Source organism: Massilia sp. Masssp94, from assembly GCF_059491305.1.
Map to the genome: position 1 here is coordinate 2,506,820 of NZ_CP168501.1, position 56,637 is coordinate 2,563,456.

Here is a 56,637-nt window from a genome sequence, read left to right on the forward strand (position 1 = left end):
CCGACCGGCTCGCCCTGCAGCACGCCCGCCCACATCGGGCCGATCACCGGCCAGATCTCGGGCCACGTCTCACGGACATCGCCGCCCAGCGCCCCGTCCTTCTTGGCGCCGAGGATCGGCACATAGGCATCGTTGAAGAATTGCGTGTACGCGTCGCCCCAGGCGAGGTACATCGGCAGCTGGCAATCGAGCAGCGTGCGGACGGCGAATTTCAGGCTGAAGGGCCAGTGCGCGACGGGACCGACGGGCGTCGTCTCCCACGGGTGGCGCCGCATCTGCAATTCCATGTCGCCCGGCTTTCGGGCGGATGTGTCATCCAGGGATGCAGGATCGAACGGCCAGGGCATATCGTGGATAGTCGGAGGCAAGCCGGAGCGGCTCAGCTACCCATCATAGCAGGCGGCGCGAGCCCAACGTGTGCATATATTGAAATATTGTAACAAAGAGATGGGAAAATGTTACGCACCCCGTTCGATCCGCGCGAGCAGGCGCCGGCCCGCGGCGACGATCCCGGGGCCCGGATCCATCTGCGCCCTCACGATCATGCCTTCCACGCACAGCAGCGCCTCTTCCGCCACCTGGTGCGGCGCCGCCAGTCCCAGCCGTGCAGCCACGCCGCCGAGATAGCGCTCCAGTTCGCGCTTATGGCGCACGGCCTGCTCGCGGTGGCGGGGATCGTCCGCCGCGCCCGTCTCGGCGACGGCATTGATGAAGGCGCAGCCGCGGAAGTCGCCTTGCGCGAACCACTCGTCCAGCGCGTCGGCCACGGCAGTCAGCCCTTCCCCGCGCGCGAGCCGGGCGTCGACGGCGGCCGTGAACCACGACGTCCAGTGGTCGTGGCGCCAGTCGAGGAACGCGGCGATCAAATCGTCTTTCGACGGAAAATGGCGGTACAAAGACATCTTCGCCACGCCGGATTCCGCGACGATCCGGTCGATGCCGGTGGCGCGGAATCCGTCGCGGTAGAACAGGCGTTTTGCCGTATCGAGGATGCGGTCGCGGGCGGAAGACTGGGCCATGGTCGTCAGGTCGGGGGCGGAGTGCGGGACTCCAGTATATGATACAGACCTGTCTACATCAACTAGCTGGATGGATGGGCCGCATCAGGCTGGTTTCGCTTACGATACAGACCTGTCTACCTCATTTACACAAGGAGCCTTCATGTCCACGATCGAACCCCGTCCCCCACTCCCCCCGTTCACGCGCGAAACGGCCATCCAGAAAGTCCGCCTGGCGGAAGACGGTTGGAACAGCCGCAACCCGGAAAAAGTCGCACTGGCCTACACGCCGGACAGCTATTGGCGCAACCGCGCGGAATTCGTCACCGGCCGCGAGCAGATCGTCCCCTTCCTGGACCGCAAATGGAAAAAGGAACTCGACTACCGCCTGATCAAGGAGTTGTGGGCCTTCGAAGGGAACCGCATCGCCGTGCGCTATGCCTACGAATGGCACGACGATTCCGGCAACTGGTTCCGCACGTTCGGCAACGAGAACTGGGAATTCGACGAGATGGGCCTCATGCAGCGGCGCTATGCGTGCCTGAACGACATGCCGATCCAGGCATCCGAGCGCAAGTTTCACTGGCCGCTGGGTCGGCGGCCGGACGATCACCCCGGCTTGTCGGCGCTGGGGTTGTAATCCCTTACTGGATGACGCCGCAGGCGATGCGGCCGCCCCCGCCGCCCAGCGGTTTCGGCTGGTCCGAGAAATTGTCGCCGCCGGCGTGGATCATCAGCGCCTTGCCCTTCACTTCGGACAGCTTGGTCAGGCGCGGCGCCGTCACGGCCGTGCTGGCCCCGCCATTGTCCCCGACGACGAGCGGCGGCAGGTCGCCCAGGTGGCCGTCGCCGGACGGGCCGGCATGGTGCTTGGCGCCGGTCGGATCGAAGTGACCGCCGGCGGCGCCGGCCGGCACCTTCTTGCCATCCTTCTCGTTCGTGCCGCAGCTGGCCATCTCATGCACGTGGAACCCGTGCGCCCCGGGCGGCAGGTTCGTCAGATTCGGCGTGAACACGAGACCGCTCTTCGATTCGGCGATCGTCACGGCGCCGATCGGTTTGCCGGTGCCGTCGGGGCCCACGAGCGTCATCGAGGCTTGCAGTTGAGCGGCGGCGTGGGCGCCGGAGGCTGCGGTCAGCGCGCATGCGAGCGCGATGAGCGATTTGATGGTCATACCGTCTCCTTTCAGGTTGGGAATGTGTCGCGGGAATAGTGTATTCGATAACTAGCTGAGTTGACGCAACGGATACCGTGAGCGCGGCAGGAACAATGGCGAGTCGACCGAGGAGACGCCATGTCCGATAACCTGCTCTCAGAAGTCCGCCAAACCATCATCGACATCCACCCGGAACTGGCCCACGACGCCAGCCTGCCGGACCGCCTCGAGCGCGCGTATGCGCACGCCGTGGTGCTGGGGTTCACGGACCTCGAGGCCATCGCCCGCTTCCTCCGCTACGAAGCGACGGCCCCGAATTTTTATCGCCAGCCCGCGATCGATTCTTGGCTCCGGCGGCCCGGCCAGCCGGTCGAGCAGCGGTTCGCGGATGTGCTCGTGCGGGTGAAGTCCGGGTTCAGGCGGGAGTGATTGCCAGACAACAAAACTGGCTGGCTTTTTGTTACTCTGCCGCTAGACTATTTCACATTTGAGCCGGACGGAAATCGATGAGCAAACCCTTGATTCGCATGGGCGACCGCACCAGTCACGGCGGTACCGTCATCAGCGGCGACATGACGTGGGAGGTCTATGGCAAAGCCGTGGCGCGCGTTGGCGACCTGACGGTCTGCCCGAAATGCAAAGGTGTATTTGCGATCACCACTGGCGCCGACGACCTGACCGGGTTCGGCCAAGCCGTTGCGCGACATGGCGACAAGACTGCCTGCGGTGCGACGCTGATCGCCGGCCAGTCGTCGGCCTGGTGGGACAACCATTCCGGCCCCGACGGCGCAGCTTCTGTTGCCAGCGCAAAGACCGACATGTCCAGTCATCTGGTTGCACAGGAGGCGCCAACCATCTGCCTGGAGTGCCTCGCCAAAGCCGCTGCCGCAGGATCGGCCATGGTAGTGAGAAGCTAGTGTGGATATCGTCGAGCACTTCCGGGCCCTTCAACAGGCTGACACTGCCTTATGGCTCTATGCGTTGGTTGACGGCTTCCAGTATGAACAGCATACCGGGCAGCGACTGGTTTATCAGCGCGGCATCAACCGTCCTATTTTTCTCGGTACGGAAGATGAGCCTCTCGCTCACGCCGGCCCGTGGCTCATCGACGTCGTCAGGGCGCCTGACCAGTTGCAGTCGCTGCACGACCTTGAGCAAGCGCTGCCATCGGTATCGTGGTTAGTCTCTGCGATCGATCTGGAAGGTCTGAGCCAACTGCTGCAACTCAAACTCGACGCGCAACTGCCGGATGGCCGCAAGGTACTGCTGCGGTTCTACGATCCGCGCGTCCTGGGCAACCTGATGCAGACGATGAACAACGCGCAGCGCGCCGAGTTCGTCCACCTCATCGACGAATGGCACTTCATCCACGATGGCCGCAGAGTATGCATGGGAGGGCCTCGTGCTTAAACTGAGCGAAGAACAGCTCTCGCATCTGGACCTGCTGGAAAAGCGTCAGTACATCAAGCAAGTCTGCAAGAACATCGTCAGGGAACATCCCGAACTCGCAAGCGACAGGGGTTTGCCGGACCGCCTCGAACGCGCGTATGCGCACGCCGTAGCGCTGGGTTTCACGGATGGCGGCGCGATTACCCAGTTTCTTTATTACGAAGCCTTTGCCCCGAATTTTTATCGTGAACCGGCGATCGATGCCTGGCTCAGGAAACCGGGCCAGCCGGTCGAACAACGGTTCGCCGACATGATCGCGTGGGTGAAGTCCAGACTGAGGGAGAATTAATGGCAGCGCTCGCAGTTCCCATCCTCGAAGCCGCCGGCGGCGCCCTGTTGCGGGCGCTCGGTGTTGCCGCTGTTGCCGGTGCCGGTGCGGTCGCGGTCAATGAAGTGAACAAGAACAAGGTCGAATCTGCGGACAAGGCCAAATCTGCGCCGATTGCGGAGGCTGGGACACATGCCAAGACAAAAGATAGGTGTGACAGGTGTCCGCCGGATGGCGGTATGCTGGTCAAGCGCAACTGGAGTATGTCCGAGGTATCGCGAGCTTATCAGGCCCGTATTTCTGGTTTCGCGCCCTACACAGAATGGAATTTTCAAGGCATCGATTTTGATGGCTTTAAGTCACAGGGATGCTTGCTGTTAGAGGCAAAGGCACTTTACGACCAATTTTTTGAGTCGGCCATGGAGCCAAAATTTTTCTTTGAATACACTGGACTGCAAAAAATCCTCGACGAAGCAGGACGCCAAAGCAAAGTTATCGACGCATCGCCACCTTCAGAGTTGCACTGGCATTTTATGCAGCCACTGAGCCGTGCTTATTTCGCGAAGCAATTTCGAGAGTCCTTTCTCCCTGTTGTCACCTTCCTCACGCCATGAGCTATAACCTTACAATTAGCTGCAACTTCAGAACCGGATCGGTCCTCCCTTCAATCGAGTCGCAATATACAGATTTGTGGAAACTTGCCATTGCCTTGCAGAGCCTTGGCTTTCCTCTTGATGAATGGTACCCACCAGCCGACACGCAAGAGCAAGCATTACTGAACAGCGCATTCACAGACACCGGCCCAAGCATGGCAGCACTTGCAATGGCCAAAGCTGACAAGGATAACCTTGCCACAGATCTGAGAAGCTTAGGTGTTTGGAACGGCAAAGAAGGTGACGAGGGCGCAACCTATACGACCAGTTACGACACGGGTCGGATTCCGTCTCGTTTGCGTTTTCGAACCCGAAACGTCGGAGCCCTGCAGGATTATCGAAATATTATCAAATTGACTCATAATATCGTCGGCATATGGAAACCTATGCTTGTCCAAGTCGGTCCAGCGGATTATTCGGACAATAGTGTTTTCCCGGACAGACCTGGCGCAGGCTGGATGCTCTATCTACCGTTTGCGATCAATGCCCATCAGGTTCCGGAAGCGGCTGACGTCATCAAGATCATGGATGACAAAGGTAAAGCCCAGCAAGGCAGCCTCATCATTACCGTAGCGGAAACCTTCGACGCGCAAAATCCTGAGCACATCAAAAAGGCGAACGCGATCGAGACCAGGCTGGTCGATCAAGACCTGCTCCCGACCAATAGAGAATTCGTCACAAAGTTCTAAGCGGCCAAACGCAGGACCTCGTCGGTCGCGCGCACGTCCGCATACTCGCCATGCAGGTTCGCCAACGCCATCAGATGAACCTCCTCCGCGCTGCGCAAGGTGCCGCCGAAATCCGTCTTCTCGAAGGTAAAACAGGCATCCGCCACGACGACCGTCGAGAACCCGAGATTGCCGGCCGTGCGCGCCGTCGCCTCGACCGAATTGTTCGTGCTCACGCCGGCGATGACGACGTCGCGGATGCCGCGCGCATGCAGCCAGCGTTCGAGTCCCGTGTTGACGAAGGCGTCCGGCACGTTCTTTTCGACGACGTGCTCGTGCGGCAACGGCATGAACCGCTGCTGGAACTCGGCGCCGCCCTGACCGGGCGCGAAGACCGACGTCGGCGCGCGGCTGATGTGGCGCACGAGGACGACGGGCTCGCCGCGCTCCCGCCACGCGGCCAGCAGGCGGACGATGTTGGCTTCGGCCTGTGGATTGTTCCGGGGCGGCAGCGTGGGGCTGAGCATGCCTTTTTGCATATCGATGATGAGCAGTGCGGTCATGGGTTCGGCGCTCCAAAACGTTCAACGATGAAATCAATAAAACTGCGCAGCTTGGGCGAGCGATACCGGTCCGGCAGGTAGACGATGTGCATCGGCCGCTCCGGCAACCCGTATTCGGGAAACAGCTGGACGAGCCGCCCCGCCCGCACGTCGGGCTCGAGCAGGATTGTCGGCTGCAGCACGATCCCGAGCCCGTGCAGCGCCGCGGTGCGCAAGGCCTGCCCGTTGTTGATTTTTACGCGGCCGGTGACGGGCACCTGACAGACGTCGTGGTCGTGCTGGAAGCGCCACTGGTTGATGCTGGCCGCGCCGAACGCGAGGCGGTCGTGACTGGCCAGGTCGGCCGGGTTCGCGGGGACGCCGCGCCGCGCGAGATAGTCGGGCGACGCGCACAGCATCAGCCGGTACGGCGCCAGTGGCCGGGCGACGACGTTCGCATCCGGCGGCAACTGGCCGACGCGGATGATGGCCTCGTAGCCGTCTTCCATCAGGTCCACGAAGCGATCGGAAATATCCAGTTCGACATCCACTTGCGGATAGCGGACGAGGTAATCGGACAGCACCGGCGCCAGCGCCTCGGTGCCGAACGTGACGGGCGCGCTCACGCGCAACTTGCCCGCGGGCGCGAGCCGCATCGTGTGCGCCTGGGCATCCGTCTCGGCCACGAGCCGCAGGATCTCCTTGCAGCGCGCATAGTATTCCTCGCCGAATGCCGTCACGTGCTGGCGCCGCGTCGTGCGGTGCATCAGCTGCATGCCGAGCCGCTGCTCGAGCGCGCGCACATGATTGCCGGCCATGGTCGCCGACATGCCGCACGCGTCCGCAGCCGCGCTCAGGCTGCCCTTGTCGACGGTGAGCACGTAGACCTTCATGCTGTCCAGCAAATCCATTCGCAAGTCCTGGTTGGAAATGTTGCAAGAAAAGCCGAGTTTATCGTTTTTCCGTTGGCAATCACACTGGGCGTCTCATTTCACAGGAGCCAACGCCATGTATGCCATCCAGCTTGTCGAACCGTCGTTGACCGCGTTCCGCCGCGTTTCCTTGCCCGATCCGCAGCCCGGGCCTGGCGACGTCCTCATCCGCCTGCGCGCGGCCGCGCTGAACTACATCGACGTCGCCGTCGCGACGGGCAGCTTCCCCGGCGCGACCTTGCCGATGGTGCCTGTCGCCGATGGGGCCGGAGAAATCGTCGCGCTGGGTGCGGACGTGGAGGGCGTCGCGCTCGGCGACCGTGTCGTGCCGCACTTCATGCCGGACTGGCTCGACGGGCCGATGCGGCCGGAACGGATCGCGGCCATGCGCGGGATCACGCGCCCCGGGTCGCTGTCGGAATACGTGGCGGTGCCAGCGAAGAGCGCCGTGCGGCTGCCGGAACACCTCGATTTTGCCCAGGGCGCGACGCTGCCGATCGCGGCGACGACGGGGTGGAATGCGGTGCGTTCGGCGTCCGTGCGGCCCGGTTCCGCGGTCGTCATTCTCGGCACGGGCGGGGTCAGCATGTTCGCGCTGCAGTTCGCCAAGGCGAGCGGGGCGACGGTCATTCTCGTGTCGTCATCCGATGAGAAGCTGGAGCGCGGACGCGCGCTCGGGGCGGATCACTTCGTGAACTATCGCGCGACGCCGGACTGGGACAAGGCGGTGCTGGCGATCACTGAAGGGCGCGGCGCCGACCTCGTCGTCGAGACGGTCGGCGACGCCACGTTCGAACGCTCGCTGCACGCGGCGGCGACGGGCGGCACCGTGTTCACGGTCGGCTTCCTGTCGGGCGCGGCGACGTCGGTCAACCTGTTCTCCATCATCGGCAAGGCCTTGCGCGTGGTGGGCAACAGTACGGGATCAGTGGCGGACCTGAAGGAAGCGGTGCGGGCGATTGCGGCGCACCGGATCGTGCCGGTAGTCGACCGGCGGTTCGGCCTGGACGAGACGGCAGCGGCTTATGCCGAGCTGGCAGCGGGTTCGCGGCATTTCGGCAAGCTGGCGTTCGTGCATTGATCATCCACCGGGAGTCGAACCCGGTATCCGGAGCATGGCGTTCCGTGTCTGTGCAAAAAAGATAATCTAGTGTTATCGTTTTCTGTCCAACAACAGTGGCCACGGTGCCGAAGGACCCTCATGCTTCTCTACGTCGACGCCCAATATGCCAGTCCCTATGCAATGTCCGTGTTTGTCGGGCTCAAGGAAAAAGGCATTCCGTTCGATATGCAAACGCTGGATCTGGGGGCGGGTGCGAACCGCTCGGCGGACTATGCCGCCACATCGCTGACACAGCGCGTGCCGACGCTGGTCGACGGCGACTTTCGCTTGTCCGAGTCCTCGGCAATCACGGAATACCTCGATGAGGTGTATTCCGGTACCGCCCTGTATCCCGACGAGCCCGAGGCAAAAGCGCGCGCCCGCCAAATCCAGGCGTGGTTGAGAAGCGACCTGCTGCCCATCCGCCAGGAGCGTACGACGGAAGTGCTGTTTTATCGTCCATCCGATGCGCCTTTGTCCGACGTCGCGCAGCAGGCCGCGCAAAAATTGTTCAAGGTCGCGGAGACGCTGTTGTCCCAGGACCGCGCGCACCTGTTCGATGCCTGGTGTATCGCGGATGTGGATCTCGCGGTGATGCTGAATCGCCTCGTCCTGAACGGCGATGCCGTGCCGGCGCGGCTTGCCGACTACGCGAAGAGACAATGGGAGCGGGCGTCGGTCCAGGCATGGGTCGATCTGCCGCGTCCACCGCTCTGATCAAACAACGCGGCACCCCCTCGAGGTCTGACGGTGGTCATGGGCCGGGCTCGTCCGTTCGATACACTGCACTTATCCATATTGCTTATTTTATAACTTTTGAGCAATGAAGGTTGCAGATGATCCGGATTGCCCGCCACCTCGCATGCCTGCTCGCCACCTGCGCCATCGCCGGACAGGCCAGCGGGCGCGATCCCGACCCGGACGGCTGGGGCATCGTGACAAGCCAGCCCATCACGGTGGCGGGTCATGAGTTCTGCCGTTCCTTCATCACGGCCTGGCTCGACAAGCCCGGCAGCGACCGCTACACGATCGCCATCCGCGAGCGCCCGTCGGCACGCTGGGGCACGCTGGTCTGGGTCGAGTACGGCCCGCGCCGGGTGCTCCAGGTGCAACTGCCGCCCACGCGCACGGCGCTGATGGCGCTGGGCGAAAACGCCGCCGAGAGCGCCTACCAGGCCGTCCTGGACATCGAGCGCCAACGCACGCTCATCCTCGATGCCGACCTCGCGCCCGACGAATTCTGACCCCGCATGAAGGAGTGAGCCATGTCCCACCGACTGTCCCTGCCTGTCGCCTGCAGCCTCGTGCTCTGGGGCGCCGCCGCGTGCGCTTCCGAACTGGTCTACGTGCCGGTCAACCCGAATTTCGGCGGCGCGCCCTCCAACGGTCCGGGCCTGCTCGGTGCGGCGTCGGCGACCAACAAGCATGGCCTGTCGGGCCTCGGCGGATCGTCGCCGCTGAACCAGTCCCCTCTCGAACAGTTCAACCAGACGCTCGAACGCATGATGCTGAGCCAGCTCGCGTCCGCCGCGACGTCGAAGCTGATGGGGGCGGACGGCAAACTCGTGCCGGGGACATTTTCGACCGAAAACTTCGTCATCACGGTGACCGACCTGGGCGGCGGCCTGCTGCGCGTGACCACGACGGACAAGGCGACCGGCGCCGTCACCTCGTTCGAGGTGGGACAATGAACGCGCGGCTGGCCGTGTTGGCACTGCTGTGCGCGCTGGCCGGATGCGCCCATGTGCCCTCGACGGTGCGGGACAATGCCCGGCTGACGCCCGCCACCGCCGTCACGCGCGACCTGCTGGCCCTGCCGCCGCCGAAGGGCAAGATCGCGGTGGCCGTGTACGGCATCCGCGACCAGACGGGCCAGTACAAGCCGGCGCCGGACAGCTCCTTTTCCACCGCGGTGACGCAGGGCGCGTCGTCGATGCTGATCCGCGCGCTGCAGGACTCGGGCTGGTTCATTCCGGTGGAACGCGAGAACCTGCAGAACCTGCTCACCGAACGCAAGATCGTGCGCGCGCTGGAGATGCCGCAGCCGGCGGGGACGCCGCCCGTGCAGATGCCGCCCCTGCTGGCGGCCTCGGTCCTGATCGAAGGCGGCGTCGTCGCCTACGAGAGCAATGTGCGCACCGGCGGCGTGGGCGCGCGCTTCCTCGGTATCGGGATGAGCACCCAGTACCGGGTCGACCAGGTGACGGTCAACCTGCGCACAGTCGATATCCGCGGGGGCCAGATCCTGCAGAGCGTGTCGACCACCAAGACCATTTATTCGTACGAGCTGCATCCGAGCGTCTTCAAGTTCGTCAACGTGAAGGACCTGGCGGAATTCGAGGCCGGCACGACCCGCAACGAGCCGACGCAGCTGTGCGTCGGCGAGGCGATCGAGGCCGCCGTGGTGCACCTGATCGCGCAGGGCATCCGGGCCGGGAACTGGGCGCTGCAGGACGACGCCGGGATGGCCGATCCGGTGCTGCGGCGCTACCTGGCCGCCGCAGGGAGAGCGCCATGAACGCGCTGCGGCACGGCGCCTGCGGCCTGCTGCTGGCCGGCGGCATCCTCGCGGGCGCCCGCGCGGGCGATCTCGCCCCGTCCGAACTCGATGTGCGGCCCACGGTCATTGCCGCGGCATCCCTTCCGGCACAAAGCCGGGCAGCGGTGTCGCAAGCGGGCAGCGACAACGGCGCCAGCCTGCTGCAAACGGGCATCGACAACGAAGCCTCCGTGTGGCAGAGCGGCCAGCGGAACACGGCCAGCATCCTGCAGGCAGGCGCAGGCAACCGCGCCGGCATCGACCAGCAGGGCATGTCGAACACGGCCCGTATCGAGCAGTACGGCCAGCAAGGCTATGCGCGCATCACCCAGTATGGCAACGGCAAGTCGGCCACCATCGTTCAGCATTAGGGGCCGCTGAATCGCTTTCGATAACGCCCCTGTCCACTTCGAGGAGCACTCCATGAAACTCGCACTCTCGACCATCGCGCTCGGCATCAGCCTGGCCTGCGCGTGCCAAGTCGCATCGAGCCAGGCCATTACGGTCACGCAGCAGGGCAGCGGCAACACCGCAGCCGCGGAACAGGTCGGCCTGACACCATACGACCCGCAAGGGCCGCTCACGACGGCATCGATCACGCAGATTGGCAACAACAACCACGTGGGCGGCCCCGGCGCCACGAGCAGCGGCGTCTTCCAGCGCGACACCAACAGCGGCGTGACCGCCGTGGTCAGCCAGAACGGCACGGGAAACAATGCAGGGATCACGCAGGACGGCGTGAGGGTGTACGGTCGGTTCGACACCAGCATCACACAGCGCGGGAACGGGAACGATGCCGCGATCACGCAGGCCATCGTCACGTCCAGCCCTGTCGTCGTTGACCAGAACGGCACCGGTAACGTCGCCCGCGTGGAACAGAGTCTCAGCGGCGACACGAGTGTCCAGACGTCGCAGACCGGCACGGGCAACAGGGTGACGGTCGTCCAGCGGGACGGCGTGTACTACGGTCCGAAGGTCACCCAGACCGGCGATGGAAATATCGCATCGGTCATCACCGACAGTGCCTACGCCGCCGGCCCGACCATCGTACAAACCGGCACCTCGAACAGCGCAAGTACGGTCCAGAGCAATGGCTGGGATGACTCGCTCACGCTTCGGCAGGAGGGATCGGGCAACACCGCTGACGTCAGCCAGACCGGCGACGGCCAGGTCGCCGACATCCGCCAGATCGGTAACACCAACCTGGCCAGCTTGATCCAGACCGGCGCCAGGAACGCGGCCACGATTGCGCAGATCGGCAGCAGCAACACCGCGACGGTCAGCCAGGCCGGCGAAGGCTACGTGGCCAACGTCAACCAGACGGGCTCGGGCAACTGGACCAACGTCTACCAGCACTGAGGCCGGCAGGCACCGGATCGGCATAGGGGCGGCCAGTTGTCTGGCCGGTCCCCTGCCACACCACCCGGCGTGCGGGTCCGCACCGGGCGGTTCGAGTAGTTGAGGTTAGGTGAGGCGTGGCATGCCAAGACGGTCGAAGTAGGCAATCGTTAGCGCATTGTTCAAGGCAAACTTGCTGTTATGCCACCAGCGACGGCTGTTTCTTGCCACCAGCAGTGCAACGTTCGGTTTTGCCCCTAGCTTCAGCAGTTCACGGTAGATCGTCGTCCCTCGCTTCCAGTGCTTGAGGTGAAGTGCTCGCATCCGGTGCCGCATCCATTCATCCAGCCTGTTTAGGACCTTTGGGGTTTGCGCCAGACCGAAGTAGCCTTTCCATCCCAGCACATAAGAGCGCAGGCTTTCAATCACCTGCATGATGCTGCGTCCGCCGGACCGGCGGGTGAGTTCTCTGATCTTTTGCCGAAACGCCTCCTGCGCCTTCTTCGACACCGCACGTTTTACCTCGCCTTTTCCGGTCATATAAAGCTCGTAGCCGAGAAATTTGCGGCCAAACGCCTGGCTTACCGCACTTTTCGATTCGTTGATCTTCAAGTGCAGCTTGTCATATTGACGCTTGAGCAGAGCCATCACCCGCTCGCCTGCCTTCTGGCTGCGCACGTACACGTTGCAGTCATCGGCATAGCGGGCGAAGCGGTGTCCCCGTCGCTCCAGCTCACGATCCACCTCGTCGAGAAGCACATTGGCCAGTAGCGGAGAAAGCGGACCGCCTTGCGGCGTCCCTTCTCCCCGCTCGAGCACCACGCCGCCATTCATGATGCCCGCGTTCAGGTAGGCGCGCACTAGCCGGATGATTCCGGCGTCCTTCACGCGTTTCCCTAGACGGTCGATCAGAATGTCGTGGTTGACTCGATCGAAGAACTTCGACAGATCGACGTCGACCACGGTGCGGTAGCCCTGCTGCACGTACCACTGTGCTGCAAGCACGGCATCTCGCGCACGACGGCCGGGCCGGAACCCGTGGCTGTGTTCACTAAAAGTGGGATCGATCAGGGGTTGCAGCACCTGCAACAGCGCCTGCTGAATCAAACGGTCGGTCACGGTGGGTATCCCCAGTTCACGCTCGCTCCCGTCCGGCTTCGGTATGCCGACGCGCCGTACCGGCATGGGCCGGTACGTGCCTTCCATCAGTTGCTGCCTGATGGTGGGCCAAGCGTGCTTCAGGCGTTGTCCGGTTTGGGCAATGTCCAGACCGTCGGCGCCTGCGGCTCCCTTGTTCGCCTTCACGCGTTTCCACGCGCGTTGCATGTTCTCCCTCGCGAGCGCTTGCGTGAGCAAGTCTCGCCCTGTGCCTTCCAGTCCCTGTCGCGGGAGCCGTGTTTCATCGCTGGACGCTTGGGACGGGGCTTCACCCCGCCTTGCCGCGACCCGCCCCGCTTTTGCGGGCATCTGATGCCGTACACAGTTCATCGACACGTTGTTGGACACTCCTACTCGTTCGGCCCTTCGCTTAAAAAAAAAAAAAAAAAAAAAAAAACTCAGCTACTACGGCCTCTGCTGACTTCTCGCTCCGATTTTTTTTTTCGTCGCCCTTTCAGGCGTGAGGCGAGATCTCCCCAGGTAAGAACGCACTCCTTCCCTGCACAACCGCCGGATCTACGCCGCTTCGCCTTGACCACAAGAGCTTCGCGGTTTTTGGCCCGCTCGCCCTGCTCGGCAGCGCCTTGTATCCGATTCTTGTTCATCGGCTCGCAGTTTCGCTCCACGCTTCCTCCCCACAGTCGGTCGCCCTCGTGCAGTTGCGCTTCGCTTCGCTCGCTGTGGTCAGCTCGCGGCGGGACTTCCACCCACAAGAGTGCGCCCATGCTGGGCGCACCAAAAAAAACGGCACCCCTCGAGGTGCCGTTTTCATCAGCTGATTAAGCCAAGGCTGAAGCGATCACTCGCCGTCGCCGTGATGCTGTTCGACCGAAGCCGCAGCGTTCTGCTGGTCTTCCATCGCCTGCAGCTCGGCAGCCATGTTGGCCTTTTCCTGCTGCAGCAGCGCTGCGCGCTCTTCCGCTTCCCACGCTTCTTTCTCCTTGCGGGCGCGGTGGAATGCCAGACCGGTACCGCCCGGGATCAGGCGACCGACGATGACGTTTTCCTTCAGGCCGCGCAGACCGTCGCGCTTGCCCATGATCGCCGCTTCGGTCAGCACGCGGGTGGTTTCCTGGAACGATGCGGCCGAGATGAACGAGTCGGTCGACAGCGATGCCTTCGTGATACCCAGCAGCACGTTCTCGTAGGTCGCCGGCAGCTTGCCTGCGGCCGTCACGCGGTCGTTTTCTTCCAGCAGTTCCGAACGCTCCACCTGCTCGCCGACGATGTAGTCGGTGTCGCCGGCTTCGACGATCTGAACACGACGCAGCATCTGGCGAACGATCACCTCGATGTGCTTGTCGTTGATCTTCACGCCCTGCAGACGGTACACGTCCTGCACTTCGTCGACGATGTAGCGGGCCAGCGCTTCGATACCCAGCAGGCGCAGGATGTCTTGCGGATCGGCCGGGCCGTCCACGATCATCTCGCCCTTGTTCACCACCTGGCCGTCGTGCACCAGCACTTGCTTGTCCTTGGTGATCAGGAACTCGTGCTTGTTGCCGTCCATGTCGGTGATTTCCAGGCGCTGCTTGCCCTTGGTCTCTTTACCGAATGCGACCGTACCGGTGACTTCCGCCAGCATGCCGGCATCTTTCGGCGAACGGGCTTCGAACAGCTCGGCAACGCGCGGCAGACCACCGGTAATGTCACGGGTCTTCTGCGATTCGGTCGGGATACGTGCAAGCACTTCACCCACCGATGCCTGCTGGCCGTCCTTCACCATGATCAGCGCGCCGACCTGGAAGCCGATCGTCACGGCGTGTTCCGTGCCCGCGATCTTGACTTCCTGGCCTTGTTCGTTCAGCAGCTTGACCTGCGGACGCAGGACCTTGCTGGCCGAACCGCGGCGTTTCGGGTCGATCGCCACCAGGGTCGACAGGCCGGTCACGTCGTCGACCTGGCGAGCGACGGTGACGCCCTCTTCCACGTTCTCGAACTTGATCGTGCCACCGTATTCCGTGATGATCGGACGGGTCAGCGGGTCCCACGTTGCCAGCGGCACGCCGGCCTTGACGACCATGCCGTCCTGGACGGCCAGCGTCGCGCCGTACGGCACCTTGTGACGCTCGCGCTCGCGGCCATGGTCGTCCGTGATCAGCACTTCGCCCGAACGCGAAATGACGATCTGGGCGCCCTTGCCGTTGGTCACGTAACGCATGGTCGCCGTGAAGCGGACCGTACCGTTCGACTTGGCTTCCACCGACGATGCCACTGCCGCACGCGATGCCGCACCACCGATGTGGAACGTACGCATGGTCAGCTGGGTACCCGGCTCACCGATCGACTGTGCTGCCACGACGCCGACGGCTTCGCCGGAGTTCACCAGCATACCGCGGCCCAGGTCACGGCCGTAGCACTTCGCGCACAGGCCATAACGGGTGTCGCAGTTCAGCGGCGTGCGGACCTTCACTTCGTCGATGCCCAGGCGCTCGATCTCTTCGACCATGTCTTCGTCCAGCAGCGTGCCGGCTTCGTACAGGGTTTCCTGCGTTTCCGGATTGACGACGTCGGTACCGGTCACGCGGCCCAGGATACGGTCGCGCAGGGCTTCGATCACTTCACCGCCTTCGACCATCGCCTTCATGTGCGTGCCGTTGGTGGTGCCGCAATCGTCTTCCGTCACGACCAGATCCTGCGTCACGTCGACCAGACGACGGGTCAGGTAACCCGAGTTTGCCGTCTTCAGCGCGGTGTCGGCCAGACCTTTACGGGCGCCGTGCGTCGAGATGAAGTACTGCAGAACGTTCAGGCCTTCGCGGAAGTTCGCGGTAATCGGCGTTTCGATAATCGAACCGTCCGGCTTCGCCATCAGGCCGCGCATACCGGCCAGCTGACGGATCTGGGCCGCGGAACCGCGGGCGCCCGAGTCGGCCATCATGTAGATGGCGTTGAACGACTCTTGCGTGCCTTGCGTGCCGTCGCGCTTCGTGACCGGCTCCACTTTCAGCTGGTCCATCATCGCCTTGCCCACTTCGTCCGAGGTCTTGCCCCAGATGTCGACGACCTTGTTGTAACGCTCGCCGGCGGTGACCAGACCCGAGGCGTACTGCTGCTCGATCTGCTTCACTTCCGCTTCGGCGGTCGCGATCATGCCCTTCTTGACGTCCGGGATCAGCATGTCGTCGACGGCGATCGAGATACCGGCGCGCGTTGCGAGACGGAAGCCCGACTGCATCAGCTTGTCGGCGAACACGACGGTCGCACGCAGGCCGCACTTGCGGAACGACGTGTTGATCAGCTTCGAGATCTCTTTCTTCTTCAGCGCGCGGTTCAGCACCGAGAACGGCAGGCCTTTCGGCAGGATCTCGGACAGGATCGCACGGCCGACCGTGGTCTCGTAGCGGGTCAGCGTCTGGTCGAAGCCGCCTTCGGCGTTGCGCGGGAATTCCACGATACGCACGGTGATGCGGGTCGCCAGTTCGACTTCCTTGTTGTCGTACGCGCGGATGACTTCCGACACGTCCGGGAACAGCATGCCTTCGCCCTTGGCGTTGATCGCCTCGCGGGTCGCGTAGTACAGACCCAGCACGATATCCTGGGACGGCACGATCGACGGTTCGCCGTTCGACGGGAACAGGATGTTGTTCGACGCCAGCATCAGCGTACGCGCTTCCATCTGTGCTTCGATCGACAGCGGGACGTGGACTGCCATCTGGTCACCGTCGAAGTCGGCGTTGAACGCCGCGCAGACCAGCGGGTGCAGCTGGATTGCTTTACCTTCGATCAGGACCGGCTCGAACGCCTGGATACCGAGACGGTGCAGCGTCGGCGCACGGTTCAGCATCACCGGGTGTTCCTTGATGACTTCTTCCAGGATGTCCCAGACGACCGGTTCCTGCTGCTCGACGAGCTTCTTCGCAGCCTTGATGGTCGTTGCGAGACCCATCAGTTCCAGCTTGTTGAAGATGAACGGCTTGAACAGCTCGAGGGCCATCAGCTTCGGCAGACCGCACTGGTGCAGTTTCAGCTGCGGACCCACCACGATGACCGAACGGCCCGAGTAGTCGACGCGCTTGCCCAGCAGGTTCTGACGGAAGCGGCCGCCCTTACCCTTGATCATTTCAGCCAGCGACTTCAGCGGACGCTTGTTGGCGCCGGTCATCGCTTTGCCGCGACGGCCGTTGTCCAGCAGCGAGTCCACTGCTTCCTGCAGCATGCGCTTTTCGTTACGCGTAATGATCTCCGGAGCGCGCAGTTCCATCAGGCGCTTCAGGCGGTTATTACGGTTGATGACGCGGCGATACAGGTCGTTCAGGTCGGACGTGGCGAAACGGCCGCCATCCAGCGGGACGAGCGGACGCAGCTCCGGCGGCAGGACCGGGAGCACTTCCATGATCATCCATTCCGGCTTGATGCCCGAACGCTGGAACGCCTCGAGCACTTTCAGGCGCTTGGCGTATTTCTTGATCTTGGCTTCCGACTTCGACTCTTTGAGTTCGACGCGCAGGGCTTCGGCTTCGCGGTCGATGTCGATCGAGCGCAGCAGTTCACGGATGCCTTCGGCGCCCATGAATGCGGTGAAGTCGTCGCCGTACTCTTCGTACTTGGCGGCGTAGTCGTCTTCCGACATGATCTGGCACTTCTTCAGCGGGGTCATGCCCGGATCGGTCACGACGTATGCTTCGAAGTACAGGACGCGTTCGATATCGCGCAGCGTCATGTCCAGGACCATGCCCAGACGCGACGGCAGCGACTTCAGGAACCAGATGTGCGCGACCGGCGAGGCCAGCTCGATGTGGCCCATGCGCTCACGACGGACTTTCGCCAGGGTGACTTCGACGCCGCACTTCTCGCAGATGACGCCGCGGTGCTTCAGGCGCTTGTACTTGCCGCACAGGCATTCGTAGTCCTTGATCGGACCAAAGATTTTCGCGCAAAACAGGCCATCACGTTCCGGCTTGAACGTACGGTAGTTGATGGTCTCCGGCTTCTTGACTTCGCCGAACGACCACGAACGGATTTTCTCGGGCGACGCCAGGCCAATCTTGATGGCGTCGAAGCTCTCGTTTTGCTGAACTTGCTTGAATAGATCGAGCAGTGCTTTCATTTATCACTCCGGGTGATTGAATTCTTTACTTCGCTTCCGTCGTTCCCGCGAAAGCGGGAACCCATACTGAGCCACTTTAGCCACTTCAGCATGGGTCCCCGCCTGCGCGGGGACGACGGCGTACTGGCTATTAGCTGCGCTCGAGATCGATGTCGATACCCAGCGAGCGGATTTCCTTCACCAGCACGTTGAACGATTCCGGCATACCCGCATCGATCACGTGGTCGCCCTTGACCAGGTTCTCGTACACCTTGGTACGGCCGTTCACGTCGTCCGACTTGACGGTCAGCATTTCCTGCAGCACGTACGATGCGCCGTACGCTTCCAGTGCCCACACCTCCATCTCACCGAAGCGCTGGCCACCGAACTGGGCTTTACCGCCCAGCGGCTGCTGCGTCACCAGCGAGTACGGACCGGTCGAGCGGGCGTGCATCTTGTCGTCGACCAGGTGGTGCAGCTTCAGCATGTGCATGAAGCCCACGGTCACCTTGCGCTCGAATGCTTCGCCGGTGCGGCCGTCGTACATCGTGACCTGGTTCTTCGACGGGGTCATGCCCAGGTGGGCCGCGATCTCGTCCGGGAAGGCCAGATCCAGCATGCGGCGGATCTCTTCTTCGTGGGCACCGTCGAACACCGGGGTCGCGAACGGCACGCCGTTCTTGAGGTTGTTCGCCAGCTCGACGATTTCCTGGTCGCTGAAGTTGTCCAGGTCTTCCTTCTTGCCCGTTTCGTTGTAGATCTTGCCCAGGAACGCGCGCAGTTGCTCGGTCTCGGCCTTGGCCTTGATCATTTCGCCCAGGCGCAGGCCCAGACCTTTCGCTGCCCAACCCAGGTGGGTTTCCAGGATCTGACCGACGTTCATACGCGACGGAACGCCCAGCGGGTTCAGCACGACGTCGGCCGGCGTACCGTCGGCCATGAACGGCATGTCTTCCACCGGCACGATACGCGAGACCACACCCTTGTTACCGTGGCGGCCTGCCATCTTGTCGCCCGACTGCAGGCGGCGCTTGACGGCCAGGTAGACCTTGACCATCTTCTGCACGCCCGGCTGCAGCTCGTCGCCCTGCGTGAGCTTCTTGCGCTTCTCTTCGAAGGCCAGGTCGAACTGGTGACGCTTCTCGTTGATCGACTCCTTCATCGCCTCCAGCGCGTTGGCGGTTTCGTCGTCGGCCGGACGGATGTCGAACCAGTGGAATTTATCCAGGTCGTCCAGGTAGGCCTTGTCGATCACGGCACCCTTCGCCAGCTTCTTCGGACCGCCGTTGACGGTCTTGCCGACCAGCAGACGCTCCAGACGCTGGAACGCATCGCCTTCGACGATACGCAGCTGGTCGTTCAGGTCCAGGCGGAAGCGCTTCAGCTCGTCGTCGATGATCTGCTGGGCGCGCTTGTCGCGCACGATGCCTTCACGGGTGAACACCTGCACGTCGATCACGGTACCGACCATGCCCGACGGCACGCGCAGCGACGTATCTTTAACATCCGACGCTTTTTCACCGAAAATTGCGCGCAGCAGCTTCTCTTCCGGCGTCAGCTGGGTTTCGCCCTTCGGCGTCACCTTACCGACCAGCACGTCACCGGCCTGCACTTCGGCGCCGATGTAGACGATGCCCGACTCGTCCAGGCGAGCCAGCTGGTTTTCCGCCAGGTTCGAGATGTCGCGGGTGATTTCTTCAGGGCCCAGCTTCGTGTCACGCGCCACGACCGACAGTTCCTCGATGTGGATCGAGGTGTAGCGGTCATCCTTGACGACGTTTTCCGAGATCAGGATCGAGTCCTCGAAGTTCAGGCCGTTCCACGGCATGAACGCCACCAGCATGTTCTGGCCCAGTGCCAGTTCGCCCAGGTCGGTCGAGGCGCCGTCGGCGATGACGTCGCCGCGTGCCACGCGATCGCCCACTTTCACGATCGGACGCTGGTTGATGTTGGTGTTCTGGTTCGAACGGGTGTACTTGATCAGGTTGTAGATGTCGACACCGACTTCGCCAGCCTGCGCTTCTTCGTCGTTCACGCGGATCACCACGCGGCCGGCGTCGACGTAATCGACGATACCGCCACGGGTCGCCTGCACGGTCGTGCCCGAGTCGACCGCCACGGTGCGCTCGATGCCGGTACCGACGAAGGCTTTTTCCGGACGCAGGCAAGGCACGGCCTGGCGCTGCATGTTGGCGCCCATCAGTGCGCGGTTCGCGTCATCGTGCTCGAGGAACGGAATCAGCGATGCCGCCACCGACACGATCTGGCCCGGGGCCACGTCCATGTACTGGATGCGTTCCGGCGACACGAGGATGGTCTCGCCCGCTTCACGTGCCGAGACCAGCTCGTCGACCAACTGGCCTTCTTCGTTGATCTGCGCGTTCGCCTGGGCGATGATGTAGCGGCCTTCTTCGATCGCCGACAGGTATTCGATCTTGTCGGTGACTTTCGAACCTTCGACCTTGCGGTACGGGGTTTCCAGGAAGCCGTATTCGTTCAGGCGGGCAAACAGTGCCAGCGAGTTGATCAGGCCGATGTTCGGGCCTTCAGGCGTTTCGATCGGGCAGACGCGGCCGTAGTGGGTCGGGTGCACGTCGCGGACTTCGAAGCCGGCGCGCTCGCGGGTCAAGCCGCCCGGGCCCAGTGCGGAGACACGGCGTTTGTGCGTGATTTCCGACAGCGGGTTGGTCTGGTCCATGAACTGCGACAGCTGCGACGAACCGAAGAATTCGCGGATCGCGGCCGAGATCGGCTTGCTGTTGATCAGGTCGTGCGGCATCAGGTTGTCCGCTTCGGCCTGGCCGAGGCGTTCCTTGACGGCGCGCTCAACGCGCACGAGGCCGGCGCGGAACTGGTTTTCGGCCAGTTCGCCCACGCAACGCACGCGGCGGTTACCCAGGTGGTCGATATCGTCGACTTCGCCGCGGCCATTGCGCAGCTCGACCAGGATCTTGATCACGGCCAGGATGTCTTCGTTCGACAGGGTCATGTCGCCGACCAGTTCGTCACGGCCGATACGGCGGTTGAACTTCATGCGGCCGACGGCCGACAGGTCGTAGCGTTCCGGGCTGTAGAACAGGCCGTGGAACAGCGCTTCCACCGATTCTTCGGTCGGCGGTTCGCCAGGACGCATCATGCGATAGATCGCCACGCGGGCAGCGGTCTGGTCGGCGGTGTCGTCGGTGCGCAGCGTCTGCGAGATGTAGGCGCCCTGGTCCAGGTCGTTGGTGTACAGCGTCTGGATCGCGTCGATGTTGGCGTCGCGCAGCTTGCCCAGCAGCTCGTCGGTCAGCTCGTCATTGGCGTTGGCGATGATCTCGCCGGTGTCGCCGTCGACGACGTTCTTCGCCAGCACGCGGCCGACCAGGTAGTCTTCCGGCACCGAGATGTGCGTGATGCCGGCGTTCTCGACGTCGCGCACGTTCTTGGCGTTGATGCGCTTGTCCTTCGTTACCAGCGTCTTGCCGGTCTTCGGATCGACGATGTCGAAGCGCGCGACTTCACCGCGCAGGCGCTCGGCCACGAATTCCAGTTCCGCGCCTTCCGAGCGCAGGTTGAAGTTGTCGAACACGAAGAAGTTCGCGAGGATCTGCTCCGGCGTCATGCCGATGGCTTTCAGCAGGATCGTCACCGGCATCTTGCGGCGGCGGTCGACGCGGAAGAACAGGATGTCCTTCGGGTCGAACTCGAAGTCCAGCCACGAGCCGCGGTAAGGAATGATACGTGCCGAGAACAGCAGCTTGCCCGACGAGTGCGTCTTGCCGCGGTCGTGCTCGAAGAACACGCCCGGCGAACGGTGCAGCTGCGAGACGATCACGCGCTCGGTGCCGTTGATCACGAACGAACCGTTGGCGGTCATGAGCGGCAGTTCGCCCATGTACACTTCCTGTTCCTTCATTTCCTTCACGACGGGCTTGGTCGGCGATTCCTTGTCCAGGATCACCAGGCGCACCTTGGCGCGCAGCGGCGACGCGAAGGTCAGGCCGCGTTGTTGGCATTCCTTGACGTCGAAAGCGGGGTCACCCAGCACGTAGGACAGGAACTCGAGGCGCGCAAAACCATTGTGCGACACGATCGGGAAGATGGAGGTGAAAGCCGATTGCAGACCTTCGTTCTTGCGTACGGAGGGCCCTGCATCCGCTTGCAGGAAATTCTCGTAAGACTCCAGCTGCGTAGCGAGGAGGTAGGGAACGTTGTGAACGTTGGCGCGCTTCGCGAACGACTTGCGAATGCGTTTCTTCTCAGTAAATGAGTAGTGCATGGACACTCCGTGAGTGACAGAAAGGATGAGAATTCAGGAATTGCCAGTGGTTAAGCCACCACATGCAAGGCCTCAAATCTCGCCGCAATCGGCCGGGTGATTGGGAACCTGTGCTGCTGTGTTACGATAATGCTGTGCTGCGGTGCTACCAAAACCTAAGGGTACTGCTTGTTTTGTCGTAGGGACGACAAAAGAGCCAAAGCCGCATACCCCACCTTCCGGCGGGGATCTGCGCGCTTTGACTCCGGCGCGGGGCGCTGATTCAGCGCCCTTTGCATATGTATTACTTGAGCTCGGCCTTGGCGCCAGCTTCTTCCAGCTTCTTCTTGGCGGCTTCAGCGTCAGCTTTCGGCAGGGCTTCCTTGACGGTCTTCGGTGCGCCATCAACGACGTCCTTGGCTTCTTTCAGGCCCAGGCCGGTGATTTCGCGGACGGCCTTGATGACGCCGACCTTGTTCGCGCCGACTTCGGTCAGGACGACGTTGAATTCGGTCTGCTCTTCAGCAGCCGGTGCAGCGGCGCCGCCGCCAGCTGCCGGTGCGGCCATTGCAGCTGCCGACACGCCGAACTTCTCTTCGAATGCCTTGACCAGGTCGTTCAGTTCCATGACCGACATTGCGCCAACTGCGTCCAGGAACTCTTCTTTGCTAATTGCCATTTGAAACTCCAAATATTTGATTGTGATTAGTACTTGACCAAAAAGGCTTGCTTATTCTGCTGCTGCGGCTTCTGCCGGAGCTGCGGAACCTTCGCCTTTTTGTGCTGCGATTGCAGCCAGAACTCGTGCAAAGCCGGACACCGGAGCCTGCATGACGCCCAGCAGCTGGGCGATGAGGACTTCACGGCTCGGGATGCTTGCCAGCGCGTTGACGCCAGCGACATCCAGGTTCTTGCCAGCGTAGTTACCGCCCTTGACCACCAGTTTGTCGTTGGTCTTCGAGAAGTCGCTGAGCACCTTGGCGGCTGCCACGGCGTCGTCCGAGATCGAGTAGATCAGCGGACCAACCATGGTGTCGGCCAGGGGTGCGAACTGGGTGCCTTCCACAGCGCGACGAGCCAGCGTGTTCTTCAGAACACGCAGGTACACGCCCTGCGAACGAGCATTTGCACGGAGTTTCGTCAGAGCACTAACCTGGATGCCACGGTACTCGGCGACGACGATGGTTTGCGCGGTTGCTACTTTCGCGCTAACTTCTTCGACGACGACCTTTTTGTCATTCAGATTAAGACCCACGGTCAATCTCCTTAAATGATGTGAGGGACGTCCCCCGCATCGGTTCGAACACGGCGTCCGAAGTTAAGAAGTACGACAAAAGCATCGACTACAAAACTTGTTCGGGTTCGCCATCTGCGTTGGGTTTTTTGTATTAACCTCCGGCAGGTGCTAAAACTCGCTCTGCCTTCGGCCCAACGGTCTTTGATTGCCTGGCGGGGTTCAGTCCGCCAGCCCAAAGATCCGCCCTGCGTTACTTTGCAGGGACTTAATTCTTGCTATTAAGCAGCCAGGGTAGCGTGATCGACACGCACGCCAGCGCCCATGGTCGACGAGATCGCGACCTTGCGCAGGTAGATACCCTTCGACGAAGCCGGCTTGGCCTTGTTCAGGGCGTCGATCAGCGCGACCAGGTTGGTCTTCAGCTGTTCGTCGCTGAACGACTTGCGGCCGATCGTGGCGTGGATGATACCTGCCTTGTCGGTACGGTACTGGACCTGACCGGCCTTGGCGTTGCGCACGGCGCCAGCCACGTCCGGGGTCACGGTGCCGACTTTCGGGTTCGGCATCAGGCCGCGCGGGCCCAGGATCTGACCCAGGGTACCGACGATACGCATGGTGTCCGGCGAAGCGATGACGACGTCGAACGGCATGTCGCCGGCCTTGACGCGTTCTGCCAGGTCTTCCATACCGACGATGTCGGCGCCGGCGGCTTTAGCCTGCTCGGCCTTGTCGCCTTGTGCGAAGACGGCGACACGCACGGTCTTGCCGGTACCAGCCGGCAGGACGACGGAACCACGGACGACCTGGTCCGATTTCTTCGGATCCACGCCCAGTTGCACGGCGACGTCGATCGACTCGTTGAACTTGGCGGTTGCGAATTCTTTGACGATTGCAACGGCGTTGTCGAAAGCGTAGGCCTTGTTACGGTCGACCTTGGCTTTGATTTCTTTGACGCGCTTGGACAGCTTGGCCATATTAGATACCCTCCACCGTGATGCCCATCGAACGAGCCGAGCCGGCCACGACGCGCACAGCAGCGTCCAGGTCAGCGGCGGTCAGGTCCGGCTGCTTGATTTTTGCGATTTCTTCAGCCTGGGCACGGGTCAGCGTGCCGACCTTGTCGGTGTGCGGCTTCGGCGAACCTTTGGTAACGCCCGAGAATTTCTTGATCAGGTACGTTGCCGGCGGGGTCTTCATCTCGAAGGTGAACGACTTGTCCGCGAAGGCGGTGATCACGACCGGAATCGGCATGCCCGGTTCCATGCCTTGAGTCTTGGCATTGAAGGCCTTGCAGAATTCCATGATGTTCAGACCGCGCTGGCCGAGGGCCGGGCCGATCGGGGGGGACGGGTTTGCTTTACCAGCCGGCACTTGCAGCTTGATAAAACCGACGATTTTCTTTGCCATGATAGGCTCCTTTGTCGATTATGAGTGGTAGCGCTCCACCATACCGGCGCTCCGATCAAGCTACTGCGCGTTGCATTTTCGGTCTGCGATGCTCGCTGTACTGAAGTACAGCTGCGCTTCTCAGGCTGGGCGCCCCCACCGAAACTGCCGCCGCTCGCTACGCTTTCTCGGAGTGCCTTTTCCTGGCGGAGCTCCTCTTATCGGATTCCGCCTTGCTGCTGCGACGCTCCGATTCGGCGTTTTAGACTTTCTCTACCTGCCCGAACTCCAGTTCCACCGGAGTCGCGCGGCCGAAGATGGTGACAGACACACGCACCTTCGATTTTTCGTAGTTGACTTCCTCGACAGAGCCGTTGAAGTCGGTGAACGGGCCTTCCTTGATCCGCACCTGCTCGCCCACTTCGTACAGCACTTTGGGCCGCGGCTTCTCGACACCTTCCTGGACCTGCTGCATGATCTTGTCGATCTCGCGCGCCGGAATCGGGGTCGGCTTGTTGCTCTTGCCGCCGATGAAGCCAGTGACTTTCGGCGTGTTCTTCACGAGGTGCCAGGTCTCGTCGGTCATTTCCATCTCGACCAGCACATAACCCGGGAAGAAGCGACGCTCGGTCACCGATTTGCTGCCATTCTTGACTTCGACCACTTCTTCGGTCGGAACCAGGATGCGGCCGAATTGTTCCTGCATGCCGCCGCGCTCGATGCGGTCGGTCAGGCCGCGCATCACGCTCTTCTCCATGCCGGAGTAGACATGCACGACGTACCAGCGCTTGTTGCTGACCGGAGTACTCAGCGGCGCACCAGCGTCTTGTGCCGGGGCGTCACCCGGCACGTTATCTTGCTGAACGTTATCGCTCATTATTATTTCCACCCCAGGATCACGTCGTACATCAGAAATTCCAGAATCTTATCCGTGCCCCACAGGAAAATTGCCATCACCAGCACGAACCCGAACACCACGGCGGTGATCTGGGTCGCTTCCTTGCGGGTAGGCCATACAACCTTCTTCGTTTCACGTACGGATTCCTTCGCGAAGCTCAGGAAATCGCGGCCGGTCGCGGAAGTCCACAACAGCAGGACGGCAATAGCCAAACCAGCCACGAGTGCGCCTGCGCACATCAGGGCTGGTTTGTTCTGGCCTTTCAGAATGAAAAAGCCGACCACACCTGCAATCGTAGCAACCACTGCCAGCGCGACCTTGAACTTGTCGTTCGAGGTGCCGACGGTTTGCACGGATTGATTAGACATACTTAATTTACTTTCGGGTGCCTGGCACCGAATTCGGTGGCAGGGGCGGAGGGCATCGAACCCCCAACCTTCGGTTTTGGAGACCGACGCTCTGCCAATTGAGCTACGCCCCTACAAAAACTTCTAGTTGAATCGAGCATTATACGCTACTTGGGTATTTCGCGCAACACTCTATTGTTGGGCGGAACAGAATCGTTCCGCCCGGAGGTACAACAGTATTACTTAGGCGATGATCTTGGCAACCACGCCGGCACCGACGGTGCGGCCACCTTCGCGGATTGCGAAGCGCAGACCTTCTTCCATCGCGATCGGAGCGATCAGCTTGACGGTGATCGACACGTTGTCGCCCGGCATGACCATCTCTTTGTCGGCCGGCAGAACGATCGAGCCGGTCACGTCAGTCGTACGGAAGTAGAACTGCGGACGGTAGTTGTTGAAGAACGGGGTGTGACGGCCGCCTTCGTCCTTCGACAGGACGTACACTTCGCCCGTGAAGTCGGTGTGCGGCTTGATCGAACCCGGCTTGGCCAGGACCTGGCCACGCTGGACGTCTTCACGCTTGGTACCGCGCAGCAGCAGGCCGACGTTGTCGCCAGCTTGACCCTGGTCCAGCAGCTTGCGGAACATTTCCACGCCGGTGCAGGTCGTCTTGACCGTATCGACGATACCGACGATTTCGATCTCTTCGCCGACCTTGATGATGCCGCGCTCGACACGACCGGTCACCACGGTACCGCGGCCCGAGATCGAGAACACGTCTTCCACCGGCATCAGGAAGGCGCCGTCAACAGCACGTTCCGGGGTCGGGATGTAGGTGTCCAGGGCTTCAGCCAGGCGGATGATGCAGTCTTCGCCCATTTCGCCCTGCTGGCCTTCCAGCGCCATACGAGCCGAACCCTTGATGATCGGCAGGTCGTCGCCCGGGAACTCGTACTTCGAGAGCAGCTCGCGCACTTCCATTTCGACCAGTTCCAGCAGTTCCGCGTCGTCGACCAGGTCGCACTTGTTCAGGAACACGATGATGTACGGAACACCCACCTGGCGAGCCAGCAGGATGTGTTCGCGGGTCTGCGGCATCGGGCCGTCAGCAGCGGAGCACACCAGGATCGCGCCGTCCATCTGCGCTGCGCCGGTGATCATGTTCTTGATGTAGTCGGCGTGGCCCGGGCAGTCGACGTGTGCGTAGTGGCGGTTGGCCGTTTCGTACTCGACGTGCGCGGTGTTGATGGTGATGCCGCGTGCTTTTTCTTCCGGAGCCGCGTCGATCTGGTCGTACGCCTTGGCTTCGCCGCCGAATTTCTTCGACAGAACGGTTGCGATTGCAGCCGTCAGGGTGGTTTTGCCGTGGTCAACGTGACCGATGGTGCCGACGTTCACGTGCGGCTTGGTCCGTTCGAATTTTTCCTTTGCCATTCTAGACTCCTAAGATCCTAACGATATTGAAAATTACCAGGCACACCTGACGGTCGAAACAGCCGACAGCCGTTTAAATTCTGGTGCCCTTGACGTGGATTGAACACGTGGCCTCTCCCTTACCAAGGGAGTGCTCTACCACTGAGCTACAAGGGCTGATTTGAAACTGGAGCGGGTGAAGGGAATCGAACCCTCGTCATAAGCTTGGAAGGCTTCAGCTCTACCATTGAGCTACACCCGCGAGGTACCACGAATTCGATTCACTACACGATCAACGCATTTGGTGGTGGGGGCTGGATTCGAACCAGCGTACTCAGAGAGGGCAGATTTACAGTCTGCTGCCTTTAACCACTCGGCCACCCCACCGCGAAGAACCGCAGAGTATGAAGCAAGATAACAACTTCGTCAACTGGTTTTGCTTGAACTGATCAAACTCAAACAGTGTCGTTGCTTCGGGGCGTGATTGTAACGGCCACAGTACAACTCCGCAAGGGCTGTTTGCAAGAATCCCTGCCGAGCGGTCCAACCATGCATTTGCGCGTACACTGTATTGACGTCAGAGGCGCCCCATGGACCAGCATCGCACCGGCAATCACGAAGGGCACGCGCTTCGGCTGTGGCTGGCCAACCTCGCGACCATTGCCGTCTATATCGGCACCCTTCTCCTCAGCCGCGCGCTGGCCCTGCCCGCAGGCTATGCCACACCCGTATACCTGCCGGCCGGCGTCGGGTTCGCCTTGAGCGTCGCGTTCGGCTGGCGCGCCCTCCCCGGCGTCGCCATCGGCGCGTGCCTGTCGCACCTGCCCGACGGCTGGATGGACCCCGACATCGCGCCCGCGACCGCGGTCCTCGCGACGACGGTCGCCACGCTGGGCTCGCTCGTGCAGGCCTGGCTGGGCGCCCGCTGGTTCCGCCGCTTCGTCGACCCGGCCCTCGGCACGGCGCGCGACGTCGCCCGTTTCCTTGCGCTGGCACCCGTGTTCTGCCTGATCAACGCCACCGCCAACGTGTCCGCCCTGTACCGGCTGGACGTGGTGACGGCGGCCGAACGGGCCCCGAACTGGATCAACTGGTGGGCCGGCGACACCGTGGGCGTCCTCCTGGCCGCCCCGCTCGTCTGGATCGTGTGCGGCCAGCCGCGCCGGCTGTGGCGCCGGCGGGCGCGCCTCGTCGCCCTGCCGCTGCTGCTGGCGGCCGGCGTCGTCATGGCCGCCTACGAGCAGACCGTGCGGTGGGAGCACCAGCAATACCTGCAGGCCTACCGCCTGAAGGCCCAGCAGGTGGTCGACGAGCTGCAGGCCGAGCTGCGCGAGCACGAACGCTTCGTCGGCACGTTCTCGCGCACGCTTGCGGCGGAAGACCGGTTCATGGATCGCGCCAAGTTCCTGAACATCGCCAGCGGCTACGTCGACGGCCGGCCGGAGATCGCCGCCATCAACTGGCTGGTGCCCGTCACGCTGGCCGAACGCGCCGCGTTCGAGACGTGGGTGCGCACGCACGTCGACGCCGCGTTCGCCGGCGTGCGCGACGTGACCCGGACACAGGGCCTGCATCCGGCCGGTCCGCGCGCGCAATACCTGCCCCTGCTGTACACCTGGCCCCCGTCCAATGCGAGCATCCGCGGCATGGACTTCCTGACGGCGCCGGGGCGCACGGAAGCGGTGTCGCGCGCGCTGGCCGGCACACGCCCGATCGCGACGGGGCCGGTCGAGCTGGTATCCAACGGCGCCAACGGCATCGGCCTGTTTCGCTCGGTCGGCGCGCCCGGCCAGCCGCCGCTGGGGGTATTGGCCCTGATCCTGGATGCCCATGCTTTCGTGCGGCAGGCGGTCCTGCGCGCCGGCTTCTCGGGCTTCGACATCAGCCTGGCGGATACGACCGACCGCGGCGCGCCCGTCGCGCTGGTGGGCAGGCCAGGCCGGCACGTGGTCAGCGGCGACTACACCGTACCGCTCACGTACGGCGGCCGCACCCTGCAACTGCGCTTCACGCCCACGGCCGCCTACATGGAAGGCGAACGGGGACTCGCGAGCTGGATCGTGATCACGACCGGCCTGCTGCTGGCCGCGCTGCTGGGCGCGCTGATGCTGATCGTCAGCGGCGAACGCGCCCAGATCGAGGCCCAGGTGGCGGAGCGCACGGCGCGCCTGCAGGCCATCCTGGACAATGCCGCCGACGCGATCGTCACCGTCGACGCGCGCGGCACGGTGCTGTCGGCCAACCGCGCCACGACCGCGCTGTTCGGCTACCCGCCGAATCACCTGCCGGGCCTCGCGTTCACGACGCTGGTGCCGGGCCATGGCGACGAAGACAGCCTGGGCCTGCTGGCGCGCCTGGCCGACAGCAGGCCCGACGAACGCCAGCTGGACGGCCTGAACGCGCGCGGCGAGCCGCTGCCGCTCGCGGTGGCGGTGTCCATCGTCGACCTGGCCGGGGAGCGCCTGTACGTGTGCATCCTGCGCGACCTGACGGAGCAGCAGCGTGCGCAGGCGCGCATCCACCGCCTGGCCCACCACGACCCGCTGACGGGCCTGGAGAACCGCCATGCGCTCGGCATGCGCCTGGAGCAACAGCTCGCCCAGGCGCGCCGCAACCGGCAGCCGCTGGCCGTGCTGTTCATCGACCTCGACCATTTTAAAAAGATCAACGATTCGCTCGGCCACCAGGCGGGCGACGAACTGCTCGTGGGCGCGGCCGCGCGCATGAAGGACCTGCTGCGCGACGTCGACAGCCTCGCCCGCCTCGGCGGCGACGAATTCATCATCGTGCTGTGCGGCCCGCTTTCCCCCGACAGCGTGAGCGCGGTGGCGGTGCGCCTCGTGGCATCGCTGCAGCAGCCCTACCGCCTGGCCGGCACGACGGCGCACAGCGGCGCCAGCGTGGGCGTAGCCCTGTTCCCCGAGGACGGCCACGATGCGGACACGCTGCTGCGCCACGCCGACATGGCGATGTACGCGGCCAAGCGCGAAGGCCGCGGCAATTTCCAGTTCTTCTCGCCCGCCATGAACGCGGCCACGCACGAACACCTGCTGCTGGAAAACCGCATGTGGGCGACGCTGGAGAACGGCGGCTTCGACGTCCACCTGCAGGCCCAGGTCGAGCTCGAGACGGGACGCGTGATCGGCGCCGAGGTGCTGCTGCGCTGGCACGACCCGGAGCTGGGCAGCGTCGAACCCGGGCGTTTCATCCCCATCGCCGAGGAATCGGGCCTGATCCTGCCGCTGGGCGACTGGGTGCTGGCGCGCGCGATGGCCCTGCTGGCCGAGTGGCGCGACGACGGCATGGACCACCTGCGCCTGGCCGTGAACCTGTCGGCGCGCCAGTTCAGCGGCGGCGCGCTGCTGTCGCGCCTCGACGAGCTGCTCGCGGAGCACGCGATCGACCCGGCGCGGATGGAACTGGAGATCACGGAAACGGCCGCCATGCGCGACCCGGAAAACACGCGCAGCCTGCTGCTGCAGCTGCGCGCGCGAGGCTTCAAGCTGGCCATCGACGACTTCGGCACGGGGTATTCGTCGCTGGCCTACCTGAAGCTGTTCGCGATCGACCGCATCAAGATCGACCGCGGCTTCGTGCGCGACATCGAGACGAATCCGAACGACGCCGCCATCGTCGACGCGACCATCGGCCTGGCCCATGCGCTCGGGCTGGGCGTGATCGCGGAAGGCGTGGAAACCCACGCGCAATGGGGCTTCCTGCGCGACCGCAACAGCGACGAAGCGCAGGGCTACCTGTTCGGGCGGCCGATGCCGGCGCGCGAATTCCGGGAATTCGTCAGGGCGCGAGCGCAGCCAGTACCTGGCCCTTGAGCGCCTTGATGAGGGCCGTTTCGTCGGGCGGCACGCCTTCCGGCGCGAGCTCCGTGCGGTCGGCATAGAACAGGCCCAGCTGCACCTTGCCCACCACCAGCGGCAGCACGATGAAGCTCCGCGCGTCGGGCAGCAACGCCTTGTGCCAGGCCGGCAGCAGGTCGCGGATCTTGGCGCTGCGCGCATCCGAGATCATGAGGTCGGCGTCGTTTTCCATCGCCAGGTAGAACAGGTCGCGCGCGCTCTTTTCTCCGGCGGGCGCCAGCGGAAACGTGAAGCCTTCCTGCACGCGCGCCTGCGCGAGCCCGAACGATGCGCGGGCCCGGTACTGGCCGGCGCGCACGTCCTTCAGCACGACCGTCGCGAAGCGGAAGCCCAGCGCCGTGTACAGCGTCTCCAGCACGGCCATGACGACGTCGTTGACCTTGTGCCGGCCGGACGCGCGCATCTGGGTGACGTCCTGCACGCCCGCCAGCAGCAGGTCGCGCGCGTTCTTCGGCTTGCCGCTCGGGTACGTGCCCTGCTCTTCCTCTTCCCCGCCGAGGGTCGCCAGCAGCAGCACGTTGGGCAGGCCGCCCTTGTCTTCCTGCGGCGCGCGGCGCGGCATGGGCTGCAAATTCATGCTCTGCAGGAGGCTCGTCATTTCGAACGCGACCGTCTCGAACAACTCGTCCAGCTCGGCCGCGCCGAGGTTCAGCGCGGTGCCGTAGCGCGCCAGCAGCGCCTGCGCTTCCGGCGTGTCGGACGGCGTGGGGGTCCTGCCCATCAGGCGCGCCACGTCCAGGCTGAACGACGCCACCTGGCGCATCCATTCGCTGCGGTTGACGGCCAGCTTGAGCGCCCCTGCCTCCAGCGGGCGCTGGGCGTGCACGATCACGCCCGGGATCTTCCACTCGCCCAGCACGGCTTCGGACAGCGCGTCGAAGCCGCAGCCGAGGATCATCTGCGCGGCCTGTGCGGGCGTGTGCTTGCCGGTGGCGAGGAGGGCCTGGATCTCGCGGTAGCGGTCATGCTCGTGCGACGCGACCAGCAGCGCGCCGAGATTCTTGAACAGCGCGCTGATCGACGCTTCCTCCGCGCCCTGGTAAAAGCTGTGGCGCGCCATTTCGCGGCCGACGAGACTCGCGCACAGTGACGCTTCCAGTTCCATGCGCACGCTGTACGCATGGTCGCTGCTGGCCAGCGCGTCGACGAGCAGCATCGCCAGCGCGACCGTGCGCACGTTGTCGAAGCCCAGCAGGGAAATGGCACGCGACACCGTCGTGACGGCCGTGCCGGCCGCCGTGCGGTAGCGGACCGTGTTCGCCAGGCGCAGGATGCGCTGCGTGAGCGCGACGTCGGACAGCACATAGTGCGCGAGATCGTGGGTGCCCTGGTCTTCCGAGGTCGCCATCTGCACGACGCGCGCGATGGCGCTGCCCAGCGCGAACATGTCGTCGTCGCCGCAGACCTTCTGCAGCAGCGCGGCGCGCACGCGGCGGCCCCCGTCCGTCGGCTGGAACGGCGCGGCGTTCATGTTGGGATTGGAAGCGGGGCTCCCGACTGCAGGAATCATGATCGCTTAGCCGGCCCTTTTCGGACGCGGACCCTTGTCGTATTTTTTCAGAATCTGCTGGTGCAGCCCGGCCAGCGCCGGCAGCTTCGGGTTGACCGGATCGAGGCGGCGCACGCCGGCGATGTAGCCCAGGGCCTGCTGGCCGAGGCGCTCGTCCCAGCCGTCGTGGTCCAGGCATTTCAGGATCGCCAGCGCCGCGTTGAACACGACCTGCGGATTGTCCGGCAGCTTGGTCGCCGCTTCCTGCATCAGCACGACGGCGCCCTTGTAGTCGCCGCTCTTCGCCTTGGCGGCGCCGGTAGCGACGAGGTCGACGACCTGCTGGCGGCTTTCCATGGCGAGCTTCTGCGCCGTCTCGGCCTGGCCCGCGTTCTCGAACACGGCCATCGCGCGCGCCACCGCGGCACCGTTCTGCGCATTGCGCATCACGTCGCGCACGATCTCGGCGGCGCCCTCCTCCATGCCGTTCTCGATGCAGGTGCGCGCCAGCTCCAGCTTGATCTCCGGGCGCAGGTCCGGCGCCTCCTGGCTGGCCGCGAGGGCCGCCGCCAGCGATTCCGCGAGGCGCGCCTCGTTGCCCGTGTATTCGTGCACGAGGCTCGACGCGATCGCGCTGCACAGCGGCGTGTGCTTCTGGAACGCCATCGATTTGTCCAGGTCGCGGATGACGGCCGCGGCCTGCACCGGGTCGCCCTTGCGCACGAGCGTCTGCACGAGGCGCACGTGGTCCTGCGGGTCCTTGAATTCGGAATACTTGGCCTTGCTGACGACCTGCTTGAGGATCTTCTCGGCCGTGTCGTGGTCGCCCGCCTCCAGCGCCGTTTCGCCCAGCTTGCGCAGCCGGCGCACCGCGTGCGGGGAGACCGTCACTGCCTCCGTCAGCACGGCCTGCGCCGCATCGAGCGCGCCGGCCGCCTCGTGGGTGCGCGCGAGCCAGTCGTAGGCGTCGACGAAGTTCTTGTTGGCGTCGACGAGCTCTTCGAGCATCGCGCGCGCTTCGTCGTAGCGCTCGCGCAGGAACAGCGTCTTGGCCAGGCCCAGGCGCGCCCAGGCGATGGCCTTGGTCTCGACGAGCTGGCGGTAGAGCGGCTCCGCTTCGTGCGGCTCGCCGAGGAACATGTGCAGCTCGGCGCGCAGGCGCATGAAGTCGACCAGGTAGCGCGGATGGCGTTCTTCCCCGTCGAGGCAGGCGGCGATCGCCTCGCGCTGGCTGCCCGCCTCCATCAGGTCGTACACGGGCAGCAGCGCATTTCTCCGTTCCAGCCCGCGCGCGATGCGTTCGAGCAGGCGGTCGGCCGTGAACGGTTTCAGGACGTAGTCGGTGGGGCCCAGTTCGGCGGCGCTGACGACCTTGCCGTAATCGCCTTCGGCCGTGACCATGAAGAACATGGTCGACAGCGGCATGAGCTTGTGGTGGCGCACGTCCTCGAGCAGTTGCTGGCCGTCCTGGCCGCCTTCCAGCGCGTATTCGCACAGGATCAGGTCGTACTGCTTCAGGCCGAGGTGCTTGACGGCCTGGTTGGAGCTGCCGACGTGGTCGATCTTGCTCAGGCCGCACATGTTCAGCATGTTGTGGATCGTCGAGCGCATCCCGGCGTGCGGCTCGATGATCAGGGCGTTGAGGCCGTCAAGTTCGTTCATGTCCCGGTTTTCCGTGTGTGCCTGCGATGGGCTGGCGGGCTGCATGGGCCCGTGTGGTCTACTGAGTATATTACGTCCAGGGAACTAAATTCTTGAATTTCACCCACCATCAAACTGGTGAAATGTCGCGAAAAACCACACTTTCGGTTATCAGGCGCCGGGCTGGCGTGCGGCAGCCTGGCGCAGCGGCGCGCGGTGGCCGGGGGCGCATTCGGGGCGGGCACCGCCGATCATGATGTTTTGGTAACGGACTTCATACTTGCCGGCCGCGAGTTTATCGATCAGGAACTTGGCGCGGCCCAGCACGTAGGCGTGGCGCACGTTCGAGCGGCGGTCGAGGTCGTAGATCTTGACCAGCACAGGCGACGGATTGTTGCTGTTGTCGACCAATACCTGCATCTCGTCGCCCTGGTTGCCGAGCGGATAACCGTCGATGTAGCCGGACTGCGCCGGCCACGGATCGCCCGTCGGCGCGACCTGGGTCTGCAGGTCGGTGTCGCAATCGGGCGCGCGGGCCGGCACGATCAACTGGGTGACGCCGAGGGCCTTGATGTCGGGCGGCACATCGGCCTGCCCGGCGGGACGTGCCCAGCCGTCGGCGCTGGCGTCGCTGCCGAGCGGGTCCGGCGCTGTGTTCGGGGTGGATGCGGAGGCGGATGCCGACGCGGAGGCCGATGCGGATGCGGGCGCCGCGGCCGTGGGCTGGGCTTTGCCGGGCCAGGCCAGCGCGCTCGGTACGCTCGGCAGTATCCTGGGGGGATCGAGCAGGACGATGGCCAGCGCGCCGCCGCCCGCGAAGGAGGCGAGCATCAGGCCCCACCAGCGCGGGTCGCGCAGTACGCGCCAGCGCGACGGTGCCGCGACCTGGCGCGGTTCCCAGTGCCCGTCGCCGCGCGGCTTCTCGCGGCCATCCTCGCCATGGGAACTTTCCAGCCACTCGACTTCCCACTCTTCCGACGCGATCCACTCGTCGTGTTCCTTGCGGCGCACGGGATCGGACAGGATGTTGTAGGCCGTATTGACGATGGCCATGATGCGGGCGGCGCGCTCGTCGCCCGGATTCTTGTCGGGGTGATATTTCTGACTCAAGGCCTTGTAGGCCGCGCGAATGACTTCCTGCGGTGCGTGGCGCGACACCTTCAGGTTGTCATAATGGGTATGGATCTTGGCCATGGGTCAGGGTCGGGTTGCACAGGGCGCCAGCTGCTTCAATAGTAGCCGATTCGTTTTGTAACGGCAGAGGCAAAGGACAGCCTGCCGTACGGGCGGCATTACAGCATAGCCGGGTTTGTATCCACCGCGCAAGATGTCAGTATCACAACTTGTGGCTGCGATCGGCGCGCTCGATGGCGGGGTCGAGCGCGACGCCGCTGCCGACGATGAGCACCTTGAACAATTCCCCCATTTCCGCCGGCGAGACGAGCTTCTGCACGGCCTTCGACTGCGGCAGGTAGCGCAACGCATCTTCCGGGTCCGTCTTCAGCAGCAGCTCGCCGATGCCCGCCGCCAGCAGGAAGGCCGCCTGGCTCATGTAGCCGAGCACGTCCAGCCCGGCACCGTGGGCCGCGAGCGCCATCGCCGTGAAATCGACGTGCGCCGTGATGTCCTGCAGGCCCGGCAGATAAAACGGATCCGGGTGCGCATGGTGGCGGTAATGACACATCAGCGTGCCGCTCGTGCGCTCGTCGAAATAATATTCGTGGGCCGGGAAACCGTAGTCGACCAGGAGCGCGGCGCCTTTCCCCTTCTCGAACATCTGCGCCAGCGAGCGCATGAACCCGCAGGCGACCGGGTGGACTTCGGTCAGATAGCCGTCCTGCAAGGTGTCGGCGTCGGGAATTTGGCGGCCGATCTGGTCGAGCAGCGCCGCGTCGGGCTCTGCGGGCGCAAAGGCGAAGCGGCCGTCTTCCACCGTCACCATCTGACGCAGCCAGCGGCCGCCGTCGCGCACGACGAGCTCGACCGGCATCGCATCCAGCACTTCGTTGGCGAGCACGACGCCGCGGAACGCCACCGGGAAATCGTGCGTCCAGCGCACCTGCGGGAAATCCTTCAGCGCTTCCTGCTGGCGCGCGCGCAATTCGCCCGACAGTTCGATGATCGTATAACTGTCGACGCGCACGCCCAGTTCGGCCAGCGCCGTCAGGACGTCATGGGCGAGTTTGCCCGTGCCGGCGCCGAATTCGATAATGTCAGGGGCACTTTGGGCCATAATAGCGGCTGCCGCGCGCGCCAGCGTGGCACCGAACAGCGGGCTGATCTCGGGCGACGTGGTGAAATCGCCATCGCGGCCCAGCTTCGCCGCACCGCCGCTGTAATAGCCGAGATTCGGCGCGTACAGCGCCAGTTCCATGAACCGCGAAAACGGGATGGCGCCGCCCTGGTCGGCGATCTCGGCAGCGATCATGCGCTGCAGGGCTTGGGACGCGGCCAGCGCGTCGCTGGAGGGAAGAGGTAAGGACATCCGGCCATTGTAGCGAGAATCGGCAGCGACCCACAAACCACGATGACACAGACAAATTCGACTCCTGACTCAGTTGGCACACCCTCGGACCGCCCGCACGCGGGACGCGCGCGCGTGGCCCTCGTCACGGGCGCCGGCCGGCGCATCGGACGCGCCATCGCGCTTGGCATGGCCGAAGCCGGCTGGGACGTCGCCGTGCACTACCGCCAGTCCGCGTCGGATGCCGACGAGGTCGTCGCGGCGATCCGCGCCCTGGGCCGGCGCGCCGTCGCGCTGCATGAGGACCTCGCCGACGAGGCGGCCGTGCGCGCCCTGCCCGGCCAGGCCGCGCACCTGCTGGGCGGACTGGATTGCATCGTCAACAACGCGTCGTTGTTCGAATACGACAAGCCGGACGCCTTTTCTCCAGCCCTGCTGGCCGCCCACATGCAGTGCAACGTGGGCGCGCCGCTGCTGCTCGCGCAGGCATTGCACGCGCTGGTGCCGGACGGCGGCCAGGCCGTCGTGATCAACTTGCTCGACCAGAAACTGTACAATCTCAACCCGGATTTTTTGTCGTACACGCTGTCGAAAGCGGCATTGCAGACGGCCACCACGATGCTGGCCCAGGCGCTGGCACCGGCACTGCGCGTCGTCGGCGTCGCGCCCGGCATCACACTCGTCTCGGGCGACCAGAGCGCGGACGGCTTCGAGCGCGCGCACAAGGTCACGCCGCTGGGACGCTCGTCCACGCCGCAGGACATCGTCGACGCCGTGTGCTACGCGGCCAATGCGAAGGCGCTGACCGGCACCACCCTGCTCGTCGACGGCGGCCAGCACCTGATGCCGCTGGCGCGCGACGTGATGTTTTTGACTGAAGACTGAATCAACCCCGTCCCCTCTTATTTCGAAGGTTTCCTATGTTGTCCGCCCTGTTCTACCCGCAACTGCGCGATTGCCGCAGGCTGTTCCTGCGCAATTACGAAGTCATGATCAACATCGGTGTCCATGAGTTCGAAAAGAAGGGCGAGCAACGCGTCCTGATCAATGTCGACCTGTACATCCCGCTCGCCCTGTCGACGCCGAAGGACGATCAATTGCACGAAGTGGTCGACTACGACTTCATGCGCGAGACCATCGCCAGGCGCATGGCGCAGGGCCACGTGCACCTGCAGGAAACCCTGTGCGACGACGTCGTGAAGGCGATGCTGGCGCACCCGAACGTGCGCGCGGCCCGCGTGTCGACGATGAAGCCCGACGTGTATCCCGACTGCGAAGGCGTCGGCGTCGAAGTGTTCCAGATCAAGGATGAAGCATGAATGAAGTGACCTTGGCGCGTCCCGAGACGGACGCGCTTGATAAAAAGGCCGAGAAGCAGGCCTACGAGAACAACAAGCTGCACAAGCGGCTGTGCCGGCTCGTCGGCCAGGCGATCGGCGATTTCAACATGATCGAGGACGGCGACAAGGTCATGGTCTGCCTTTCCGGCGGCAAGGACAGCTATGCGCTGCTGGACATCCTGATGACCTTGCGCGAGCGTGCCCCGATCCACTTCGACATCGTCGCCGTCAACCTCGACCAGAAACAGCCGAACTTCCCGGCCGACGTGCTCCCGGCGTATCTGGAAAAACTGGGCATCCCGTACCACATCGAGAACCAGGACACGTACAGCATCGTCAAGCGCCTGATCCCGGAAGGCAAGACGACGTGCTCGCTGTGTTCCAGGCTGCGGCGCGGCATCCTGTACCGCGTGGCGGACGAGCTGGGCTGCACGAAGATCGCCCTGGGCCACCACCGCGACGACATCCTCGAGACCTTCTTCCTGAACATGTTCTTCGGCGCGAAGATCAAGGGCATGCCGGCCAAGCTCGTCTCGGACGACGGCAAGCACGTCGTCATCCGTCCGCTGGCCTACGTGAAGGAAGCGGATACGGAACGCTATGCCGAGGTAAAACAGTTCCCGATCATCCCGTGCGACCTGTGCGGCTCGCAGGAAAACCTGCAGAGAAAACAGATCAAGGCGATGTTGCGCGACTGGGAGAAGAAATATCCGGGCCGTGTGGAAAACATCTTCTCGTCGCTGTCGACCGTCGTGCCGTCGCACCTGATGGACCGCGAGATGTTCGGCTTCACGGACCTGAAAGCGGACGGCGTGGCGAATCCGGCCGGCGACATCGCGTTCGACGAGGAACCGTGCTCGACGCCGGCGACGGGGACCATTCCGCTGCAGCCGCTGTAATACTTCACGCTGGCGTCGGAAGTCCTGGGCGAGCGCGCGGCCGAAGGCTCGGGCCTGATCTGCGTGGCCATCTTCGGCGGTGCCATCGTGCCCTTGATCACGGGCTACGCCGCCGACGCCGCCGGCCTGCGCCTCGCACTGGCCGTGCCCGCGCTGTGCTACCTGCTGATCCTCGCGTTCGGCTGGTACGCACGCCGGCCGCTGCAGTACGGCTGAGCGTCAACCCGCGACATCCGTGCCCGCCGGGCTCACGCCGTCCGGCTGCCTGCGCGCCTGGCCGAACTGGCGCAGCGCGCGGGCGTTGATGCGGTCGCGCTCGGTATCGCGCAGCCAGCCCCACTTGTCGAAGTAGCGCCACGCCGACACGCACCGCCACCAGAGCGCTGCCGACCGCCTGCGCCAGCCGCGCGCGCTTGCCTGGGCCGGGTCGCGCGCAGGGTGACGCAACACCGTGACATGCGGCACGAACACGGTGCGCGCGATGCATGCGGTGCGGCGCGCCAGGTCGACGGTGTCGAACCTCTGCAGGAAGCGCTCGTCGAACATGCCGGCGCGCAGCACGGTCTCGACGCGCATCAGCAGGCAGCAGCCCGGCGGCACCGGCACCTCCATCACCCGGCTGTAGCCGCCCGCGTGCAGCTGGTAGCGCGCCAGCCTGCCGCTGGAGCGGCGCAGCAGCGGAAAGCAGCGTCCCAGCAGCAGTTCCAGCGGCCCCGGCAGCAGGCTGCACAGCGGCTGCAGGCGCCCGTCCACATCCTGCACCCGCGGCGCCAGCAGGCCCACGTCGGGATGCTGCTCCATATAGGCGACCATCCGGGCCACCGCGTCGAGCGGCAAGCCGATGTCGGGTGCAAGCAGCAAGTGATAGACACTGCCCGCCGCCGCGGCCTCGCGCAGGATGCGGTTATGGGCGCGCGCCTGACGGGGCCAGTCCCGTTGCGGGCGGTAGTGCGCCCCGTAGCGTCCGGCCAGCGCGGCCAGCGCAGGCTGTTGGGCATCGTCGACCAGGTAGATCCGCAGGTGCGGACAGGCCGTCGTGAGGCTGAGCAGCAGATGTTCGATCCGGTCCGGTGTCGCCCCGCCGCAGACGAGGCAGCAGCTGGCCCGGACGGCCGTGGCGCCCATGCTCAGCCCCCGCCGCGCGCGCGCGTTCGCCGGGCGCGCGGTGCATGCGCGGCACGCCGGTTAGTTGCAAAACTGCATTCCTTGTCCATGGCGCCCTCCAGCGAACGAAACACATGGGTTCAGAGTGGCGCCGTGCGCGACGGTTGCAGCGGAATCGGCGGCGCTTGCGCAGGATCAGACTGCAAGCATCTGCCGCCGACAAATGGATATGAAAGAGGTCGAACGGTTACAGCGCCATGGGCACCCGTGCCCACGCGAATGCCTACACTACGCGAACATTGCTACGATCGTGTCATTGATGAGTCAAGGTGTTTAGCGTGTGCGCGGCGGATAAATCGCGATCTCCTTCATCTGCGACCGCGCGATGTGCATCGGCACGCGACGCGCCCGCGCCGTCGACGCCGCCGGGCAGGCATTGGTGGCGCGGTACGCGAGCGCGGCGGCCAGCATGCCCTCGGCGGGATCGCCCAGCGCATGCGCCATGTCGTCGGACACGGCGCAGGTCGGCGCGAAGCCGTCGGCGAAATCGCCGAAACCCTTCGCGTTCACGCCCTGGAACTGGATCGTGAAATACGTCGTGCCGCAGTTATCCGCCGGCAGGAAGCCGTAGGGCTTGCCACAGGTCGTGGCGCCGATGATATCGACCTGGACGTCCACCCCGCGCAGGCCGTTGATGACGGCTTCGCTGGCCGAGCACGTGTCGGACGTCGTCAGCACGGTCACGCGCTTCAGGCCCAGGTAGGGCAACGCCATATTGCGCGGCGCGGAAAAGCCGTAGGCCGTGTTGCGGAACGGGATCGGGGCATCGGGCGCCGTCTTGTCGTTGTACAGCGCGCGCTCGAACGTCTTCCCGGCCGTGGCCGGTCCCGCGATCATGTACGCCAGTTCGCTGGCGACGTACAGGAGGCCGCCGCCGTTGTAGCGCATGTCGAGCACGAGGTCCGCCGCGCCCTGGTTCTTCAGGCTCGTGAACGCATTCACGAGCTGCAGTTCGGAGACGGCATTGTGGTCCTCGAAGCTCAGGTAGCCCACCTTGCCGGTCGGCGTGTCGATCACTTTCACGTTTTTCACGGGCGTCGTCGTGACGACGGCGGACGTCAGCGCGATGTCCATCGTGGTGTCGCCGCGGCGTATCGTGAGCGTGTGGCGCTCGCCCGCGGTGTCCGGCGACAGGCCGTCGTTCAGCCGTTCGATCTGCGCCTCGTCGGCGGTATTGATGAAGTCGATGCCGTCGACGGCCGTCAGCAGGTCGCCCCGCTGGATGCCGGCCGCGGCCGCGGGCGACCCCGGCTCGACGATCGCCGCGATCCAGGTGCGCGGTGCCGTCGTGGAGTTGACGGACCACGTCAGGCCATAGCCCGTATCCTGGCTCGCATTGGTCAGCGCATCCCATTCCGCCGTCGTGTAGGTGAAATGGAAACGGTCCTTGTCCTTGCCCGACGCGGTCAGCGCGGGCGTCTTGAGCGCATCGAAATAGTCGAGCGTGTTCGTGTAGTCGGCCATGCGGACCGTCGACGGGATCTCGCTGTACCAGAGATAAGTCGCGTCGGTCCAGCCGCGCAGGAATTTCATCTCGTCCTGCAGCGTGCCCTGGCGGTCCGGGAACGCATGACCCTCGGCGTCGACGCCCGTGCGTGGCGCGGCGCACAGGTCTTGGTAACTGATGTAGTCGGACGGGATCGGGTCCGGGGTCACGGCCGGTGGCGTGGGCGTCGTGGTCGGCGGCGTGGTCGTCCCGGTGCCGGGATTGCCGGCGACGGGCGTCGAGGCGCCGATGCCTGGACTCCCCCCGCCGCCGCCACAGCCGGACAGCGTGACGAGCGTCGCGAAAGCGCAAGCGAACAGGCGGGAAAAACGGGTCGGCGAAGCAGCGGTAGAAGGCGATTTCATGCGTCCGATTATAGACCCGGCCGCTTCGCGCAAATACATCCAACTGTAACAACGCCGCCTGCCGAAACCGGCGGGCGGCGTCGTATCAAAAGAACAGCATCAGGCGGCGCGGGTGACGGTGCCGCCCGCGTGGAAGGCAGATACCAGTTCCGCTTCCTTGCGCTTGGCTACCTTGAGGTTGCGCTCCTTGACGTGGCCGAAGCCGCGGATGTCTTCCGGGATACTCGCGATGGCCACGGCCTGCGCCAGGTTGTCGGCCGTCAGCCTGGGCAGCAGGCCCTCGATGGTGGCGCGGTATTCCTGGTTCAGGGCGCGTTCCATCCGGCGCTCGGCCGTGTGGCCGAACGGATCGAATGCCGTGCCACGCAAACCCTTCAGCTTCGCCAGCACGCCGAACGCCTTCATCATCCACGGGCCGAATTCCTGTTTTACCAGGTGGCCGTCCTTGTCCTTCTTCGCGAACAGCGGCGGCGCCAGGTGGAATTTCAGTGTGACGTCGCCTTCGAACATGCCGTCGATCCTGGCCATGAACGCGGGATCCGTGTACAGGCGCGCGACTTCGTACTCGTCCTTGTAGGCCATCAGCTTGTGCAGGTAGCGCGCGACGGCTTCCGTCAGGCGCGTGCCCTTGCCCAGCTTTTCCTCGGCGGCGCGGACGCGGTCGACGAAGGCCTTGTACTGCGCGGCATAGTCGGCATTCTGGTACGCGGTCAAGAGTTCGACGCGGCGCTTGACGAGCTCGTCGAGCGTCTGCGCGCGCTTGAACTCGATCACCTTCGCGGGCGTGACGAGCTTCTGCACGGACGGCAGATCATGCGCCGCCGTGCGGCCCCAGTTGAACGCGGCCTTGTTGAAGGCGACCGACACGCCGTTCAACTCGATCGCCTTCAGGATCGACGCTTCCTGCAGCGGCACGTGGCCCTTCTGGAACGCGTAGCCCAGCATGAACATGTTGGTGGCGATGGCGTCGCCCATCAGCGTGGTCGCGATGTGGCCGGCGTCGATGAAGTCGACGTTGCCTTCGCCGCAAGCCTGCACGATGGCGCCGCGCGAACCTTCGGCCGGGAATTGCCAGTCCGGGTTCTTGATGAACGCGGCGGTCGTGGCGCCGGTGCCGTTGACGGCAGCCCACGTGCGGCCTTCGCCCATGCGCGACAGCGCGTCGCGGCTGGCCGTCACGATCTGGTCGCAGCCGATCACGAGGTCCGCGTTACCAGTGCCGACGCGCGTCGAGTACAAATCGCCCTGGCGGTCCGCCAGGCGCACGTGCGACATCACCGGACCGCCCTTCTGCGCGAGGCCGCTCATGTCCAGCACGAGGGCACCCTTGCCTTCGACGTGGGCGGCCACCGCGAGGATCTGGCCGACCGTCACGACACCCGTGCCGCCGACGCCGGTGACGAGGATGCCGAACGGGTTCGTCGTCGCAGGAATCTTCGGCATCGGCAGCGACGGCGGCGCCGCTTCGGCAGCAGTCTTCTTCGGCTTTTTGAGTCCGCCGCCTTCGACCGTGACGAAGCTCGGGCAGAACCCGGTGACGCACGAGAAATCCTTGTTGCACGACGATTGGTTGATCTGGCGCTTGCGGCCCAGTTCCGTCTCCAGCGGTTCGACGGACAGGCAGTTCGACTGCTTCGAGCAGTCGCCGCAGCCTTCGCACACGGCTTCGTTGATCACCGCGCGCTTGGCCGGATCCGGATAGGCGCCCTTCTTGCGGCGGCGGCGCTTTTCCGACGCGCAGGTCTGGTCGTAGATCATGGCCGACACGCCCGGCATCTCGCGCAGTTCGCGCTGCACGTCCATCAGTTCCGCGCGGTGGCGCACGGTGACGCCTTCGGCCCACGGATAATCGTCCGGATATTTGTCCGGCTCGTCGGTGACGACGATGATCGGCGTCACGCCTTCGGCCGCGAGCTGGCGGCTGATCCTGGCCGGGTCGAGCGGACCGTCGACGACCTGGCCGCCCGTCATCGCGACGGCGTCGTTGTAGAGAATCTTGTACGTGATGTTGACCTTGGCCGCGACCGAGGCACGGATCGCCAGCACGCCCGAGTGGAAATAGGTGCCGTCGCCGAGGTTCGCGAACACGTGCTTCTCGCCCGTGAACGGGGCCTGGCCGATCCACGTGACGCCTTCGCCGCCCATGTGCGTGAACGTGGACGTCTCGCGGTCCATCCACAGCACCATGTAGTGGCAGCCGATGCCCGCCATCGCGCGCGAGCCTTCCGGCACCTTCGTCGAGCTGTTGTGCGGGCAGCCGGAGCAGAAGTACGGGATGCGGTCCGTTTCCGGGTTCGCCTTCGGGATGTTCTTGAGGATCAGTTCCTTCGCTTCGAGGAAGGCGATGCGTTCCTTTACGCGCTCCGCGACCGGATGGCCGGCGCAGTAGTGCGAGATGCGCGACGCGATCGCGCGCGCGACCTGGGCCGGATTCAGCTCGTAGTTCGCCGACAGCAGCCAGTCGCCCTGGCCGGAGCGGTTCTTGACGCTCCACTCGCCGGCGTCGTCGAACTTGCCGACGACGCGCGGACGCTCGCTGTCCGGCAGGTTGTACAGCTCTTCCTTCAGCGCGTATTCCAGCACTTGCCGCTTTTCCTCGACGACGAGGATCTCGTCCAGGCCGCGCGCGAATTCGTGCACGCCGACCGAGTCCAGCGGCCACGTCATGCCGACCTTGTACACGCGCAGGCCGATGTCGCGCGCGGCCTGCTCGTCGATGCCGAGATCCGCCAGCGCCTGGCGCGTGTCGAGGTAGCTTTTGCCGGCGGTGATGATGCCGATCCTGGGCTGGGGGCTGTCCCAGATGATCTGGTTGAGTTTATTGGCTCGCGCATAGGCCAGCGCGGCATACCACTTGTAGTGGTTCATGCGCACTTCCTGGTCCAGCACGGCGTCCGGCCAGCGGATGTTCAGGCCGCCCGGCGGCATCTCGAAATCGGTCGGCAGGATGGTCTGCACGCGGTCCGGATCGAGGTCGACGACGGCGCCCGATTCGATGATGTCGGTCACGCATTTCATCGACACCCATAGCCCGCTGTAGCGGCTCATCGCCCACGCATGCAGGCCGTAGTCGATGTATTCCTGCACGGACGACGGATACAGCACGGGGATGCCGCAGTGGTGCAGGATGTGGTCGGACTGGTGCGCCGTGGACGACGATTTCGCTGCGTGGTCGTCGCCCGCCAGCACGAGCACACCGCCATTCTTCGCGGAGCCCGCGTTGTTGCCGTGTTTAAAGACGTCGCCGCAGCGGTCCACGCCCGGGCCCTTGCCGTACCACATGGCGAACACGCCGTCGTACTTCGCATCCTTGAACAGATTGGTCTGCTGCGTGCCCCAGACGGCGGTGGCCGCCAGGTCTTCGTTCATGCCGGGGTGGAAGTGGACGTGGTGCGATTCCAGGTGCTTCTTCGCCTTCCACGCGGTCTGGTCGACCTGGGTGACGGGCGAGCCCCGGTAGCCGGTGATATAGCCCGCCGTGTTCAGGCCGGCCTTCAGGTCGCGTTCGCGCTGCAGCATCGGCAGGCGGATCAGCGCCTGGGTGCCGGTCATGAAGGCGCGGCCGCGCTCGAGCGTCCATTTGTCGTCGAGCGTGATCTCGTGCGGGGATAGCGGTTCCAGCTGGCTGCGGTCCAGGGGGGCGTTCATGCGTGTCTCCGATTATGTTTGTCGTGTTTCGGTTGAGGCCAGTATAGACCCGCACCCCCAGCATTAAATTTCAATGAATTCCCCCCGCCGGACGATTTGCGCAATAAAATTGCGACGTACGCCCGCCCCGTGGAGAATTCATGTCAAAAATCGAGCTGGATAAAACCGATCGCAAAATCCTGGCCATCCTCCAGTCGGATGGCCGCCTGTCGAACCAGGACGTGGCCGAGCGCGTCAGCCTGTCGCCGTCGCCCTGCCTGCGGCGCATCAAGCGGCTGGAAGAGGCCGGCGTCATCCGGCAATATGTCGCCCTGCTCGATCCCGACAAGCTGGGCCTGGGCCTGCTGGCCTATGTGAATGTCCGCCTGGAAAAACACAGCGAAGGCGCGGCGAACGCGCGCGTGCCGGCCACGTCGCCGCGCTTCGAATTCGCCCAGGCCGTGTCGACCTGGCCGGAAGTGGTGGCCTGCTATGCGATGACGGGGGAGATGGATTTCCTGCTGCGCGTGCACGTGGAGGACATGGACCACTTCTCGCGCTTCATGATGAGCACCTTGCTGCGCCACCCGGCCGTGCTGGACGTCAAGTCGAGCTTCGCCCTGCAGCGCATCAAGGAAACGACGGCGCTGCCCATTGTTTGAGGCTGTTTAGTAATAAGCACGAAACTCGCAGTCCGATGCGCGCGCGCGTTTGACCCGGCGCGGCGGTCTCGCTAATCTCGATCTGGTCTCGGCCCGGCCGTCGCTTCAGGGGCGGCCGGTTCGTCTCCAGCCGGTGTGGTCCGGCTCTCTTTCCGATGCACCGGGTGTTGTCCCGGTCCGTCGGATTTTTTTTGGCCTACCAGCCGGTGATGCGCCGCAGTTGCGGCAGCAGTTCGGCCGCCATGGCCGCATGCTGGGCCGTCGTCGGATGGCCATTGACGGCGTCACCGGGCTGGTACGCCACCGGTGCGAGCAGGTGCACGCGCCTGTCGCCCACCCGGCCCATCGCTTCCTTCAGATAACCGATCAGCGCCGCCTTCTTGTCGCCATTCAGCAGCACGCCTTCCGTCAGCGCGATCTGCGCGTGCGGATGGTCGCGCAGCACGCGGCGCAACAAGGCCGTGTACGTATCGACATACGCCGCACGCTCCGGGATGCCGGGGTTGAAGTCATTGGTGCCGATCGCGATGACGATCAGGTCCGGAGCGTAATCGGCCTGGTTCCATCGCACCGGATGCGCGGCATCGGCGATGGCGAGGTCGTAGAACGCCGGCAGCTGAAATTCGTCGGTCCGGTCGTTCCAGCTGCGCACGAGACCCCGGCCGCCATAGCAGACCAGCTGCACCTGCGCGTCGAGCGCACGCGCGGCCAGCATGCCGTAGGACAGGCGTGGATTCCACCAATCGGGCGTGTCCTTGTCGCCGGCGCCCCGCTCCATGTCGGCGCCGCACGTGACGGAATCGCCCAGCACGAGCAGGCGCCGCCTGGGCAGCGTGGGGGCGGCGAGGAACCGGCCATCGGCCGTGAAACGCGCGATGGACGTCACGCCCAGCCAAGTCTCGCTGCGGTGCACGAGTTCGACGCGATGCGAGCCGCGCGCCGCGCCCTTGAAGACGTCATAGGACTGCACCTGCGGCGCCAGATGCAACGTGCCGGCGGGTTTGCCGTCCACGATGACGTCGACGAGGCTGCTGGCACTGCCTGCCGCATCGACGGCGAGCCGGGTGCCGTCGACGACCAGGGACAACGTCACGCCGGGATAGCCGAAGCGCACGGTGCCATCGGCTTCCGCCACCGAGCGGCCCATGCGCGCGACGTGCGTATCGGCGGCGGGTATCGTCTGCTCGGCGGCCGCCGCAGCCGCGCACACAGCCAGCAGCGCGGCAACGAGCGGCCGGCGCATCACGCCCCCTTCTTCAGGCGCAGCAGCAGCACGCCGTGCGACGGCACGGTCGCGTCGAGACGCTTGCTCGTGTCGCCCGTCTTGCCGGTCCACGCATCCGTCCAGTGCCAGGTCGCCTTCTTGAAGTCGACTTCACGCTTGGACAGGTCGTCGGCGATGGCGTTCTGCTTCCAGTCATAGTGCAGCGGCAGCGCGGACTCGCCGCGGTTCAGCACCATGAACGCCCACTCGTCGTTGGCCAGCGGCTTGGCCCACAGTTCGACGGGACCCTGCTTCCAGAAGCGCAGCGCCGGCACGCCCAGCGGGTCCTGGTTGAGGGCGATGACTTCGCGGCGGCCGATGATCTTCTTGACCGAGTCCGGCATCGAACGCAGGTCGTTGCCGAGGATGAGCGGCGAATTCATCATGGCCCAGATCGAGAAGTGCGCGCGGTCCTCGTCTTCCGTCATGCCCATGCCGACTTCCAGCATGTCCATGTCGTTCCAGTGGCCCGGCCCCGCGTGCTTGCGCAGGCCCGCCTGCATGTCGAGGATGCGCATCACGCCCCATGCGGACCACGAGCCGGCGCTCTTTTCGCAATCCCAGCACGGATAGATGTCGCCCGTCGTGCGCCACGAGTGGCCGACGTCGGCCGCCCATTCCCACGGCTTGTTGTCGCCCCATTCGCAGATGCTGAAGAGAATCGGGCGGTTGGCCGCGCGGATCGCGTCGCGCATCGTCGTGTAGGCGCCGACCGCGTTCAGGCCCTTGGTCTCGCACCAGTCGTATTTCAGGTAGTCGATGCCCCAGGCGGCGTACGTCTTCGCATCCTGGTATTCGTGGCCGCGGCTGCCGGGACGGCCGCCGCACGTCTTGTCGCCGGCGTCCGAGTAGATGCCCAGCTTCAGGCCGCGCGCATGCACGTAGTCGGACAGCGCCTTCATCCCGGACGGGAAGCGCTGCGCGTCCGCCTGGATGTTGCCGTTCTCGTCGCGCGCGCCGTGCCAGCAGTCGTCGATGTTGATGTACTGGTAGCCGGCATCCTTCAGGCCCAGCTTGACCATGGCATCGGCCGTCTCGCGGATCAGTTTTTCGTCGATGTCGCAGGCGAATTTATTCCAGCTGTTCCAGCCCATCTGCGGGGTGGCCGCGAGGCCGTCGAATTTCTGCGCCCAGGCCGCGGCCGGGGACGCCGCGATGGTGGCGGCAAGGATCAGGGAGGCACTACGTTTCACTATTTTGCTCCAATCGTCTTCAGGCGTTTATCGTGGTCCGCGATCAACTTGAGCGAGCTGGCATCGCTGTCGAACACGGAATAAAGGCCCTGCTCTTCCTGCGGCGGATCGCCGACGAAATCGTTACCCGGCTTCCACCAGTAATCCGCATTGGCCGCACGCCCCGCACCGCCCCACGCCCAGAAGTTCCAGCCGGCGACCGGATCGCCCGCTGCCGCGCGCTTCTCCAGCGTCGTGAAGACTGCGTCATAGAAGCGGTCGCGCACCTTGGTCGACGCCTTGATGTCGAACGAGCCGCCGTCGCGGTTCAGGCCGAACTCCTCCAGCACGATCGGCTTGCCGAGCTTCTTCGCATAGTCGACATGCACGTTCAGGTAGTGGCTGGCCTTCTCCATCATGCCGTTCCACGTGGCGTCGGGCTTCTTCGGATCGAACCAGCCCCAGTTCGTCGGCCACAGGTGGTACGTCAGGTAGGCGATGTCCGGCGTGCGGTGCGCGTCCAGGTACAGCTGCGCATCCTGCGCGGAGCCGGCCAGGCCCTCGCTGCCCGTGCTGACCATGTGGCGGCCATCGAGCGAGCGGATGTAGTGGGCGGTCTCGGCGATCCACTTCACGTACGTCGCCTTTTCCCGCGGCGTCGACTTGCTGTTGCCGGGGCGCGGCTCGTTCGCGAGCTGCCACGACAGGATCGTCGGGTCGTCGCGGTAAGCCTTCTTCGTCACCGTGTTCGTGCGCTGGACGATCTTCGCGATCACGTTGCGGTATTCGGCCTGGGCGCGGGCGTTCGTGTAGAACGTCGCGTTTTCGGCCATGTAGCGTTCGTAGTCCTTGCTCACGTTGGGATCGTGCGCGGGCGAGCCGGTGAACCAGTTCAGGTACTGGGTCATCCCGCCGGACCACTGCCAGAAATTATTCAGGTAGAGCACGGCCGTCATGTCACGCTTTGCCAGTTCGGCCATCATGAAGTCGAGGCCTTGCAGCAGCTGCTCGTCGTACTGCCCGGGCGCGCCCGTCGTGGCGGGGCTGACGGCGCTTTTCATTGCCGTCTTCTCCGACACGGCCAGCACGCGCACGTTGTTGATGCCGAGCGCCTTCATGCGGTCCAGCTCCTTGACGAGGCGGGCCCGCTGGCCCACGCCCGTCGGCGCGCCGAGGTAGCCGCCATACCAGAAGTTCGCACCGGCGATCATGTAGCGCTGGCCGTTGCGTTCGAAATGGCTGTCCTTGACGGCCACGAAGCCGCTGTTGTCTGCCGCTTGTGCCGCTTGGGTCGCACCCGCCATCAGCAGGGTGGCGGCCAAAGCGATGTTGCCGAACTTGCGTTGCATGGTCGTAGTCTCCTCGCGCTCCTTGGGGAACGTCATTGTGTGGGATCATGCGCCGCCCACCGGGCGGTGGGCGGCAGGGGGGTGATGCTTACTTGCGCTGGCGGCCGCGCACGTCCAGCGTGGACGCCGGCAGGTCGACCGTCACGCTGGTCGCGTTCTTGCCGGCCGCGTCTTCGGCCAGCACCAGCTTGTACTTGCCCTTGGCGATGCGCCAGGTCTTGCTCTTCTCGTCGAACAGGCCGAGGATGCGCGGCTCGACGACGACGTCGACTTCCTTCGATTCACCCGGCTGCAGCGCGACCTTGTCCCAGCCGGCCAGGCGCTTCGGCGCTTCCCACTTGGCGGCGAGCGGCGACACGTACACCTGCGGCACGTCCTTGCCGGCGACGTTGCCCGTGTTCGTGACCTTGAAGCGCACGTGCAGGCGCCCGTCCTTGACCTGGCTCGCGAGACCCGAGTACGAGAACGTCGTGTACGACAGGCCGTGGCCGAACGGGAACAGCGGGGTCAGGCCCTTCTGGTCGAACCATTTATAGCCGACGGCCGCGCCTTCCTTCGTGTAATCGACGGTGAAGCGCTGCTCCGGCTGTTTCGGATCGCCGTCCAGCTTCGGACGCGGCAGCTGCTGCTCGGAGACCGGGAACGTGGCCGGCAGGTGGCCGGATGGATTCACGGCGCCGAACAGCACGCGCGCGATCGCTTCGCCGCCGCTCGTGCCCGGGTACCACGCTTCCAGCACGGCCGGGATCTTCGACACCCACGGCATCGCGACCGGGCCGCCCGTTTCCAGCACGACGACGGTGCGCGGGTTGGCGCCGGCCACGTTGTCGATCAGGGTGTCCTGGTTGTCCGGCAGCGCCAGCGACGTCGCGTCGTTCGCCTCGCCGATCCACTGCGTCGCGAACACGAGCGCGACGTCGGCCTGCGCGGCCACGCGCGCGGCGCGTGCCGGATCGGTGCCGTCGTCGTACACGACCTTCGCGTTCGGCGCCAGCGCCTGGATGTGACGCAGCGGCGACGACGGGTAGTACACGACCGGACCCGGCCAGACCTTCGGCTCCAGGCCCGGCACGGCATTGCCGCCGACCGGATACACCTGCGACGAACCGCCGCCCGACAGCACGCCCACGTCGGCATGGCCGCCGATGATGGCGATGGTCTTCACGTCTTTCGACAGCGGCAGCACGCGGTTGTCGTTCTTCAGCAGGACGATGCCCTCTTCCGCCGTCGCGCGGCTGACGGCGCCGTTCTTCGCGAAGTCGATCTTGCCGCCCTGCGCGACCGGATTGTCGACGACGCCCTTGGCGAACATGGCGCGCACGATGCGCGTGGCCATGTCGTCCAGGCGCGCTTCCGACACGTAGCCGTTCTTCACGGCTTCGTCGAGCGCGCCGCCGAAGTACGGCGACTTGTCGAATTCCTGGCCCGACTGGCGGTCCAGGCCATTGTTCGCGGCCTGCACGGTGCTGTGCGTCGCGCCCCAGTCGGACATCACGTAGCCCTTGAAGCCCCAGTCCTTCTTCAGCACTTCGTTCAGCAGGTAGTCGTTCTCGCACGCATAGGTGCCGAACACGCGGTTGTACGAGCACATGACGGAACCGGCGTCCGACTGCTCCAGCGCGAGCTGCATCGCGAGCAGGTCCGACATGCGGGCCGCGGCCTTGTCGATGCGGACGTCGTGCTCGTTGCGGCCCGTCTCCTGGTCGTTCAGCGCATAGTGCTTGACGGTCGAGATGACGTGGTTCGATTCGATGCCCTTGACGGCATGGCCGACCATCGTGCCGGCCAGCAGCGGGTCTTCACCGGCGTATTCGAAGTTGCGGCCGTTGCGCGGATCGCGCATCAGGTTCACGCCGCCGGCCAGCATCACGTTGAAGCCGGAAAGGCGCGCTTCCGAGCCGATCATCGCGCCGCCGGCATAGGCCATCTGCGTATCCCACGTCGATGCGGTGGCGAGGCCCGACGGCAGCGCCGTGCGCTCGCGCGGGGTCGGGGTGGCCTGGGTGGCGACGCCGAGGCCGGCGTCCGTTTCCAGCAGGTCCGGCAGGCCGAGACGCGGGTTACCCGGCACGAAGCCGGCCGAGAACGGGATCGCGTCTTTCGGCGGCGTGGTGCCCTTCGGGGCGAACGACGTGCCGAAATAGCCGAACACCCAACGCAGCTTTTCTTCGCGGGTCATGGCCTTGACGGCGAGTTCGGCGCGCTTGTCGGCGCTGAGGGAACGGTCCAGCCACGGCTTCTGGGCCGGCGCGGCGGGCGCGTCGGCGGCGGTGGCGAACAGGGGGAAGGCGGCAGCCAGGGCGGCAACGAGGGTCAGTTGATTCAAACGCATGGGACGAGGCTCTCTTAGGGTACGGATCGTTATAGGTATGCGACGCTTTGGATATGCAATGTGCCGCCCCGTGAGAACCACGCGGCGGCAATTCGGATCAGGCGGTCAGACGGCCTTGATGTCCACGTACATGCGGGCGTATTTCGCGCCGAAGTACAGGATGAAGGCGTAGCAGACGGCCGGGATCAGGAACGACGTCTGCAGGCCGATCATGTCCGCGGCCTGGGCCTGGATGACGGGCACCACGGCGCCGCCGGCGATGGCCATCACCAGCAGGCCGGAGCCCTGGCTGGTCTGCGGGCCCAGTTCGTGCACCGACATGCTGAAGATGGTCGGGAACATGATCGAGTTGAACAGGCCGACGGCCAGCACGGCCCACATCGCGAAGTGGCCATGGCCGAACGTGGTCGCCACCAGCAGCGCGATGCACACGGCGGCGTTGAACGCGAGGACCTTGCCCGGGCTGACGGTGCGCATCACGGCCGAACCGATGAAGCGGCCGACCATCGCGCCGCCCCAATAGTAGGCGACATAGTTCGCGCCGACTTCCGGCGAGAAGCCGGCGATGGACGAGTCGCCCATGTAGTTGATCAGGAAGCTGCCGATGCTCACCTCGGCGCCGACGTACACGAAGATCGCCAGCACGCCCAGCATCAGGCGCTTCTGCTTGAGGATCGAGCCGGTGCGCACCGTGCCGGTGTCCTCGTCACGGATGATCGGCAGGCGGATCACGGCGAACAGGATGGCCAGGATCGCCAGCGTGGCGGCCAGGCCCAGGTACGGACCCTGCACGGCCTGCGCCTGCGCCAGCTTCTCGGCGGCGGTCATGTTGTTCGGATCGGCGACCGTCGAGATGTGCGACAGGATCAGGTAGCCACCGATCGGGGGGCCGACGAAGGTGCCGAAGGAATTCAGGGCCTGGGTCAGGTTCAGGCGGCTCGACGCGGTGGCCGGCGGGCCCAGTACGGTGACGTACGGGTTGGCGGCCACCTGCAGGATGGTGATGCCGCCGGCCAGCACGAACAGGGCGAACAGGAACAGCGCGTACACGCTGGTGGCGGCCGGGTAGAACAGCGCGGCACCGACGGCGCACACGGCCAGGCCGACGACGGCGCCGGCTTTGTAACCGATGCGGCGGATCAGGGCGCCGGCCGGGATCGACAGCAGGAAGTAACCGCTGAAGAAGGCCAGGTTCACCATCATCGCCTGTACGTACGTCAGGTTGTAGACCGATTTCAGGTGCGGGATCAGGATGTCGTTCAGCGACGTCAGCAGGCCCCACATGAAAAACAGTGCGGTGACGACGGTCAGCGGAAAGGTGTAGCTGGGCTGGGCCCGGTTAGCAGGCTCGACGACAGCCTGTGGTGCACGTTCCATGGATAAGTCTCCTTGAGATGTTACCGCTAACAGGACGGCAACTTTTATTGTGAAAAGATTCTGCAGAAGCAGGGTAAAGGGGTCAAACGGGGTATGCGATTCGCCGCGAAGTTTAGTCAGGTGCCACTAAACACGGCCTCCCCTCTTATGAAATCGGTTTCTTACATGAGAATATACCGGGCAAACAGCTGTTTAGTAAAGCCGACTAAACTTCCCTGTAAATGCACCTTCGCGTTTGACCAAGGGAATTTTCATATGCAAGACTCCATTCAAATGAGCGACGCCCAAGGCGTGCGCAGCAACGATATCGGAGACAACGTGAATCCCGTCACCTCACGCCCCCGGGCGGGCGACAGCCCCGCACCGGTCACGATCCGCGACCTGGCCAAGTACGCCGGCGTCTCGGCCGGCACGATCTCGCGCGCCCTGAAAAACGAGCCCGGCCTCACGGAAAGCACGCGCCAGATGGTGTTGTCGGCAGCCCACGAACTGGGGTATGACTTCTGCAAGCTGCGCCGCAAGCGCATCCGCCGCCTCACGTTCCTGTTGCATCGACAACACAATACGGCCGCCAGCAGCCCGTTTTACTCGCCCGTGCTGCACGGGGCCGAGGAAGCCTGCCGCAAGCAGGGCATCGTGCTGTCGTTCATGGCGGTCGGCCCGGCCGACGGCGTCACGGAACAGCTGCGCATGCACGCGCCGGACGCCATCGTGTGCGCCGGCTTCTTCGAACCCGAACTGCTGAACGCCCTGCGCGCCAGCGGCAAGCCCCTCGTCCTCATCGACATGAAGCTGCGCGGCTACAGCTCGGTCAACCCGGACAACCACATGGGCGGCTACCTCGCCACCCGGCATCTGATTTCGCTGGGACGCGAACGCATCGCCATGATCTCCGGCTCGCTCGGCCACTACAGCATCCGCGAGCGCAACCGCGGCTACCGCCAGGCCTTGTACGAAGCGGGCATGCTGGCCGACCCGCGCCTGGAGACGTGCCTGCCGGACGGCGTCGACCTCGAGACGGGCGCCTACGAAGCGATGCAGGCGCTGCTCGACCAGCCCCACCCGCCCGACGCCGTGTTCTGCTACAACGACGCCGCCGCCCTCGTCGCGATGCGCGCCTGCCTCGCGGCCGGGAAGACGGTGCCGCACGATATCTCGATCGTCGGCTTCGACGACATCCCCGGCGCCGTGCTGGGCCACCGTCCGCTGACGACGCTGCGCATCAACAAGAAGGAGCTGGGCGCGCTGGGCGTCGAGCTGCTGCTGCGCGGTCCGCAGGATCCGCCGCTGGAACAGGTGGCGCCCGTGGAACTCGTCGTGCGCGCCAGCACCGTGTGCGAAGACTTCCGCATCCGTAAGTAAGTCACTTTTTATCCACCTACACCCACCATGCTTCCCGATTTCCATTCCCGCTCGACGCTGCTGCAGCACATCCGCCACACCCGCCAGTTCTACGACCCGCGCTGCGTCGACCCGAGCGGCGGCTTCTATCACTTCTACAAGGACGACGGCGCGATCTACGACGCGCGCACGCGCCACCTGGTGAGCAGCACCCGCTTCGTGTTTAATTTTTCGATGGCGTGGCGCCAGTTCCAGGAGCCGGCCGACCGCGAACGCGTGCTGCACGGCCTGCGCTTCCTGCGCGACGCGCACCGCAACCCGGAGACGGGCGGCTATGCCTGGACGCTGGACTGGAACGACGGACAGAAGAAAGTCACGGACGACACGAACCACTGCTACGGCCTGGCCTTCGTGCTGCTGGCGTACGCCCACGCGGTCATGGCCGGCGTCGACGAAGCGCGCGCCTGGCTGGACGAGACGTACGACCTGATGGAACGCCGCTTCTGGGAACCGGCGCACGGCCTGTACGCGGACGAAGCGAGCGGCGACTGGTCGACGCTGTACCCGTACCGCGGCCAGAATGCCAACATGCATGCGTGCGAAGCGATGCTGGCCGCGTTCGACGCGACGGGCGACACGAAATTCCTGTGGCGTGCCGAGACGCTCGCGCACAACATCACCGTGCGCCAGGCGGCCCTGTACGGCAACCTGGTCTGGGAACACTACAACAGCGACTGGTCCGTCGACCCGGACTACAACCGCGACGACAAGACGAACATCTTCCGCCCGTGGGGCTACCAGCCGGGCCACCTGACGGAATGGGCCAAGCTCCTCCTGATCATGGAACGCCACAAGGACCAGATGGCCGGCCCGTCCGACTGGCTCGTGCCGCGCGCGCGCCAGCTGTTCGACGCGGCGCTGACCAAGGCATGGGACGCGAAGCACGGCGGCATCCATTACGGCTTCGGTCCGGAAAACGAAATCTGCGACGCCGACAAGTACTTCTGGGTGCAGGCCGAGAGCCTCGCCGCCGCCGCGCTGCTGGGCGCGCGCACGGGAGATAAAGCGTACTGGGACTGGTACGACCGCATCTGGGCCTACAGCTGGGAACATTTCGTCGATCACGAACACGGCGGCTGGTACCGCATCCTCGGCCCGGCGAACGAAAAGCTCACGGACGAGAAGAGCCCGGCCGGCAAGGTCGACTACCACACGATGGGCGCCTGCTATGAAGTATTGACCGTTCTCGTGAAGGACTGACATGGCGGACTTTCCCGTATTCGTCGCGGCAGGGGAAGCCCTGACCGACATGATTGTCGACGACGCCGGCGCCACGCGCTGGCACAGCGTGACGGGCGGCTCGACGTGGAACGTGGCGCGCGCGATGGCCAAGCTGGGCGCGCCCAGCGCCTTCGCCGGCGCCGTCAGCCGCGACG

At 64.5% G+C, this 56,637-nt stretch carries 50 protein-coding genes and 4 tRNA genes (2 of these 54 only partly in view); 23 read left to right on the forward strand and 31 right to left on the reverse strand.

Going from position 1 to position 56,637, the window contains the following annotated elements; all coding sequences use genetic code 11:
- Both ACEN9G_RS11020 and ACEN9G_RS11025 read right to left on the reverse strand, forming a co-directional pair.
- Positions 1-287, reverse strand: the start of a protein-coding gene (locus tag ACEN9G_RS11020) for a hybrid sensor histidine kinase/response regulator (RefSeq protein WP_483126650.1). It extends 2,329 nt beyond the left edge of the window; 287 of the gene's 2,616 nt are visible here — the first part of the coding sequence; the start codon lies at positions 285-287; its stop codon lies off the left edge, out of view.
- Between the two features lie 171 nt (positions 288-458).
- On the reverse strand, positions 459-1,019 hold the full coding sequence (locus ACEN9G_RS11025) for a TetR/AcrR family transcriptional regulator (RefSeq protein WP_413340465.1): 561 nt from the start codon (positions 1,017-1,019) through the stop codon (positions 459-461).
- A gap of 142 nt (positions 1,020-1,161) precedes the next feature.
- Between ACEN9G_RS11025 and ACEN9G_RS11030 the strand changes: the two genes are divergently transcribed.
- Positions 1,162-1,638, forward strand: coding sequence for a nuclear transport factor 2 family protein (locus tag ACEN9G_RS11030; protein WP_413340463.1), 477 nt, complete (start codon positions 1,162-1,164; stop codon positions 1,636-1,638).
- A 4-nt stretch (positions 1,639-1,642) separates the two neighbouring features.
- Here ACEN9G_RS11030 and sodC read toward each other — a convergent pair whose 3' ends face one another.
- Positions 1,643-2,173 carry a superoxide dismutase [Cu-Zn] SodC gene (sodC, locus tag ACEN9G_RS11035; protein WP_413340461.1) on the reverse strand — a complete coding sequence of 177 codons (531 nt, stop codon included), beginning with the start codon at positions 2,171-2,173 and terminating at the stop codon, positions 1,643-1,645.
- A 120-nt stretch (positions 2,174-2,293) separates the two neighbouring features.
- On the opposite strand from sodC, the gene ACEN9G_RS11040 reads away from it, so the two are divergent.
- From ACEN9G_RS11040 to ACEN9G_RS11065, 6 genes are all read left to right on the forward strand, one after another.
- Positions 2,294-2,584 (forward strand): hypothetical protein, encoded by a 291-nt coding sequence (locus tag ACEN9G_RS11040; RefSeq protein WP_413340459.1) that lies wholly within the window; start codon positions 2,294-2,296, stop codon positions 2,582-2,584.
- 77 nt (positions 2,585-2,661) lie between these two features.
- Complete coding sequence (locus tag ACEN9G_RS11045; protein ID WP_413340457.1) at positions 2,662-3,072, forward strand: PAAR domain-containing protein; 411 nt, start codon at positions 2,662-2,664, stop codon at positions 3,070-3,072.
- A gap of 1 nt (position 3,073) precedes the next feature.
- The gene (locus tag ACEN9G_RS11050; RefSeq protein ID WP_413340455.1) at positions 3,074-3,565 is read left to right on the forward strand and encodes a DUF4123 domain-containing protein; all 492 of its coding nucleotides are present in this window, start codon (positions 3,074-3,076) and stop codon (positions 3,563-3,565) included.
- Complete coding sequence (locus ACEN9G_RS11055) at positions 3,558-3,893, forward strand: hypothetical protein (protein ID WP_413340453.1); 336 nt, start codon at positions 3,558-3,560, stop codon at positions 3,891-3,893. Before ACEN9G_RS11050 ends, ACEN9G_RS11055 begins: the two co-directional genes overlap by 8 nt.
- A complete protein-coding gene (locus tag ACEN9G_RS11060; RefSeq protein ID WP_413340451.1) occupies positions 3,893-4,486 on the forward strand; it encodes a restriction endonuclease fold toxin 5 domain-containing protein in 594 nt (197 codons plus the stop codon). Before ACEN9G_RS11055 ends, ACEN9G_RS11060 begins: the two co-directional genes overlap by 1 nt.
- On the forward strand, positions 4,483-5,214 hold the full coding sequence (locus ACEN9G_RS11065) for an Imm52 family immunity protein (RefSeq protein WP_413340449.1): 732 nt from the start codon (positions 4,483-4,485) through the stop codon (positions 5,212-5,214). Before ACEN9G_RS11060 ends, ACEN9G_RS11065 begins: the two co-directional genes overlap by 4 nt.
- Here ACEN9G_RS11065 and ACEN9G_RS11070 read toward each other — a convergent pair.
- Together ACEN9G_RS11070 and ACEN9G_RS11075 are read right to left on the reverse strand one after the other, a co-directional pair.
- Positions 5,211-5,756 (reverse strand): cysteine hydrolase family protein, encoded by a 546-nt coding sequence (locus ACEN9G_RS11070; protein ID WP_413340447.1) that lies wholly within the window; start codon positions 5,754-5,756, stop codon positions 5,211-5,213. The genes ACEN9G_RS11065 and ACEN9G_RS11070 overlap by 4 nt on opposite strands.
- A complete protein-coding gene (locus ACEN9G_RS11075; RefSeq protein WP_413340445.1) occupies positions 5,753-6,646 on the reverse strand; it encodes a LysR family transcriptional regulator in 894 nt (297 codons plus the stop codon). The genes ACEN9G_RS11070 and ACEN9G_RS11075 overlap by 4 nt, the downstream gene beginning before the upstream one ends.
- A 97-nt stretch (positions 6,647-6,743) precedes the next feature.
- On the opposite strand from ACEN9G_RS11075, the gene ACEN9G_RS11080 reads away from it, so the two are divergent.
- From ACEN9G_RS11080 to ACEN9G_RS11110, 7 genes are all read left to right on the forward strand, one after another.
- Positions 6,744-7,748 (forward strand): zinc-dependent alcohol dehydrogenase family protein, encoded by a 1,005-nt coding sequence (locus tag ACEN9G_RS11080; protein ID WP_413340443.1) that lies wholly within the window; start codon positions 6,744-6,746, stop codon positions 7,746-7,748.
- Positions 7,749-7,868: 120 nt separating this feature from the next.
- Complete coding sequence (gene yfcF / locus ACEN9G_RS11085) at positions 7,869-8,486, forward strand: glutathione transferase (protein ID WP_413340442.1); 618 nt, start codon at positions 7,869-7,871, stop codon at positions 8,484-8,486.
- 119 nt (positions 8,487-8,605) lie between these two features.
- Positions 8,606-9,013: a CsgE family curli-type amyloid fiber assembly protein gene (locus ACEN9G_RS11090; RefSeq protein ID WP_413340441.1), complete on the forward strand. Its 408-nt coding sequence runs from the start codon at positions 8,606-8,608 to the stop codon at positions 9,011-9,013.
- 21 nt (positions 9,014-9,034) lie between these two features.
- Positions 9,035-9,460 carry a curli assembly protein CsgF gene (locus ACEN9G_RS11095; RefSeq protein WP_413340439.1) on the forward strand — a complete coding sequence of 142 codons (426 nt, stop codon included), beginning with the start codon at positions 9,035-9,037 and terminating at the stop codon, positions 9,458-9,460.
- The gene (locus tag ACEN9G_RS11100; protein ID WP_413340437.1) at positions 9,457-10,287 is read left to right on the forward strand and encodes a CsgG/HfaB family protein; all 831 of its coding nucleotides are present in this window, start codon (positions 9,457-9,459) and stop codon (positions 10,285-10,287) included. Before ACEN9G_RS11095 ends, ACEN9G_RS11100 begins: the two co-directional genes overlap by 4 nt.
- Positions 10,284-10,679 carry a hypothetical protein gene (locus tag ACEN9G_RS11105; RefSeq protein ID WP_413340435.1) on the forward strand — a complete coding sequence of 132 codons (396 nt, stop codon included), beginning with the start codon at positions 10,284-10,286 and terminating at the stop codon, positions 10,677-10,679. The genes ACEN9G_RS11100 and ACEN9G_RS11105 overlap by 4 nt, the downstream gene beginning before the upstream one ends.
- 52 nt (positions 10,680-10,731) lie before the next feature.
- Complete coding sequence (locus ACEN9G_RS11110; RefSeq protein WP_413340434.1) at positions 10,732-11,667, forward strand: hypothetical protein; 936 nt, start codon at positions 10,732-10,734, stop codon at positions 11,665-11,667.
- A gap of 105 nt (positions 11,668-11,772) precedes the next feature.
- Here the strand turns inward: ACEN9G_RS11110 and ltrA are convergent, their stop codons facing one another.
- The 14 genes from ltrA to ACEN9G_RS11180 form a co-directional block, all read right to left on the reverse strand.
- A complete protein-coding gene (gene ltrA / locus ACEN9G_RS11115) occupies positions 11,773-13,134 on the reverse strand; it encodes a group II intron reverse transcriptase/maturase (protein ID WP_413345805.1) in 1,362 nt (453 codons plus the stop codon).
- A gap of 469 nt (positions 13,135-13,603) precedes the next feature.
- Positions 13,604-17,854, reverse strand: a complete 4,251-nt coding sequence (gene rpoC, locus ACEN9G_RS11120) for a DNA-directed RNA polymerase subunit beta' (protein WP_413339965.1) — start codon at positions 17,852-17,854, stop codon at positions 13,604-13,606.
- A 130-nt stretch (positions 17,855-17,984) separates the two neighbouring features.
- On the reverse strand, positions 17,985-22,094 hold the full coding sequence (gene rpoB / locus ACEN9G_RS11125) for a DNA-directed RNA polymerase subunit beta (protein ID WP_413339963.1): 4,110 nt from the start codon (positions 22,092-22,094) through the stop codon (positions 17,985-17,987).
- Positions 22,095-22,377: 283 nt separating this feature from the next.
- Positions 22,378-22,752, reverse strand: coding sequence for a 50S ribosomal protein L7/L12 (rplL, locus tag ACEN9G_RS11130; RefSeq protein WP_056128709.1), 375 nt, complete (start codon positions 22,750-22,752; stop codon positions 22,378-22,380).
- Between the two features lie 51 nt (positions 22,753-22,803).
- Positions 22,804-23,328: a 50S ribosomal protein L10 gene (rplJ, locus tag ACEN9G_RS11135; RefSeq protein WP_056128711.1), complete on the reverse strand. Its 525-nt coding sequence runs from the start codon at positions 23,326-23,328 to the stop codon at positions 22,804-22,806.
- 260 nt (positions 23,329-23,588) lie between these two features.
- Positions 23,589-24,284 (reverse strand): 50S ribosomal protein L1, encoded by a 696-nt coding sequence (rplA, locus tag ACEN9G_RS11140; protein ID WP_056128713.1) that lies wholly within the window; start codon positions 24,282-24,284, stop codon positions 23,589-23,591.
- Position 24,285: 1 nt separating this feature from the next.
- A complete protein-coding gene (gene rplK, locus ACEN9G_RS11145) occupies positions 24,286-24,717 on the reverse strand; it encodes a 50S ribosomal protein L11 (RefSeq protein WP_036239070.1) in 432 nt (143 codons plus the stop codon).
- Between the two features lie 241 nt (positions 24,718-24,958).
- Entirely contained in the window at positions 24,959-25,573 is a 615-nt protein-coding gene (gene nusG, locus ACEN9G_RS11150; protein WP_413339960.1) for a transcription termination/antitermination protein NusG, read from the reverse strand.
- Between the two features lie 2 nt (positions 25,574-25,575).
- Positions 25,576-25,962: a preprotein translocase subunit SecE gene (gene secE / locus ACEN9G_RS11155; protein WP_056128720.1), complete on the reverse strand. Its 387-nt coding sequence runs from the start codon at positions 25,960-25,962 to the stop codon at positions 25,576-25,578.
- 37 nt (positions 25,963-25,999) lie between these two features.
- Positions 26,000-26,075: transfer RNA gene (locus tag ACEN9G_RS11160), tRNA-Trp, on the reverse strand.
- Positions 26,076-26,184: 109 nt separating this feature from the next.
- Entirely contained in the window at positions 26,185-27,375 is a 1,191-nt protein-coding gene (gene tuf, locus ACEN9G_RS11165; RefSeq protein ID WP_160406738.1) for an elongation factor Tu, read from the reverse strand.
- 81 nt (positions 27,376-27,456) lie between these two features.
- A tRNA-Thr gene (locus tag ACEN9G_RS11170) sits at positions 27,457-27,531 on the reverse strand.
- 11 nt (positions 27,532-27,542) lie between these two features.
- Positions 27,543-27,616 (reverse strand) — tRNA-Gly (locus ACEN9G_RS11175).
- Between the two features lie 40 nt (positions 27,617-27,656).
- A tRNA-Tyr gene (locus ACEN9G_RS11180) sits at positions 27,657-27,741 on the reverse strand.
- 203 nt (positions 27,742-27,944) lie between these two features.
- Between ACEN9G_RS11180 and ACEN9G_RS11185 the strand changes: the two genes are divergently transcribed.
- Positions 27,945-31,184, forward strand: coding sequence for a bifunctional diguanylate cyclase/phosphodiesterase (locus tag ACEN9G_RS11185; RefSeq protein WP_495605542.1), 3,240 nt, complete (start codon positions 27,945-27,947; stop codon positions 31,182-31,184).
- On the opposite strand, the gene ACEN9G_RS11190 is transcribed toward ACEN9G_RS11185, so the two are convergent.
- From ACEN9G_RS11190 to ACEN9G_RS11205, 4 genes are all read right to left on the reverse strand, one after another.
- Entirely contained in the window at positions 31,150-32,739 is a 1,590-nt protein-coding gene (locus tag ACEN9G_RS11190; protein WP_483126653.1) for an HDOD domain-containing protein, read from the reverse strand. The two genes, ACEN9G_RS11185 and ACEN9G_RS11190, sit on opposite strands and share 35 nt — an antisense overlap.
- A 6-nt stretch (positions 32,740-32,745) precedes the next feature.
- The gene (locus tag ACEN9G_RS11195; RefSeq protein ID WP_413342979.1) at positions 32,746-34,380 is read right to left on the reverse strand and encodes a tetratricopeptide repeat protein; all 1,635 of its coding nucleotides are present in this window, start codon (positions 34,378-34,380) and stop codon (positions 32,746-32,748) included.
- Between the two features lie 150 nt (positions 34,381-34,530).
- Entirely contained in the window at positions 34,531-35,553 is a 1,023-nt protein-coding gene (locus ACEN9G_RS11200) for a J domain-containing protein (RefSeq protein WP_483126654.1), read from the reverse strand.
- A gap of 142 nt (positions 35,554-35,695) precedes the next feature.
- Positions 35,696-36,844: a class I SAM-dependent methyltransferase gene (locus tag ACEN9G_RS11205; protein ID WP_413345657.1), complete on the reverse strand. Its 1,149-nt coding sequence runs from the start codon at positions 36,842-36,844 to the stop codon at positions 35,696-35,698.
- Between the two features lie 42 nt (positions 36,845-36,886).
- On the opposite strand from ACEN9G_RS11205, the gene ACEN9G_RS11210 reads away from it, so the two are divergent.
- The 4 genes from ACEN9G_RS11210 to ACEN9G_RS11225 all read left to right on the forward strand — a co-directional run bounded on the left by ACEN9G_RS11210 (position 36,887) and on the right by ACEN9G_RS11225 (position 39,278).
- A complete protein-coding gene (locus ACEN9G_RS11210) occupies positions 36,887-37,708 on the forward strand; it encodes an SDR family oxidoreductase (protein WP_495605543.1) in 822 nt (273 codons plus the stop codon).
- A gap of 35 nt (positions 37,709-37,743) precedes the next feature.
- A complete protein-coding gene (locus ACEN9G_RS11215; RefSeq protein ID WP_056134732.1) occupies positions 37,744-38,142 on the forward strand; it encodes a dihydroneopterin aldolase in 399 nt (132 codons plus the stop codon).
- A complete protein-coding gene (gene ttcA, locus ACEN9G_RS11220; protein WP_413338198.1) occupies positions 38,139-39,062 on the forward strand; it encodes a tRNA 2-thiocytidine(32) synthetase TtcA in 924 nt (307 codons plus the stop codon). The genes ACEN9G_RS11215 and ttcA overlap by 4 nt, the downstream gene beginning before the upstream one ends.
- 63 nt (positions 39,063-39,125) lie before the next feature.
- Entirely contained in the window at positions 39,126-39,278 is a 153-nt protein-coding gene (locus ACEN9G_RS11225) for a hypothetical protein (protein WP_413338200.1), read from the forward strand.
- 3 nt (positions 39,279-39,281) lie between these two features.
- On the opposite strand, the gene ACEN9G_RS11230 is transcribed toward ACEN9G_RS11225, so the two are convergent.
- The 3 genes from ACEN9G_RS11230 to ACEN9G_RS11240 form a co-directional block, all read right to left on the reverse strand.
- Entirely contained in the window at positions 39,282-40,187 is a 906-nt protein-coding gene (locus ACEN9G_RS11230; protein WP_483126656.1) for a glycosyltransferase family 2 protein, read from the reverse strand.
- Positions 40,188-40,499: 312 nt separating this feature from the next.
- Positions 40,500-42,077, reverse strand: a complete 1,578-nt coding sequence (locus tag ACEN9G_RS11235; protein WP_413338204.1) for a S41 family peptidase — start codon at positions 42,075-42,077, stop codon at positions 40,500-40,502.
- Positions 42,078-42,176: 99 nt separating this feature from the next.
- Positions 42,177-45,725, reverse strand: a complete 3,549-nt coding sequence (locus ACEN9G_RS11240; RefSeq protein WP_413338206.1) for an indolepyruvate ferredoxin oxidoreductase family protein — start codon at positions 45,723-45,725, stop codon at positions 42,177-42,179.
- Between the two features lie 140 nt (positions 45,726-45,865).
- Between ACEN9G_RS11240 and ACEN9G_RS11245 the strand changes: the two genes are divergently transcribed.
- Positions 45,866-46,366 carry an Lrp/AsnC family transcriptional regulator gene (locus ACEN9G_RS11245; RefSeq protein ID WP_036230990.1) on the forward strand — a complete coding sequence of 167 codons (501 nt, stop codon included), beginning with the start codon at positions 45,866-45,868 and terminating at the stop codon, positions 46,364-46,366.
- A gap of 196 nt (positions 46,367-46,562) precedes the next feature.
- Here ACEN9G_RS11245 and axe2C read toward each other — a convergent pair whose 3' ends face one another.
- From axe2C to ACEN9G_RS11270, 5 genes are all read right to left on the reverse strand, one after another.
- Positions 46,563-47,609: a bifunctional acetylxylan esterase/glucomannan deacetylase AxeC2 gene (gene axe2C, locus ACEN9G_RS11250; protein WP_413338208.1), complete on the reverse strand. Its 1,047-nt coding sequence runs from the start codon at positions 47,607-47,609 to the stop codon at positions 46,563-46,565.
- Positions 47,609-48,823: a glycoside hydrolase family 27 protein gene (locus ACEN9G_RS11255; RefSeq protein WP_413338210.1), complete on the reverse strand. Its 1,215-nt coding sequence runs from the start codon at positions 48,821-48,823 to the stop codon at positions 47,609-47,611. Before ACEN9G_RS11255 ends, axe2C begins: the two co-directional genes overlap by 1 nt.
- Positions 48,823-50,151 (reverse strand): glycoside hydrolase 5 family protein, encoded by a 1,329-nt coding sequence (locus tag ACEN9G_RS11260; RefSeq protein ID WP_413338212.1) that lies wholly within the window; start codon positions 50,149-50,151, stop codon positions 48,823-48,825. The genes ACEN9G_RS11255 and ACEN9G_RS11260 overlap by 1 nt, the downstream gene beginning before the upstream one ends.
- Positions 50,152-50,239: 88 nt before the next feature.
- Positions 50,240-52,483: a glycoside hydrolase family 3 C-terminal domain-containing protein gene (locus ACEN9G_RS11265; RefSeq protein WP_413338214.1), complete on the reverse strand. Its 2,244-nt coding sequence runs from the start codon at positions 52,481-52,483 to the stop codon at positions 50,240-50,242.
- Between the two features lie 105 nt (positions 52,484-52,588).
- On the reverse strand, positions 52,589-53,860 hold the full coding sequence (locus tag ACEN9G_RS11270; protein ID WP_413338215.1) for a sugar MFS transporter: 1,272 nt from the start codon (positions 53,858-53,860) through the stop codon (positions 52,589-52,591).
- Positions 53,861-54,133: 273 nt separating this feature from the next.
- On the opposite strand from ACEN9G_RS11270, the gene ACEN9G_RS11275 reads away from it, so the two are divergent.
- The 3 genes in view from ACEN9G_RS11275 to ACEN9G_RS11285 are tightly spaced (at most 27 nt apart) and all read left to right on the forward strand, a layout consistent with a single transcriptional unit that may run on beyond the window.
- Positions 54,134-55,222, forward strand: coding sequence for a LacI family DNA-binding transcriptional regulator (locus tag ACEN9G_RS11275; protein ID WP_413672978.1), 1,089 nt, complete (start codon positions 54,134-54,136; stop codon positions 55,220-55,222).
- A 27-nt stretch (positions 55,223-55,249) separates the two neighbouring features.
- Positions 55,250-56,461 (forward strand): AGE family epimerase/isomerase, encoded by a 1,212-nt coding sequence (locus tag ACEN9G_RS11280; protein WP_413338218.1) that lies wholly within the window; start codon positions 55,250-55,252, stop codon positions 56,459-56,461.
- A gap of 1 nt (position 56,462) precedes the next feature.
- Positions 56,463-56,637, forward strand: partial view of a carbohydrate kinase family protein gene (locus ACEN9G_RS11285; RefSeq protein ID WP_413380448.1) — the beginning only. 746 nt of this gene lie beyond the right edge of the window; 175 of the gene's 921 nt are visible here — the first part of the coding sequence; it begins with the start codon at positions 56,463-56,465; its stop codon lies beyond the right edge, outside the window.

Bases quoted from the DNA above. Each gene is read 5' to 3' on its own strand.
- ACEN9G_RS11025 (WP_413340465.1), bottom strand. From the start codon at position 1,019: ATGGCCCAGTCTTCCGCCCGCGACCGCATCCTCGATACGGCAAAACGC.
- ACEN9G_RS11030 (WP_413340463.1), top strand. From the start codon at position 1,162: ATGTCCACGATCGAACCCCGTCCCCCACTCCCCCCGTTCACGCGCGAA.
- sodC (WP_413340461.1), bottom strand. From the start codon at position 2,173: ATGACCATCAAATCGCTCATCGCGCTCGCATGCGCGCTGACCGCAGCC.
- ACEN9G_RS11040 (WP_413340459.1), top strand. From the start codon at position 2,294: ATGTCCGATAACCTGCTCTCAGAAGTCCGCCAAACCATCATCGACATC.
- ACEN9G_RS11045 (WP_413340457.1), top strand. From the start codon at position 2,662: ATGAGCAAACCCTTGATTCGCATGGGCGACCGCACCAGTCACGGCGGT.
- ACEN9G_RS11060 (WP_413340451.1), top strand. From the start codon at position 3,893: ATGGCAGCGCTCGCAGTTCCCATCCTCGAAGCCGCCGGCGGCGCCCTG.
- ACEN9G_RS11065 (WP_413340449.1), top strand. From the start codon at position 4,483: ATGAGCTATAACCTTACAATTAGCTGCAACTTCAGAACCGGATCGGTC.
- ACEN9G_RS11070 (WP_413340447.1), bottom strand. From the start codon at position 5,756: ATGACCGCACTGCTCATCATCGATATGCAAAAAGGCATGCTCAGCCCC.
- ACEN9G_RS11075 (WP_413340445.1), bottom strand. From the start codon at position 6,646: ATGGATTTGCTGGACAGCATGAAGGTCTACGTGCTCACCGTCGACAAG.
- ACEN9G_RS11080 (WP_413340443.1), top strand. From the start codon at position 6,744: ATGTATGCCATCCAGCTTGTCGAACCGTCGTTGACCGCGTTCCGCCGC.
- yfcF (WP_413340442.1), top strand. From the start codon at position 7,869: ATGCTTCTCTACGTCGACGCCCAATATGCCAGTCCCTATGCAATGTCC.
- ACEN9G_RS11090 (WP_413340441.1), top strand. From the start codon at position 8,606: ATGATCCGGATTGCCCGCCACCTCGCATGCCTGCTCGCCACCTGCGCC.
- ACEN9G_RS11095 (WP_413340439.1), top strand. From the start codon at position 9,035: ATGTCCCACCGACTGTCCCTGCCTGTCGCCTGCAGCCTCGTGCTCTGG.
- ACEN9G_RS11100 (WP_413340437.1), top strand. From the start codon at position 9,457: ATGAACGCGCGGCTGGCCGTGTTGGCACTGCTGTGCGCGCTGGCCGGA.
- ACEN9G_RS11105 (WP_413340435.1), top strand. From the start codon at position 10,284: ATGAACGCGCTGCGGCACGGCGCCTGCGGCCTGCTGCTGGCCGGCGGC.
- ACEN9G_RS11110 (WP_413340434.1), top strand. From the start codon at position 10,732: ATGAAACTCGCACTCTCGACCATCGCGCTCGGCATCAGCCTGGCCTGC.
- ltrA (WP_413345805.1), bottom strand. From the start codon at position 13,134: ATGAACTGTGTACGGCATCAGATGCCCGCAAAAGCGGGGCGGGTCGCG.
- rpoC (WP_413339965.1), bottom strand. From the start codon at position 17,854: ATGAAAGCACTGCTCGATCTATTCAAGCAAGTTCAGCAAAACGAGAGC.
- rpoB (WP_413339963.1), bottom strand. From the start codon at position 22,094: ATGCACTACTCATTTACTGAGAAGAAACGCATTCGCAAGTCGTTCGCG.
- rplL (WP_056128709.1), bottom strand. From the start codon at position 22,752: ATGGCAATTAGCAAAGAAGAGTTCCTGGACGCAGTTGGCGCAATGTCG.
- rplA (WP_056128713.1), bottom strand. From the start codon at position 24,284: ATGGCCAAGCTGTCCAAGCGCGTCAAAGAAATCAAAGCCAAGGTCGAC.
- rplK (WP_036239070.1), bottom strand. From the start codon at position 24,717: ATGGCAAAGAAAATCGTCGGTTTTATCAAGCTGCAAGTGCCGGCTGGT.
- nusG (WP_413339960.1), bottom strand. From the start codon at position 25,573: ATGAGCGATAACGTTCAGCAAGATAACGTGCCGGGTGACGCCCCGGCA.
- secE (WP_056128720.1), bottom strand. From the start codon at position 25,962: ATGTCTAATCAATCCGTGCAAACCGTCGGCACCTCGAACGACAAGTTC.
- tuf (WP_160406738.1), bottom strand. From the start codon at position 27,375: ATGGCAAAGGAAAAATTCGAACGGACCAAGCCGCACGTGAACGTCGGC.
- ACEN9G_RS11185 (WP_495605542.1), top strand. From the start codon at position 27,945: ATGGACCAGCATCGCACCGGCAATCACGAAGGGCACGCGCTTCGGCTG.
- ACEN9G_RS11190 (WP_483126653.1), bottom strand. From the start codon at position 32,739: ATGATTCCTGCAGTCGGGAGCCCCGCTTCCAATCCCAACATGAACGCC.
- ACEN9G_RS11195 (WP_413342979.1), bottom strand. From the start codon at position 34,380: ATGAACGAACTTGACGGCCTCAACGCCCTGATCATCGAGCCGCACGCC.
- ACEN9G_RS11200 (WP_483126654.1), bottom strand. From the start codon at position 35,553: ATGGCCAAGATCCATACCCATTATGACAACCTGAAGGTGTCGCGCCAC.
- ACEN9G_RS11205 (WP_413345657.1), bottom strand. From the start codon at position 36,844: ATGTCCTTACCTCTTCCCTCCAGCGACGCGCTGGCCGCGTCCCAAGCC.
- ACEN9G_RS11210 (WP_495605543.1), top strand. From the start codon at position 36,887: ATGACACAGACAAATTCGACTCCTGACTCAGTTGGCACACCCTCGGAC.
- ACEN9G_RS11215 (WP_056134732.1), top strand. From the start codon at position 37,744: ATGTTGTCCGCCCTGTTCTACCCGCAACTGCGCGATTGCCGCAGGCTG.
- ttcA (WP_413338198.1), top strand. From the start codon at position 38,139: ATGAATGAAGTGACCTTGGCGCGTCCCGAGACGGACGCGCTTGATAAA.
- ACEN9G_RS11230 (WP_483126656.1), bottom strand. From the start codon at position 40,187: ATGGGCGCCACGGCCGTCCGGGCCAGCTGCTGCCTCGTCTGCGGCGGG.
- ACEN9G_RS11235 (WP_413338204.1), bottom strand. From the start codon at position 42,077: ATGAAATCGCCTTCTACCGCTGCTTCGCCGACCCGTTTTTCCCGCCTG.
- ACEN9G_RS11240 (WP_413338206.1), bottom strand. From the start codon at position 45,725: ATGAACGCCCCCCTGGACCGCAGCCAGCTGGAACCGCTATCCCCGCAC.
- ACEN9G_RS11245 (WP_036230990.1), top strand. From the start codon at position 45,866: ATGTCAAAAATCGAGCTGGATAAAACCGATCGCAAAATCCTGGCCATC.
- axe2C (WP_413338208.1), bottom strand. From the start codon at position 47,609: ATGCGCCGGCCGCTCGTTGCCGCGCTGCTGGCTGTGTGCGCGGCTGCG.
- ACEN9G_RS11260 (WP_413338212.1), bottom strand. From the start codon at position 50,151: ATGCAACGCAAGTTCGGCAACATCGCTTTGGCCGCCACCCTGCTGATG.
- ACEN9G_RS11265 (WP_413338214.1), bottom strand. From the start codon at position 52,483: ATGCGTTTGAATCAACTGACCCTCGTTGCCGCCCTGGCTGCCGCCTTC.
- ACEN9G_RS11270 (WP_413338215.1), bottom strand. From the start codon at position 53,860: ATGGAACGTGCACCACAGGCTGTCGTCGAGCCTGCTAACCGGGCCCAG.
- ACEN9G_RS11275 (WP_413672978.1), top strand. From the start codon at position 54,134: ATGAGCGACGCCCAAGGCGTGCGCAGCAACGATATCGGAGACAACGTG.
- ACEN9G_RS11280 (WP_413338218.1), top strand. From the start codon at position 55,250: ATGCTTCCCGATTTCCATTCCCGCTCGACGCTGCTGCAGCACATCCGC.